Source organism: Bacillus sp. 05T21 (assembly GCF_056396785.1).
The window spans coordinates 228961-286631 of the sequence record NZ_JBFTMD010000003.1; the positions used below are offsets into that span (position 1 = coordinate 228961).

The 57671-nt window shown below is 35.3% G+C and carries 49 protein-coding genes, 2 pseudogenes and 5 other annotated features (1 of these 56 running past the window's edge); of the genes and pseudogenes, 31 read left to right on the forward strand and 20 right to left on the reverse strand.

Annotated features, from left to right (window positions below):
* Both AC1DKZ_RS09800 and AC1DKZ_RS09805 read right to left on the reverse strand, forming a co-directional pair.
* Window positions 1-10 carry the start of a helix-turn-helix domain-containing protein gene (locus AC1DKZ_RS09800; protein ID WP_000974615.1) on the reverse strand. It extends 206 nt beyond the left edge of the window, so only the first 10 of its 216 coding nucleotides appear in the window; its start codon is at window positions 8-10; the stop codon falls past the left edge of the window.
* Window positions 11-20: 10 nt separating this feature from the next.
* A complete protein-coding gene (locus AC1DKZ_RS09805; RefSeq protein ID WP_002032872.1) occupies window positions 21-503 on the reverse strand; it encodes a DUF2975 domain-containing protein in 483 nt (160 codons plus the stop codon).
* Window positions 504-664: 161 nt separating this feature from the next.
* Here AC1DKZ_RS09805 and AC1DKZ_RS09810 point away from each other — a divergent pair.
* Window positions 665-1195 (forward strand): annotated as a pseudogene (locus AC1DKZ_RS09810) (ATP-binding cassette domain-containing protein); the annotation flags it as partial.
* A 456-nt stretch (window positions 1196-1651) separates the two neighbouring features.
* Here AC1DKZ_RS09810 and AC1DKZ_RS09815 read toward each other — a convergent pair.
* Window positions 1652-2242: a hypothetical protein gene (locus tag AC1DKZ_RS09815; RefSeq protein WP_476996107.1), complete on the reverse strand. Its 591-nt coding sequence runs from the start codon at window positions 2240-2242 to the stop codon at window positions 1652-1654.
* 616 nt (window positions 2243-2858) lie between these two features.
* Between AC1DKZ_RS09815 and desA the strand changes: the two genes are divergently transcribed.
* The gene (gene desA, locus AC1DKZ_RS09820) at window positions 2859-3890 is read left to right on the forward strand and encodes a Delta(5) desaturase DesA (RefSeq protein ID WP_476996108.1); all 1032 of its coding nucleotides are present in this window, start codon (window positions 2859-2861) and stop codon (window positions 3888-3890) included.
* A gap of 542 nt (window positions 3891-4432) precedes the next feature.
* Here the strand turns inward: desA and proC are convergent.
* Window positions 4433-5251, reverse strand: coding sequence for a pyrroline-5-carboxylate reductase (gene proC, locus AC1DKZ_RS09825; protein ID WP_476996109.1), 819 nt, complete (start codon window positions 5249-5251; stop codon window positions 4433-4435).
* 339 nt (window positions 5252-5590) lie between these two features.
* Window positions 5591-5801 (forward strand) — a binding site (T-box leader).
* 297 nt (window positions 5802-6098) lie between these two features.
* Here proC and proB point away from each other — a divergent pair.
* Window positions 6099-7202 carry a glutamate 5-kinase gene (gene proB, locus AC1DKZ_RS09830; RefSeq protein WP_404492987.1) on the forward strand — a complete coding sequence of 368 codons (1104 nt, stop codon included), beginning with the start codon at window positions 6099-6101 and terminating at the stop codon, window positions 7200-7202.
* Window positions 7203-7325: 123 nt separating this feature from the next.
* Window positions 7326-8573, forward strand: coding sequence for a glutamate-5-semialdehyde dehydrogenase (locus tag AC1DKZ_RS09835; RefSeq protein ID WP_476996110.1), 1248 nt, complete (start codon window positions 7326-7328; stop codon window positions 8571-8573).
* A gap of 77 nt (window positions 8574-8650) precedes the next feature.
* Here AC1DKZ_RS09835 and AC1DKZ_RS09840 read toward each other — a convergent pair whose 3' ends face one another.
* Both AC1DKZ_RS09840 and AC1DKZ_RS09845 read right to left on the reverse strand, forming a co-directional pair.
* A complete protein-coding gene (locus AC1DKZ_RS09840) occupies window positions 8651-9844 on the reverse strand; it encodes a NupC/NupG family nucleoside CNT transporter (RefSeq protein WP_002084844.1) in 1194 nt (397 codons plus the stop codon).
* Window positions 9845-10207: 363 nt separating this feature from the next.
* Window positions 10208-11443, reverse strand: coding sequence for a helix-turn-helix domain-containing protein (locus tag AC1DKZ_RS09845; protein ID WP_476996111.1), 1236 nt, complete (start codon window positions 11441-11443; stop codon window positions 10208-10210).
* Window positions 11444-11579: 136 nt separating this feature from the next.
* Between AC1DKZ_RS09845 and AC1DKZ_RS09850 the strand changes: the two genes are divergently transcribed.
* Window positions 11580-13868, forward strand: coding sequence for a glycoside hydrolase family 3 C-terminal domain-containing protein (locus AC1DKZ_RS09850; RefSeq protein WP_476996112.1), 2289 nt, complete (start codon window positions 11580-11582; stop codon window positions 13866-13868).
* Window positions 13869-14154: 286 nt separating this feature from the next.
* Here the strand turns inward: AC1DKZ_RS09850 and AC1DKZ_RS09855 are convergent, their stop codons facing one another.
* Window positions 14155-14646: a DinB family protein gene (locus AC1DKZ_RS09855; protein ID WP_476996113.1), complete on the reverse strand. Its 492-nt coding sequence runs from the start codon at window positions 14644-14646 to the stop codon at window positions 14155-14157.
* 355 nt (window positions 14647-15001) lie between these two features.
* Here AC1DKZ_RS09855 and AC1DKZ_RS09860 point away from each other — a divergent pair, with 355 nt between their 5' ends.
* The 6 genes from AC1DKZ_RS09860 to AC1DKZ_RS09885 all read left to right on the forward strand — a co-directional run bounded on the left by AC1DKZ_RS09860 (window position 15002) and on the right by AC1DKZ_RS09885 (window position 19886).
* Entirely contained in the window at window positions 15002-16045 is a 1044-nt protein-coding gene (locus AC1DKZ_RS09860) for an ArsR/SmtB family transcription factor (RefSeq protein WP_431181864.1), read from the forward strand.
* Between the two features lie 57 nt (window positions 16046-16102).
* Window positions 16103-17317 (forward strand): MFS transporter, encoded by a 1215-nt coding sequence (locus tag AC1DKZ_RS09865; protein ID WP_476996114.1) that lies wholly within the window; start codon window positions 16103-16105, stop codon window positions 17315-17317.
* Between the two features lie 97 nt (window positions 17318-17414).
* Entirely contained in the window at window positions 17415-17741 is a 327-nt protein-coding gene (gene hmoA / locus AC1DKZ_RS09870) for a heme-degrading monooxygenase HmoA (RefSeq protein WP_476996115.1), read from the forward strand.
* A gap of 184 nt (window positions 17742-17925) precedes the next feature.
* Window positions 17926-18363, forward strand: coding sequence for a VOC family protein (locus AC1DKZ_RS09875; RefSeq protein WP_016091644.1), 438 nt, complete (start codon window positions 17926-17928; stop codon window positions 18361-18363).
* A 191-nt stretch (window positions 18364-18554) separates the two neighbouring features.
* Window positions 18555-19259, forward strand: a complete 705-nt coding sequence (locus AC1DKZ_RS09880; RefSeq protein ID WP_476996116.1) for a nucleotidyltransferase domain-containing protein — start codon at window positions 18555-18557, stop codon at window positions 19257-19259.
* A 207-nt stretch (window positions 19260-19466) separates the two neighbouring features.
* Complete coding sequence (locus AC1DKZ_RS09885; RefSeq protein WP_476996117.1) at window positions 19467-19886, forward strand: VOC family protein; 420 nt, start codon at window positions 19467-19469, stop codon at window positions 19884-19886.
* A 457-nt stretch (window positions 19887-20343) separates the two neighbouring features.
* Here the strand turns inward: AC1DKZ_RS09885 and AC1DKZ_RS09890 are convergent, their stop codons facing one another.
* The 3 genes from AC1DKZ_RS09890 to AC1DKZ_RS09900 all read right to left on the reverse strand — a co-directional run bounded on the left by AC1DKZ_RS09890 (window position 20344) and on the right by AC1DKZ_RS09900 (window position 22722).
* A complete protein-coding gene (locus AC1DKZ_RS09890) occupies window positions 20344-20802 on the reverse strand; it encodes an SRPBCC domain-containing protein (RefSeq protein WP_431181859.1) in 459 nt (152 codons plus the stop codon).
* Between the two features lie 70 nt (window positions 20803-20872).
* Entirely contained in the window at window positions 20873-21847 is a 975-nt protein-coding gene (locus AC1DKZ_RS09895) for a helix-turn-helix transcriptional regulator (protein ID WP_476996118.1), read from the reverse strand.
* A 272-nt stretch (window positions 21848-22119) separates the two neighbouring features.
* On the reverse strand, window positions 22120-22722 hold the full coding sequence (locus AC1DKZ_RS09900; protein ID WP_476996119.1) for a hypothetical protein: 603 nt from the start codon (window positions 22720-22722) through the stop codon (window positions 22120-22122).
* Between the two features lie 233 nt (window positions 22723-22955).
* On the opposite strand from AC1DKZ_RS09900, the gene AC1DKZ_RS09905 reads away from it, so the two are divergent.
* Window positions 22956-23738, forward strand: a complete 783-nt coding sequence (locus AC1DKZ_RS09905; RefSeq protein WP_002127899.1) for a class I SAM-dependent methyltransferase — start codon at window positions 22956-22958, stop codon at window positions 23736-23738.
* Window positions 23739-23904: 166 nt separating this feature from the next.
* On the opposite strand, the gene lsrF is transcribed toward AC1DKZ_RS09905, so the two are convergent.
* The 4 genes from lsrF to AC1DKZ_RS09925 are packed head-to-tail and all read right to left on the reverse strand — an operon-like array spanning window position 23905 to window position 27576.
* The gene (gene lsrF, locus AC1DKZ_RS09910) at window positions 23905-24687 is read right to left on the reverse strand and encodes a 3-hydroxy-5-phosphonooxypentane-2,4-dione thiolase (protein ID WP_242245819.1); all 783 of its coding nucleotides are present in this window, start codon (window positions 24685-24687) and stop codon (window positions 23905-23907) included.
* A gap of 6 nt (window positions 24688-24693) precedes the next feature.
* Entirely contained in the window at window positions 24694-25056 is a 363-nt protein-coding gene (locus AC1DKZ_RS09915; RefSeq protein ID WP_002147097.1) for a cupin domain-containing protein, read from the reverse strand.
* 25 nt (window positions 25057-25081) lie between these two features.
* Complete coding sequence (gene lsrK, locus AC1DKZ_RS09920; RefSeq protein WP_476996120.1) at window positions 25082-26644, reverse strand: autoinducer-2 kinase; 1563 nt, start codon at window positions 26642-26644, stop codon at window positions 25082-25084.
* Entirely contained in the window at window positions 26644-27576 is a 933-nt protein-coding gene (locus AC1DKZ_RS09925) for a sugar-binding transcriptional regulator (protein WP_476996121.1), read from the reverse strand. The genes lsrK and AC1DKZ_RS09925 overlap by 1 nt, the downstream gene beginning before the upstream one ends.
* A gap of 197 nt (window positions 27577-27773) precedes the next feature.
* Between AC1DKZ_RS09925 and AC1DKZ_RS09930 the strand changes: the two genes are divergently transcribed.
* Genes AC1DKZ_RS09930 through lsrB form a run of 4 tightly spaced genes read left to right on the forward strand, consistent with a single transcriptional unit; the run spans window position 27774 to window position 32267 of the window.
* The gene (locus tag AC1DKZ_RS09930) at window positions 27774-29267 is read left to right on the forward strand and encodes a sugar ABC transporter ATP-binding protein (RefSeq protein ID WP_476996122.1); all 1494 of its coding nucleotides are present in this window, start codon (window positions 27774-27776) and stop codon (window positions 29265-29267) included.
* Window positions 29264-30232, forward strand: coding sequence for an ABC transporter permease subunit (locus AC1DKZ_RS09935; protein ID WP_113735809.1), 969 nt, complete (start codon window positions 29264-29266; stop codon window positions 30230-30232). The genes AC1DKZ_RS09930 and AC1DKZ_RS09935 overlap by 4 nt, the downstream gene beginning before the upstream one ends.
* Window positions 30229-31227, forward strand: a complete 999-nt coding sequence (locus tag AC1DKZ_RS09940; RefSeq protein WP_476996123.1) for an ABC transporter permease — start codon at window positions 30229-30231, stop codon at window positions 31225-31227. Before AC1DKZ_RS09935 ends, AC1DKZ_RS09940 begins: the two co-directional genes overlap by 4 nt.
* Complete coding sequence (gene lsrB, locus AC1DKZ_RS09945) at window positions 31224-32267, forward strand: autoinducer 2 ABC transporter substrate-binding protein LsrB (RefSeq protein ID WP_476996124.1); 1044 nt, start codon at window positions 31224-31226, stop codon at window positions 32265-32267. The genes AC1DKZ_RS09940 and lsrB overlap by 4 nt, the downstream gene beginning before the upstream one ends.
* Window positions 32268-32330: 63 nt before the next feature.
* On the opposite strand, the gene AC1DKZ_RS09950 is transcribed toward lsrB, so the two are convergent.
* Window positions 32331-33833, reverse strand: coding sequence for a malate:quinone oxidoreductase (locus AC1DKZ_RS09950; RefSeq protein ID WP_113937557.1), 1503 nt, complete (start codon window positions 33831-33833; stop codon window positions 32331-32333).
* A gap of 423 nt (window positions 33834-34256) precedes the next feature.
* On the opposite strand from AC1DKZ_RS09950, the gene AC1DKZ_RS09955 reads away from it, so the two are divergent.
* Window positions 34257-35303: a DUF2332 domain-containing protein gene (locus AC1DKZ_RS09955; RefSeq protein WP_476996125.1), complete on the forward strand. Its 1047-nt coding sequence runs from the start codon at window positions 34257-34259 to the stop codon at window positions 35301-35303.
* Window positions 35304-35526: 223 nt separating this feature from the next.
* Entirely contained in the window at window positions 35527-36291 is a 765-nt protein-coding gene (locus AC1DKZ_RS09960; RefSeq protein ID WP_201052387.1) for a VOC family protein, read from the forward strand.
* Between the two features lie 95 nt (window positions 36292-36386).
* Here AC1DKZ_RS09960 and AC1DKZ_RS09965 read toward each other — a convergent pair whose 3' ends face one another.
* The 3 genes from AC1DKZ_RS09965 to AC1DKZ_RS09975 all read right to left on the reverse strand — a co-directional run bounded on the left by AC1DKZ_RS09965 (window position 36387) and on the right by AC1DKZ_RS09975 (window position 38602).
* Complete coding sequence (locus AC1DKZ_RS09965; RefSeq protein ID WP_476996126.1) at window positions 36387-37223, reverse strand: COG4705 family protein; 837 nt, start codon at window positions 37221-37223, stop codon at window positions 36387-36389.
* Between the two features lie 460 nt (window positions 37224-37683).
* Window positions 37684-38169 (reverse strand): GNAT family N-acetyltransferase, encoded by a 486-nt coding sequence (locus AC1DKZ_RS09970; protein ID WP_201052384.1) that lies wholly within the window; start codon window positions 38167-38169, stop codon window positions 37684-37686.
* Between the two features lie 52 nt (window positions 38170-38221).
* Window positions 38222-38602 carry a VOC family protein gene (locus AC1DKZ_RS09975; RefSeq protein ID WP_476996127.1) on the reverse strand — a complete coding sequence of 127 codons (381 nt, stop codon included), beginning with the start codon at window positions 38600-38602 and terminating at the stop codon, window positions 38222-38224.
* 261 nt (window positions 38603-38863) lie between these two features.
* On the opposite strand from AC1DKZ_RS09975, the gene AC1DKZ_RS09980 reads away from it, so the two are divergent.
* From AC1DKZ_RS09980 to AC1DKZ_RS09990, 3 genes are all read left to right on the forward strand, one after another.
* The gene (locus AC1DKZ_RS09980; protein ID WP_201052382.1) at window positions 38864-39355 is read left to right on the forward strand and encodes a nitroreductase; all 492 of its coding nucleotides are present in this window, start codon (window positions 38864-38866) and stop codon (window positions 39353-39355) included.
* Between the two features lie 216 nt (window positions 39356-39571).
* Window positions 39572-40996, forward strand: coding sequence for a cell wall-binding protein EntB (entB, locus tag AC1DKZ_RS09985; RefSeq protein ID WP_476996128.1), 1425 nt, complete (start codon window positions 39572-39574; stop codon window positions 40994-40996).
* Between the two features lie 500 nt (window positions 40997-41496).
* Window positions 41497-42171: a hypothetical protein gene (locus tag AC1DKZ_RS09990; protein ID WP_088039605.1), complete on the forward strand. Its 675-nt coding sequence runs from the start codon at window positions 41497-41499 to the stop codon at window positions 42169-42171.
* Window positions 42172-42200: 29 nt separating this feature from the next.
* Here the strand turns inward: AC1DKZ_RS09990 and AC1DKZ_RS09995 are convergent, their stop codons facing one another.
* Window positions 42201-42704, reverse strand: coding sequence for a kinase (locus AC1DKZ_RS09995; RefSeq protein WP_002084887.1), 504 nt, complete (start codon window positions 42702-42704; stop codon window positions 42201-42203).
* Between the two features lie 234 nt (window positions 42705-42938).
* Window positions 42939-43169 (forward strand) — a binding site (T-box leader).
* 106 nt (window positions 43170-43275) lie between these two features.
* Between AC1DKZ_RS09995 and serS the strand changes: the two are divergent.
* The 3 genes and pseudogenes from serS (at window position 43276) to AC1DKZ_RS10010 (ending at window position 45718) form a co-directional block, all read left to right on the forward strand.
* A pseudogene (gene serS, locus AC1DKZ_RS10000) lies at window positions 43276-44550 on the forward strand (serine--tRNA ligase).
* Window positions 44551-44611: 61 nt separating this feature from the next.
* Window positions 44612-45151: a GNAT family N-acetyltransferase gene (locus tag AC1DKZ_RS10005; protein ID WP_201052373.1), complete on the forward strand. Its 540-nt coding sequence runs from the start codon at window positions 44612-44614 to the stop codon at window positions 45149-45151.
* Window positions 45152-45193: 42 nt separating this feature from the next.
* Window positions 45194-45718, forward strand: coding sequence for a cysteine hydrolase family protein (locus tag AC1DKZ_RS10010; protein ID WP_149190627.1), 525 nt, complete (start codon window positions 45194-45196; stop codon window positions 45716-45718).
* 245 nt (window positions 45719-45963) lie between these two features.
* On the opposite strand, the gene AC1DKZ_RS10015 is transcribed toward AC1DKZ_RS10010, so the two are convergent.
* On the reverse strand, window positions 45964-46401 hold the full coding sequence (locus AC1DKZ_RS10015; protein ID WP_219302789.1) for a YndM family protein: 438 nt from the start codon (window positions 46399-46401) through the stop codon (window positions 45964-45966).
* A 150-nt stretch (window positions 46402-46551) separates the two neighbouring features.
* Between AC1DKZ_RS10015 and AC1DKZ_RS10020 the strand changes: the two genes are divergently transcribed.
* The 7 genes from AC1DKZ_RS10020 (at window position 46552) to AC1DKZ_RS10050 (ending at window position 57465) form a co-directional block, all read left to right on the forward strand.
* Window positions 46552-50064, forward strand: a complete 3513-nt coding sequence (locus AC1DKZ_RS10020; protein WP_476996129.1) for a DUF4020 domain-containing protein — start codon at window positions 46552-46554, stop codon at window positions 50062-50064.
* 107 nt (window positions 50065-50171) lie between these two features.
* Window positions 50172-50408 (forward strand) — a binding site (T-box leader).
* Between the two features lie 54 nt (window positions 50409-50462).
* Window positions 50463-50697, forward strand: a binding site (T-box leader).
* A gap of 194 nt (window positions 50698-50891) precedes the next feature.
* A complete protein-coding gene (locus AC1DKZ_RS10025; RefSeq protein WP_002013433.1) occupies window positions 50892-51968 on the forward strand; it encodes a bifunctional 3-deoxy-7-phosphoheptulonate synthase/chorismate mutase in 1077 nt (358 codons plus the stop codon).
* 9 nt (window positions 51969-51977) lie between these two features.
* Window positions 51978-52197: a binding site (T-box leader), on the forward strand.
* A gap of 53 nt (window positions 52198-52250) precedes the next feature.
* On the forward strand, window positions 52251-53423 hold the full coding sequence (gene aroC / locus AC1DKZ_RS10030) for a chorismate synthase (RefSeq protein ID WP_002013434.1): 1173 nt from the start codon (window positions 52251-52253) through the stop codon (window positions 53421-53423).
* A gap of 18 nt (window positions 53424-53441) precedes the next feature.
* Window positions 53442-54542, forward strand: a complete 1101-nt coding sequence (gene hisC / locus AC1DKZ_RS10035; RefSeq protein WP_002136935.1) for a histidinol-phosphate transaminase — start codon at window positions 53442-53444, stop codon at window positions 54540-54542.
* Window positions 54535-55635 carry a prephenate dehydrogenase gene (gene tyrA, locus AC1DKZ_RS10040; RefSeq protein ID WP_219302785.1) on the forward strand — a complete coding sequence of 367 codons (1101 nt, stop codon included), beginning with the start codon at window positions 54535-54537 and terminating at the stop codon, window positions 55633-55635. Before hisC ends, tyrA begins: the two co-directional genes overlap by 8 nt.
* Window positions 55636-55651: 16 nt before the next feature.
* The gene (aroA, locus tag AC1DKZ_RS10045; protein ID WP_431181842.1) at window positions 55652-56941 is read left to right on the forward strand and encodes a 3-phosphoshikimate 1-carboxyvinyltransferase; all 1290 of its coding nucleotides are present in this window, start codon (window positions 55652-55654) and stop codon (window positions 56939-56941) included.
* 17 nt (window positions 56942-56958) lie between these two features.
* Window positions 56959-57465, forward strand: a complete 507-nt coding sequence (locus AC1DKZ_RS10050; protein WP_431181841.1) for a SpoIIAA family protein — start codon at window positions 56959-56961, stop codon at window positions 57463-57465.
* The last annotated feature ends 206 nt before the right edge of the window (window positions 57466-57671 follow it).

Sequence of the window (57671 nt, forward strand, 5' to 3'; positions counted from 1 at the left end):
TTATTGCCATGTTATTCACCTCAGACCGTTAAATCATTTTCTGATTTTATATCTATCGCATCTTTTAAAAGTCTTTGGAGAACGGCAGCAAAGACTGCGATAACCATTGAAGCAAAGATTAGGAGCATGCCAAGTATAATAATACCTGGTGCGTCATCTCTCTCTGCTACAAGATAGAAGAGTGGCATACCTACCACATATAAAATACTGATTGTTACTGCGCAGTTTTTTATCTTTTTTAAAGCCCTAACAGATAATTTCGAGAAAGCGTTACCCTTGTCAATGAAGCTTACAAGCTTAAAGGCTTGATATAGAGCAAAATAAAAAGGTATCACGGTTGCATATAGATTGATTAAAACAAGATATTTTATAAATGCAATATCCGGGAACAATTCCGCTGCATATTTCCCTATGTTAGGAACTAAAAATATACATAAAGCAAGAACAGGGATTCCAATCAGAATAATAGCTGTCTTTAAAAAGAGTGTTGATCCTTGTTTCATATAAAGCACCTCATTTGAATATTATCTATTTAATCTAACATGAAATTTATCGTTTAACAATAAACTTTTATTTATTTTAATCTTGTTTTTATTGTTAAGTAAATTTCATGTTAGATGAAAATAAAAAGTACTGCTCTTTATGAAAAAAGGTACCGAACAAAGTTACTCACGATCAAATAGAAGCTATGACGATGGCACTCGCCTTGTTGTGCTAAAAGACGGGATTGTACAACAAGTCGGTACACCGAAAGAAGTGTATGATAATCCAGAGAATGTATTTGTCGGAGGATTCATTGGCTCTCCTGGAATGAATTTTTTCAAAGGAGTATTAACAGATAATGCAGTAATTATTGATAAGTGGAAAATTGAAGTGCCAGAAGAGAAGATGAAGAGTTTGCGAAACAATGGATATACGAATAAAGAAATCATAATAGGGATACGTCCGGAAGACTTTTATTATGGAAAAGCAATCGAGGCCTTACCATATAACGCAAAAGTAACAGTACCGATTGATGTAGCAGAATTAATGGGGGACAGAAACATATTTATATTCTAACATTAATGGTCAATCTTTTGTTGCACGTGTGGACACATCTTTAGATGTGCAAAGTCAATCTAATATAGATTTAGTTTTGAATATGGATAAAGTTCATTATTTCGACTCTAAAACTGAGAAGCGAATTATTTTATAGATAATAATTAATATGATTATACCCTTAGAATGTCTTCAACTACTACAAATAAATGAATAGTAAAAAGCCGATTATCCTTTAGATTACAGGAAATCGGCTTTTTTATATAAAAGATCGCTTAGCGTACGAAAATCGCTTTTTGTTGGCAGTGTCCTGTCACAATCAAGCTGAGAAAAACAAATAATCCAAAACGAGAAAATTCTTAAGTTGATGGATGTATGATGCTACTCCTATGTTAAGGTTCGGGTCATTTGAAACAGCAACCTCTATATTGAGTGGTGTTAAAGCGACGTATATGATAAAAAAGATGTATCGCCTTGAATGAGCTAATACGACAAGAATTCGTGTCGGGCCTAATTAGGGAATGCAGTACAAATCAGTATATAGTATACAAGCATTCCCTTTCTATAAATACGGTATGTTTTTAATATAATTAAAAGAAAATTTTTGTGTTCTTTAATATGATGTGACATAATACCAGTTTTTTTCTATTTTTGTGATTTCTTTATATTCATTATTAAAGTCGTATTTGTTTGGTTTAGTATCATTTGGTGTATAAATAAATCCTGAAAAATTATCTAATATACCACGATAAGTAAAAAAGAAAACAGAAATACCATTTTTATTTTGTTGAATAATTACATCCCCACCGTTTTTGGAAGTGGATGCAAACTGTTTAGGTAAATGAATTTGTCTACTATCATAATGAACATTAGGAGTTAACTCTTTATGTTCTATAAGTGCTATAACTTTTTCACGGTCTTCTTTATAGATAATAAAATCTAAATTTATATAAATCTCATTAAATGGTATACATATCCAAGTAATTACTATGATTAGTTGAACAATTAATGGTTTCCAATTTTTGTATTTAATGAGATGTATGATTGTGAAAATTAATATTAAAAAAAACAATCCATGAACTATTATTGAAAGAAATGGCATAACAAATGGGGTAAGGAATTCAACTAAATACCATTTGAAAAAATGATAAAGTATAAGAGCGATACCGCTTATTAATGTAATTTTGGTTAAATTCTTATTCAAATTTTGAATCTCCTTTCTATACTAAAAACATATGATTTTAGTATGAATATAAAATATGTTTTTCATAAATTTCCCTTAGTTTCATTTTATTAACTTTGTTTGATTAATATTTTGAATATATCATAGATTTGAAATTAAATAAACGGACATTAAATTTTTACATTTTATATAGAATAAAAGTGAGGGAAGTTTTCAAAATAGACTAGTTTTTTATTTGAAATGTAATTTGATTAGTTTCATGAAGTAGATCCAGTTCCGGTAAAATCAATTGCAACAAGTGAACATTACGAAACTAAGAGGAGCATATCAAAGTCGGTGACACCGACTTATGGGACAGTTCACTTCTGATTGTGGAAACGGGGCAGTACAGAAGTGGAAAAATTCTGTGTTTCTTTTTAATTAATATATTTATTTGGAAAAACTTCGAAATTTCCGGCACAAATGCTCCTTCTATCCTATAATAGAAGCTATTCTGGACGTAAGTAATTTGTAAGGAATGAGTAAGAAAAAAGAGATTTTCATAGTATAAAATATTTATTATACCTACGTATAACACCTACTACTAATAATGTGTTATAATACGAATTAGCAACATAAAGGAAAGGAATTAGAAAAAATGACATTACAAAATACTAAAAATTTAAAAAAACAAGTTGCTCCTTTTGAAAAATCAACGGTAAAAAAAAGTGTTTGGCAAATCATCAATACGGTAGTGCCATTTATTATCTTATGGTACCTTGCTTATAAAAGTTTGTCCGTTTCTTATTGGCTAGCATTAGTTCCATCTCTGTTAGCCGCTGGATTTATGACACGGGTTTTCATTATTTTTCATGATTGTACCCATCATTCTTTTTTTAAAAGTCGCCGTGTAAATAGAATAGTAGGGACATGTATGGGTGTTTTAACTTTATTCCCGTTTGATCAATGGGGGCATGAGCATTCCGTTCATCACGCTACAAGTGGTAATTTGGATAAGCGAGGTACAGGAGATATTTGGACGCTTACAGTGAATGAATATTTGGCAGCGCCATTTAGACTCCGTTTAGCATATCGTTTATATCGCAACCCATTCGTTATGTTTGTGTTAGGTCCGATTTATGTTTTCTTACTTAAAAATAGATTTAACAGAAAAGGTGCTAGAAAGAAGGAACGCATGAACACCTATTTGACGAATGTTTTAATTGTTGCTTTAGTAGGGTTACTTTGCTGGGCAATCGGATGGCAATCGTTTCTTTTAGTACATGGTTCCATATTCTTAATAGCAGGTTCAATAGGTATTTGGCTGTTTTACGTACAGCACACATTCGAGGATTCTTATTTTGAAGAAGATAAAGATTGGGAATATGTGAAAGCGGCAGTGGAAGGAAGTTCGTTTTATAAACTTCCCAAAATCCTGCAATTTCTAACTGGTAATATTGGATTTCATCATGTTCACCATTTAAGTCCAAGAGTACCTAACTATAAACTAGAAGAGGCACACAATAATACGCTTCCTTTAAAGAATGTACCAACGATTACTCTTGCTACAAGCTTGCGGTCAATCCGTTTCCGTCTTTGGGATGAGCAAAACAACAATTTTGTTAGCTTTAAAGACGTTAAAAAATTAGTGAAAAACAATGTTTCTATTCCAGTAAAATCAGAACTATAACTTCATCAAATATGACTGACTCCCCTTAATTATTTTCGATTTAAGGGGAGTTTTTGTTTAAATGGTAAATGCCGGATAAACAGCAAACTTAAATGATTTAAATTGTAATGGAGGTGGATTAGGAAATAGTAGGTATTAATATTAGAGGACGATAAAAATATTATGTTAACAATTTGGGGCGATTGATATTATTTTTTTCAATAGATATTATGCTTAGTCTCTGAGTATATTTCATCTGGTATGTATCATGTCTTTTACAAGAAACGTATGATTTAAAACTTAATACAATCTGCAGAAAATACATATAAAAATGATGTTACCTTAATGATAAAAGGGTATTACGCTATAAAATAAATGATAATAAGAACAGTAAAATTATTTTAAGATAACAAAATACAAAACGGACAAACTCAATTATCCTTGAATTTGTCCGTTCAGTTACTGGTGAAAAAGGAGGAGTATGTAAATGTAATGTACATATAGTCTAAAACTGTTTAAAGATATGTGAATGTATTTAAAGTGGGTTTCTTTACACTTATTTATTACTTTTTAGTTTGCCTAGATAGTTCAACAGACTTTTGCGTACAACGCTGCATAGCAGAAATGATTGCTGTTCGTAAGCCTTTTTCCTCTAATGTTGCTACAGCTTCTATCGTTGTTCCGCCAGGAGAACAAACCATATCTTTCAATGCACCTGGATGTATTCCTGTTTCTAGTACCATTTTTGCAGAGCCTAATACAGCTTGAGCTGCGAATTTATATGCTTGATTTCTTGGCATACCATCTAGTACGGCAGCATCTGCCATCGCTTCTATAATCATATATACGTATGCTGGCGAAGAACCACTTACAGATGTTACAACGTCCATTAATTTTTCGCTTACAATCTCTGTTTGACCAAAGCTATTGAAAATGTTTAGCACATCTTCTAAATCTTTTTCTGTCACCATTTCATTAGGGCATAACGCAGACATTCCTTCTCCAACAAGAGCAGGGGTGTTAGGCATTACTCTTACAACCTTTAATTTTTTAGCAAAAGCTTCTTCAGTACTTTTAATGCTTTTCCCGGCAGCGATCGTTACGACGATAACATCGTTTTTGATTATTTCTTTTATTTCGTTAATGATTGATGCGTATAGGTCTGGTTTAATTGATAAAATTAAAATATCAGCATTTTTAGCTACTTCATTGTTGTCAGTAGTTGTAGCTAGCCCATATTTTTCACTAGCATTTTTTAAATTCGTAGTGTTTAAATCCGAACAAAGAATATTATTTGCAGACACTATCTTTTTGTTTAGCATCCCACCAATCATAGCCATTCCCATATTTCCGCAACCGATGAATCCAATTTGTTTATCCATAATAACTCAATCTTGCTCCTTTTATAATAAATTATATCATTTTGAAATTGTTATCTTAAAATAACAATAACATCTCCATGCAATATAAAGAAACATTCTAAGAGAATATATTCCTTTTTGCAACACCAAAAGTTGAAAATCAATTATATTCGACATTATGTAAATATATACACTTTAATTTTAGGTTTTATGTTGATGAATATGAGGTAAACTTATATCGATTTGTATTTTCATTCAGTAGGGTAATAATTTCATACAAGTAACTTGCCGCTCTATTTATTTTTAAAAATACTTCTTGACACCAAATCAAATTATATCGCATAATATAAAAAATTAAACCGAAAATCGTTGAAGGGAAATAGTACATATGTCTTCTTGCGAAAGAGAGTGGAATTCACCGGCTGAAAGATTCCTCGTATAGAATGTATCGAACCTATCCCTGAGTCTTAAATGAAAGTTTAGGCGTACGCCTGCGTTATAGGCGCCAAGTGGATATCTATGTATATCAATTAAGGTGGTACCGCGGAACAATGACCGTTTCGTCCTTTTTATTTTATTAAGGGCGAAGCGGTCATTTTTATTTTGCCCTTTAGTACTATAGGTGCAGCATTGATGAGGATAGACATAGCTGCAAACTGTATAAATAAAAGTGTAATTTATCCCGCATTAACGGGCAGTAAAACTCCCACCTCAAAATTCAGGTGGAGCAAAGAAGTTAGGTGGGAGATCAACTGCCCATAAACGCCCGATTGGTTCAACTAATAATCAGTGGGGGGATGAACAAAACCCCCACTGATTAAAGTTTCACTTTATAAAAACTTTGATTTTAGACTTGGGGGATAAAAAAGTGAGAAAGCAAAGAATTGTTGTAAAGATTGGGAGTAGTTCCTTGGCAGCAAGTCATGGAGGCATTTGTAAAGAACAACTTTCAGATCACGTTGCTGCATTGGCACGATTGAAAGAGGAAGGGCATGAAGTTTTGTTGATTACATCTGGGGCAGTCGCTGCAGGTTTTTCTGCTCTAGGGTATCCTAGCAGACCTGTGACAATTAAAGGGAAACAGGCTGCTGCCGCTGTCGGGCAAAGTTTATTAATGCAGGCGTACACGGAGGAATTCCGTAAATATGGTATCGTTACTGCACAACTTTTACTAACGAGAAGTGACTTTTCTAGAAAAGAACAATACAGTAACGCTTACGCTACTTTAGGAGAGCTACTAAATCGTTCCGCTCTTCCTATAATCAATGAAAATGATTCCATTTCTTTAGAAGAGCTGACGTTCGGTGATAATGATATGCTGTCAGCTTTAGTAAGCGGACTTGTTTCGGCAGATATGCTCATGATTTTTACAGATGTGAACGGTTTATATGACCAAAATCCTCAGAAAAATGCGGATGCGAAAAAATATCATTTCCTTCCTGAGGTAACGGAAGAAATTGCTTCTCTTGCTGGAGATGCGGGCTCAAAACTTGGGACTGGCGGTATGAAATCAAAAATCGATGCTGCAAAGACGGCACTATCTCTTGGAGTGAGTGTATTTATCGGAACGGGATGTGGACAGGAGAAGTTTTTAGATGTTATGAAGGGCAAAGGTGATGGAACATATATCGGGAATGCTCCTCAAAAAGTGATTAAGATGAACAAGCAATGGATCGCCTTGCATTCGCTTGTTAGCGGACAAATTGAAGTAGATGCGGGGGCAGCTTCTGCCATCATTCAGCATGGTAAGAGTCTTCTTCCTGCTGGTGTTACAAATGTGTCAGGATTTTTCCAAGTGGGCGAAGTCGTGGAAGTAATCACGCAACAAGGGCGCGTAATAGGAAAAGGACAATGCACATATAGCGCAGAGGAACTAAAGGATCTAAAAGGTATGCAGAGCCAAGATATTCAAGCAAGAGGGGAAAGGCATAATTATGAAGTTATCCATAGGGATCATTGGGTTTCATTTTAAGAATAGCGAGGGCAGAGTCCACTGCTCAAATTCTTTAATTCCATAGGCGGGAAACACTTAGTTGGTGGAGATAAACGGGTCTTTAATTTTTACTTATTAACTTTTTAAAAGGAGGAAATAAAAATGAATGAAGTGTTGGCAAAGGGGAAAAAGGCGAAAGAAATTGCTAGAGAACTTGTACTTAAATCTACAAATCAAAAAAACGAAGCACTTGCTGCGATTGCTGATCAGATGATAGTAGAAACAGCTTATATTTTAGAGGAAAACAAACGGGATATTGAAGAAGGGAAGGCAAAAGGATTTTCTGATTCTCTTCTTGATCGTCTTATGCTGAATGAACAGCGTATCATTGATATGACTGAAGGTATTAAGCAACTAATTGATTTACGTGATCCTGTTGGAGAATGTGTTAGTGCATGGGAACGACCAAATGGACTGTCTATTCAGGAGATGCGCGTACCACTTGGTGTTGTCGGAATGATTTACGAGGCAAGGCCGAATGTGACAGTGGATGCTGCTACAATTTGCTTGAAAACAGGAAACGCAGTAATACTACGTGGTAGTTCTTCTGCTATTCATTCTAACAAAGCCATCGTTAGCGTTATTCACCGAGCGCTTAAACAAACAAGCTTGCCTCCAGAAAGCGTACAGCTCATAGAAGATACAACGCGCGATAGTGCAAAGCAGTTGTTTACATTGAATGAGTACTTGGATGTTCTTATCCCAAGAGGCGGCAAGCAGTTAATAGATACTGTAGTGAGAGAAGCATCTGTTCCAGTACTTGAAACAGGTGCGGGAAATTGTCATATTTTCATTGATGAAACAGCGGATAAACAAATGGCATTTAATATTATTATAAACGCAAAAACGCAGCGTCCATCTGTATGTAATGCAATTGAAACGATTATACTTCATGAGAATTGGGCGCAGCAATTTGGTAGCGAGCTATTTTCTTCCTTGAAGGAAAGAGGCGTGGAGCTACGTGGTGATAATAAAGCATTGGCAATTGATTCTTCTATTGCATTAGCTTCAGAAGAAGACTGGGAAACAGAGTTTTTATCTCTCACACTGGCAGTTAAAGTGGTTTCCACTACGGAAGAAGCGATTCATCACATAAATACGTATGGATCTATGCATTCCGAAGCGATTATTACAGAAAACGAGGAAAGCGTCAGTAAGTTTTTCACATCTGTTGATGCGGCTGCACTGTATCATAATGCATCAACTCGTTTTACTGATGGATCTGAATTCGGATTCGGCGCAGAAATTGGCATCAGTACACAAAAGCTACATGTAAGGGGACCAATGGGGTTACCTGCATTAACTTCCACAAAATATGTGATTCGTGGGAATGGACAGATTCGGAGATAAGAATTATAAAAGAACAAGTAATAAGATGAAGACACCCAATTCAGTTTAAGTGTCTTCATCTTATTACAATTATTCATTTACCATACAAAAAGCCCCACAAGCATAGCGCTTAATAAGGAAACAGCCATTCCGCTAACAAGAAGTTTCCAAACATTTTTACCGATTATTGATGATTTTTCCCCGCCAAATAATGAATTGTAAGTTCCATAAATCATACCTACTGTACTAAAGTTTGCAAAAGAAGCTAGAAATGTAGTTGCAACTGCAATTGTATGTGGTTGTAAAGACTTTAGGTTTGATTTTAAATCCATCATTGCAACAAATTCATTCGTTGTTATTTTTATCCCCATTAATTCAGCTACATACATAGCATCTTTTCCTGATAAACCGAGTAAAAAAGCAAAGGGGCTAAAGATAATAGAGAAGATTTTTTGAATTGTTAAACCTGTTACAAAAAAGCTCAAAATACCATTTAAACATGCTGTTAATGCTACATACCCAATTACCATCGCTAAAATAACAATAACCATATTCATCCCAACTAACATACTGTTTGAAATAGTAGAAAAGAAATCTTTTTTTTCATTTTTTGAAGGTGAATAAATAACATCCTCTTCTTTAGTAACTTCTACAGGATTTAAAACATTAGCCAAGATTAATGCGTTAATACAGTTTAAAGGAATAGCGCTGAAAATATATGTTGCTGGAACCATTGATAGATAAGCACCAAGAATGGATCCGCTGACGCTACTCATACTCATAATTCCAAAAGTCAACAAACGATTTTCTTTTAACACAGATAATTGATCACGAACAACTGCAAGTGCTTCCGTATTTCCTAAAAACATCATTTGAATGGAAAAGAAGCTTTCTAACTTTGGTAAACGAGAAATCTTTGAAATGATTGCACCAACTTTATCAATAATCCAAGTTAAGATTCCAAAATACGAAAGAATATCAAAGAAAGTGATAACAAAAATGATAGGAAGTAAGGCGCTAAAGAAGAAATCAACTGTTTGATTTTCCATAGCTGAAGGAAATACAAATCGAATTCCTTCATTCGCACATGATAGTAGCCAACTGAAAAATGACGCAATTTTATTAATGATAATACTGCCCAATTTCGTGCCTAACATAAACCACGTAATAAAAAGCTCCAATATTATTAGAATAACAATTGGTCTCCATTTTATTTTTCTTTTATTAGGCGAACATAGGAAAACGATTAATATTACAACGAAAATCCCTAACATATTTAATATGAAATGCATGTCAACAACTCCTTGAGGCTTATCCCGCATTAACAGGCAGTAAGACTTCCACCTCAAAATTCGCGAATGCGAGGGAGTTGGTGGGAGTTAACTGCCCATAAATGCCCGATTGGTGAAGGCTAATAATCAGTGGGGATGGACAAAACTCCCACTGATTAAAGTTTCGCTTTATTATTTGTATATAAAAAAGCCTCTATTCTTCCAAATTTGGATTATGATCAGAAGTTATGAAGAATGTAAATTATGTTTGGGATTAGTCTATTTCAATTTATGTACTAAAAATTAATGTTTTTTCGCTTTATAAAGGATATGTATTAATAATGTAAAGCAACAAAATAAATCTATTGGTAGAACGAAGGAGAATTAATAGCTGCATCCATTTTTAAATTGTTTAGGTGAAATACCAGTATGTTTTTTAAAAATCTTTGTAAAATGACTTTGGTCGTGAAAATTTAATAATGTAGAAATTTCGGATATAGAATGTCTCGTATAAGTCATTAACTTTTTTGACTCATCTACTTTGGCACGCTGAATATATTCATTTAGAGAAATTCCAACTTCTTTTTTGAAAAGGGAAGATAGATAACTAGGGTTTAATGTGACTATTTCTGCAAGGATAGTTAGTGTAATATCACCATAAAGATGAGTAAATATATAATTTTGGCATTCGTTTATAGGTTTGGAATGTTGCTGCATTGTACCATTTTTGACACGTTCTGCAAACTCAAGTAAAGCATTCTCCAAAAAAGGGGCAATGGCTTCATTTTTATGTATTTCTTCGAGTTTTTGTATAAATAAATCGCTAAGAGTATATGCGATTTCAGGGAAAAGTCCTCCTTCTATCGCAGATCTAGTTGCAAGTGTAATAGCTGCAATGGCAGAATTTTTTTGGCTTCGCAGGTGACTCGTCTTTGATAACACTCCAAGCTCTCCTGATTCAGGTAATCTCCTTAGATTTTTAATTAAATCATCCTTTTTCCCTTGCTTAATACACTCAAATATTTTCCTCTCAGCTAGTGGATCGATATGAGTTAATGTACTTTGTCGTTGCTCCGATATATGTATTTCAGGCTGTTCAATTTTAAATTCCACCTTTTTTACAAGTATGTTTTTTTGCAGAACATCTGCTATGTTCAATTGTTTCTGATACAGCATGTAATAAAGCACTAAACTTATATTTAAAAAACTCAAATTATTTAATACGGGTAGAGAACGATAATATCGAATCATTTCTTCTTTGTCTATTTTTAGTTGAAGATCATTAACGATACCTTTAATTGATGTTTCTGATAGCCTGGAATAAAGGACGGGTCCAACAATGATGTTCCCACTAATTTGGTCGTTCAAACGTAGATTAATTGCGAAAAAATTTTCAAGAAAGGCTGTCTCTTCTAATGACGGAAAAGTAAAGGGAGGCTGTTCTTTAAATATTTCATTAAGTATCGCCTCTTTTGAAGAATACATAGGGTTATGCTGAATATTGGACGAGATTTCAAATACTAAATCTCCATTGTTATTAAGAAAATAGACAGGTGTTTTATGTACGTCAAAGACTAATTTACAAATATAATATAAATCCTCTAGTTTGGAGAAACTCATTATTTTAACCTCTATTCTTTAAAAATCAGCTAAATTTTTTACCAGTATTCTAAAAAATATACCATAACATCTAAAAAATAATAACTATAATGACATTAAGAAAACGTTTACTTAATTATTTTTTAGGAGGGCTATCATGAAAAAGGATATTAAGAAAATCATTTCACAAATGACATTAGAAGAAAAGGCAAGTCTATGTTCTGGATTAGACTTTTGGAATACAAAAGGGATTGAGCGATTAGGAATTCCTTCAATTATGGTAACTGATGGACCACACGGACTTAGAAAACAGGCAGAGGGAGCAGATCACTTAGGGATTTATAACAGTATTCCAGCGACTTGTTTCCCTTCAGCAGTAGGGTTAGCAAGTACATGGAATAAAGAATTAATAAAACAAGTAGGAGTTGCATTAGGAGAAGAATGTCAGGCTGAAAATGTAGGAGTTCTCCTTGGACCAGGTGCAAATATAAAACGTTCGCCGCTATGCGGAAGAAACTTTGAATATTTTTCAGAGGACCCGTATTTATCGTCACAAATGGCTGCAAACCATGTTAAAGGCGTACAAAGTCAAGGGGTTGGAACGTCATTAAAACATTTCGCTGCTAATAATCAGGAGCATCGCAGAATGTCAGTAGATGCAATTGTTGATGAAAGAACATTGCGTGAAATCTATCTTGCTAGCTTTGAAGATGTTATTAAGGCCGCACAGCCTTGGACAGTAATGAGCGCTTACAACAAAGTGAATGGTGAATACGCTTCGGAAAATAACTATTTATTAAATGATATTTTAAAAGATGAATGGGGATTTGAAGGTTTTGTCGTTTCTGATTGGGGTGCAGTAAATGAGCGTGTTGCAAGTCTAGCGAACGGTTTGGAGCTAGAAATGCCTTCAAGCTTTGGAATTGGTGAGAAGAAAATTGTCGATGCAGTTAACTGTGGTGAGCTAGCTGTAGAAAAGCTTGATCAAGCAGCAGAGCGTCTTCTTTACATTATTTTTAAGGCTTATGATAACCAATTAGAAAACGCTGTGTATAGTAAGGACGCACATCATCAGCTTGCAAGAGAAGTTGCAAGTGAAAGTATGGTTATGTTACAAAATGAAGCTTCCATTCTTCCGCTGAAAAAAGAGGGAACGGTAGCAGTAATTGGGGGATTTGCAAAGCAACCACGTTTTCAAGGTGGCGGAAGCTCTCATATTAATCCAACAAATCTTGAAAGTATTCTCGAAGAAATTGAAACGGTATCAGGTGAAAAAACGAACATATTATTTGCCCAAGGCTATGACATTGCAAGTGATGATGTAAATGAAAGCATGGTTAATGAAGCAAAAAAAATAGCAGAGCGAGCAGATACAGCGGTCCTTTTCGTTGGACTTCCAGATCGTTATGAATCTGAAGGCTTTGATCGAAAGCATTTACAGATGCCAGAAAATCATGTGCAATTAATTGAGGCTATCGCTGAAGTTCAAAGTAATATCGTTGTAGTTTTAAGTAACGGTGCTCCAATTGAAATGCCATGGATAGGTAAAGTAAAAGGAATACTTGAAGGCTATTTAGGTGGCCAAGCATTAGGCGGGGCGATTGCCGATATATTGTTTGGTGATGCGAATCCAAGCGGGAAATTAGCGGAAACATTCCCGAAAGTGTTAAGCGATAATCCTTCTTACTTAAACTTCCCTGGTGAAGGGGACAAAGTGGAATACAAAGAAGGTGTGTTCGTCGGATACCGTTACTACGATGCGAAAAATATTGAACCGTTGTTCCCATTTGGTTTTGGATTAAGCTATACAAATTTTGAGTATAGTAATCTTTCAATAAATAAGAAAGAGATAACGGATACGGACACTGTTTCTATCAGTGTGAACGTGAAAAATACTGGCAGTATAGCAGGGAAAGAAATTGTTCAGCTTTATATAAAAGATGTTGAAAGCAGTATGACTCGTCCTGAAAAAGAGCTAAAAGGATTTGAAAAAGTAGAATTGCAACCGGGAGAAGAAAAAACGGTTAGCTTTACTTTAAATAAAAGATCATTTGCTTATTATAATGTTGAATTAAAGGACTGGCATGTTGAAACAGGTGAATTTGAGATTTTAGTAGGAAAGTCTTCAAAAGAGATCGTTTTACATGATAGCATGTATGTTCAATCAACGACTATAACTCAAAAACCAGTGCATCGTAATACGTTACTTGGGGACATATTTGCGGACCCAATCTTAGCACCAATCGCAAAAGGGCTTATGGAAAAAGCATTAAAAGACAGTCCGTTTGGTAGTATGACTGAAGGGGATAGTGATGCCTCTGAAATGATGGACGCTATGCTGAACTATATGCCATTACGAGCATTAGTGAACTTTAGTGCAGGTGCTTTTACAGAAGAAATGTTAAGTGAAATAATTTGGATATTGAACGATGCGCAGATGAATTGATAAGCGGCGAATGTGAGGAAGTTAGGCGGGAGATAATGGCCCGGAAATGCCTAATTAAAGTTTTACTTTATCCATTGAACATTCTTTGTTGAATATTAATTAAGCTTAATAATTCATTGCAGGATGTTTCTCCAGCACGCAAAAAGGCAAATGAGAGTTAGAATCTCATTTGCTTTTTTTGTACTTATTTTGCTAAATGTAGAATCATATGCTTATCTATCATCTTTAATCATTGCTTATCCCGCTATTTGTGGGCAGTAAAACTCCCACTGATTAAAGTTTCACTTTATAAATATGAACGATGAGATGGCCATGAACCTTGGAGTTTACGAAGTTGTATAATTTGACCTGTATGATATGCATCGTGCAATAGGATATTCATATATTGTTGCCAAACTGGTAGAGACGGACTTGGTTGATCCAGTTCTGCTTCTTGAAGGGATGTTAATGAAGATTGTAAGGCATCATGTACTTGGAGTGTTCGCTTCACTGTTTGTTGCCAAGCATCATCATCATTAGGTCCACCTTGGAAAAACGTGTCATCATTATTTTGTGGAGCAACAAATGTGTCATCTTGATGTAAGCGGGAAAGTAAGCGCTCTTTAAAGGTTAGTAAATGGTTTGCATTTTCCCAAATCGTATTACTGGCCTTTCCTTCTGGATGCCAACATGCTTGTGCAGCAGTAAGATTCTTTAACGCTTCTGATATCGGTGGATACCATTCTTCTTCGTAAAAAACTTGCTTGACCCCATTTTGTAATATTTCTTTTTTACTCATTCGTATAGCCTCCTTAACTATGAGATAGACCGGCAATAAGTGTTAGAGAAATTAAGTAGAAACGTACCTACTTATCATCTAATTGATATTTGGAAGTCTCTAAAAGAACAATACGGCGCCGTTGTAGTAATTGCAGAAATAAACTTATGCTTTCTAAATCATTTTTCTTACTGCAATAAATTCTCCTTTCTCTTCAATAAACCTGCCTCATAGTTGAACAAGAAAATCAACTGTAGCTTAAATTTAAAAACTTGTAGCAATATAAAATTTCAGAAAGTTTTAAAATTCTAAAAAATTAGAAGGTATAATTCGATAAAAATAGAATTAAATACATAGCAAATAAGGAGGGGATAAAATGGAAGTCTTTCACGTGACGAGTAGAAAGAGGGAAACGTACAACGTTGAAATGAAGTATTCGATACTTTTCGAATGCGCACTTGGCATTGCGGCAATTACTCATAAGAGGTTAATCGATACTCTTGAAAAGACTCAAAGTGAATGGGAAGAAATAAGACAATCTTTATCACATGAAATGATAGAGCATTTACAATTTGTTGAGAAGCATAATACGTGGAAAGCGTTGCTACAGTTACTGTATGATGGAGATTTTACGGATTTATCTCAGTTTGTTCACAATATCAATTCGTTATCGGCAGTAGATTTTAAATATGTGTGCTTACCGTTTTTAGGAGAAATGCATCAAGGAAAAAGACGTTTAGCAGCAAGCGGAGAAGCATCTGTAATACACGAACTAAAGGAACTGACACATGATCATCAGTTTTTCTCTACGTATATAGAGTTTGTATGTCATGCCGATGTGCGTGAACTAAAAACGCATTTAATTGCCGTTATGACAGGGTGGTATGACAGTGTTGTTAAAAAAGAGGTAGAAGAAATTGTTTCTATACTAGAGCGAGATTATGAAGCGAAAAATGAAATGAATAAAAAGATGCAACCGGAAGAGTTTGTAGAGTGGGCAACAGGTGGCGTTACATATATGCCAGAGCCAAGTGTTCATCACGTACTTCTTATCCCGCAAATTACATACAGACCGTGGAACATAGAAGCTGATATTGAAGATACGAAAGTGTTTCATTATCCAGTCGCAAATGAAAGTATACATCCAGAAGATCCGTATGAGCCGAGTTATTTTTTAGTTCATAAACATAAGGCGCTCGGGGACGAGGCAAGGCTTCGTATTGTAAAACTACTATTTGAACAAGAACGTACGCTGCAAGAAATAACGGAAAGATTACAACTAGGAAAATCGACAGTACACCATCATTTGAAACTTTTACGTTCAGCAAAGTTAGTTGATATTCAAGACGGAAAATATGTATTGAGAAAGAAAGCAGTGCAGTCTTTAGCGAAAGAATTAGATGCATTTTTGAATAGATAATATACAACGAGAATGTACATAAAGGGAGGAATTTAATAGAAAAGTTGGTGAGCTATAGTGAAAAGTGTATTGAAAAACCGTTCATTCTTTTATATGTGGATTGGTAGTGCAATTTCAGAATTAGGCGGGGCTTTCGGGACGTTATGTAATTCAATTCTTGTATATGAGTTAACAGGATCGAAAACAGCATTAAGCAGTATGTGGTTACTATATCTAATTCCTTCTCTCATACTGCAACTTATAAGTGGCCCATTTATTGATAAATGGAGCCGAAAGTGGATTATGATTTTTTCGCAATGGATGCGGGCATCTGTTTTCTTACTGCCTTTGGTGATGCTAGTTACTAGCGGTATAGAAGTTTGGCACATTTACGTTGTCCAAATTATAGTTGGTCTCATTACGCCTCTTTATACCCCTGCGAGCCAAGCGATTACACCAACTGTTGTGAATAAAGAGCAGCTTCAAGACGCGAATGCGTATATTGATGGAATGACTCGTCTTATGATGTTTCTCGCGCCAGTAATAGGTGGTATCGTCATTAAATTTATTGGAATCGAACTTACGCTATCTTTCGTATGTATGTGTTTATTTATAAGCGGAGGATTATTGCTTTTCATAAAAGAAAAGAGGGTACAGCAAGAGATTCGAAAAACGTGGATAGAACAGTTTCTTCATGGTTTTACATACTTTTTCACAAAACCAATAATCGTTTGGCTCGGTATATTTCTTACTTTCGTTCAATTTGGAGTTGGGGTAACGATGGTTACAAACCTACCTTATATAAAAGATGAGCTGTCAGCGGGATATGCGGAGTACGGCTACTTCATGGCAGGTTTCCCACTTGGCTATGTAGTTGGATCAATATTAGTCGGAAAAGTAACATATAAAAGCCGGCGAATACTTATGCTTGGAGGATTGTTTATAGGTGGCCTTACATACATTTCTTTAGGGTTCAATCACAGTATCATAATTGCGGTAATTATTGAAGTAATTGCGGGTATTTGTATTTCATTTTTCAATGTTCATAATACGACGATATGCCAACAAACTGTCCCAAATAATATGATAGGAAAAGTATTTTCAGTGCGATTATTTTTCATACGATCGGCAATGCCATTAGGTGTGTTATTAGGGGGAATACTGAGTGAAATGTGGGGAGTGAGAGTACTATACTTTATCATTGGCTCGATTATATGTGTCACTTCTTTAATAGGAATATTGCTTCCGTATTTCAAATTTTTAGATGAGGCGATTGAGGAGAAGTCAGCATAATTCTAAAGATTTGAAACTTTATAATTGAAAACAATTATCATAATCAATTATAATAGAAGAATACTAGTATTCGTATTACAAAGAGGGAGTGGAATATATGTTTATCGAAACGAAGACATTTACAGTAAAAGAAGGTACATCTAATATAGTTGTAGAGCGTTTCACAGGAGAAGGCATTATTGAAAAATTTGAAGGATTCATCGACTTAAGTGTTCTCGTTAAAAAAGTAAGACGCGGAGACGAAGAAGTTGTAGTTATGATTCGCTGGGAATCGGAAGACGCATGGAAGAACTGGGAAACGAGTGAAGAGCACTTAGCTGGACATAGAGCGGGCCGCGGTAAGCCAAAACCAGATCATATCATTAAGGTTGAGCACGGAGTTTATTATGTGAAATCATCGAAATCGGCTTATCAACAGTCGTAAAAATACATTTGTTTAATTATATTCTTTCGAATAAATAACCATCTATCTGCTTACTGATAGATGGTTATTTATATTGAATAAAGAGAATGATTCGCCTGTGATGTAAGAAGAATTAACGGACAGGTTAAAACTAGAAATGTTATAATATAAACTCGATCAGTGAGCAAGATTAGGAGGGACAATAATGGTTCAATCGATAGTTCATATTGCATTAGTAGTAAAAGACTATGACGAGGCAATAGAGTTTTATACAAAGAAACTAAATTTCACATTAGTTGAAGATATTTATCAGCCAGAAGAAAACAAACGGTGGGTAGTGGTATCTCCTCCAGGTTCAGTCGGCACAACAATATTACTAGCCAGGGCATCTAAACCTGAGCAAGAGCCCTTTATTGGTAACCAATCAGGCGGTAGAGTATTTCTTTTCTTAAATACTGACGATTTTTGGAGAGATTATAATGAAATGATTTCAAGAGGAATAGAATTTGTGAGAGAACCGAAAGAGCAATCATACGGAATTGTTGCAGTATTTAAGGACTTATACGGAAATTTATGGGATCTGCTGCAACTAAAAGATGATCACCCAATTGCACAAAGAATTAATAGTAAGCAATGCGACTAAGCATTTCACAAGTATGTGAAAATAAAATAGAGCTAGGTATGTAAAAATTAGCAGTGTTTATAATGGAAATGTATGAGAAAAAATATAATTCAATATCGTTTAAAAGGTGTTTGCGTATTTTAGAAACTGAGAAATATCGATATATTCTTATAGGAATTCTATTACGTGCTCAATAACTTTGGAGGGTAAAAATGATAGAAAATCTTTCATTTATTACATATGAAAACCATAAAGAGTTAGTACATAAAATTCTAAATGAATATATAGCTAGGAATGAAGAGAGTGGATTAATGCTCATCGGATCTATAGCAAGAGGTGACGCATACCCCGAATCCGATTTAGATTTATATGTTCTTTTAGAGAATGGACAAAAGAAAGATTTTCATTCTGAAAAGAGAGAAGGTATTTTAATTGAATATAAGTATGCAGATTTTAATAGAATTCAATTAAACTTTAAAAATAATCCAATGGAATTATACTCTTTTCTAGAAGGAAAAATTTTATTTGATAGTAACGGTGAGTTGAAAAGGTTAAAGGAAATAGCTCAACATAAATATGAAAATTATTCTGTTTCTAGTGATAAAGTAAAAGGCATTTCTCATTGGTTACATAGTTCGCTTATTAAAATTCAGGCTGCTTTGAAAGCAAACGATGAGTTAAAAGCTTCATACATAGTTCACACATCAATGTGGACATTGCTAGAGGGAATATGGGCTATTAATAACAGACCAACACCTCCAGCTGGATCTGCTTTGAAATATATTGAAACATTATCTAAAGTACCGACGAATTTTGCAGGTTTTATAAATAAATTGTTTTTAGGTGATACGACAGAGCGTATCTCTTCAGCAGTTTTCTTGATTGAGTGGATTTTACTTAATTTGGAGAATAAATAATATGGCTATAACACTTGTCAACTTATATAGGTAAATCGATACTCCATGTCGAATTTTTCATATGATTGCATTCATTTCGAAAAACGTTCTAAGCTATAGGAAAAAGCATAAGACTATAAAAAAGTCTTAGACGGTATATCTTTCTTTACATATGTAAGTGTTATCAATATGAGTATATATACCCTCTGCTTAAAAGGAGATGAGTAAATGAAGTTAAATCATATGAATCTATGTGTTGATGATTTATCAGAAGCTAGACATTTCTTTGAAACATTTTTTGATTTTCAATTTTTGGAGCAAAAGGGAAAGGCACTTGTAGTAATGAGTGATGAGAGTGGATTTATACTTGTGCTAAGTGATCCAAAAGCATTTAAGGGGAATAAGGAAGTTATGTATCCTGAAGCTTTTCATATTGGTTTTTTAGTGGAAACTTCAAGTGAAGTTGATCAATCATATAATCGTTTAGTAGCTGGTGGCATTGAAATAGACAAGGAACCGTATTCAATGAGAGGTAGTAGTTATGGTTTTTATTTTACAATGTTTAATGGATTGTTAATTGAAGTATCTTGCCTTGACTATAGAGATGGTAAGAAAGTCTCAAAAATGAATGGCACTCATCAAGAATAATTCTTTGAAGGTGTATATATAGCCCCTTATCCAGTTTGGAAAGGGGCTTGTTATCATAATGCTCGTTATTCAAAAAGCTAAATTTAATCATTTGAACTACTCTCATTTAACAGGTTAACTAGCTGTTTTTTTAGTTAAGGTAAATAATAGGGGAAATATGGAGGTATCAATGTGTTGGCTTGAAATAAAGTTTAATCAAAAACACTCCACAAACCCATATTATATGGATTATTCTCTAGCAGTTTTCAGTTATGGTGTTATAAAAAAGTTTAATCATTTTCTCAAAGAAATCAGTTATATAGAAAAATTCTAGGTCACGGTTAAGTTTTTTAAGTCACATTTAAGTTGTTTACTTCACAATCAGTGAGCTAGGCCAAAAAACATAATTCTTAAAATACAAATTCGTTCAGGAGCTGAAATCCAATATTTTCTTTCTGTTAAATCATTTATGATGGACCTATGAGATTTCACCAAAGTCTAGTGTACTTCCTGTTTCTACTAAAGTCTTTGTATTATTTAATATCATCCACCAGGCCTTGTTGCTGTTCTCATAATAAGGATCATCTTCTTTCCATTGGTCATGAATGAGTATTAATTTCGTGCATGATCCAATAGGCTTTAGAATATAAGAAATTCTTGACTCAAATGCACGATCATCTTTCATATAAGACTTTCCAGGATAGTGAGTAAATCGAAGTAACTGATTTGGTTCATATTCCAATACGTTTCCGTATACATGCACCGTTTCATTTCCATCTAATCCAGGACCTACATATTCCAAGAGATCGCCCACTTGAAATGTAGATCGAATGATGGACCCATAATAAATTTGTTTTGTACCCTCGGGAGAAATCAATGCCTTCCAAACTACCTCTGGTGAGCCTGCAATATAAAATTCATACATCAAATTCTTCATGATTTTTATGCCTCCTAAAAATTTAATTCGCTACATGTACATTATAAAAAAACTTCACTGACAATTACGGTCAGTGAAGTGAAGGGTTTTTATAATGATTGAATAATTCAAAGCTGATAGTTGCCAATCTTTCTTGTAATAAAGTTGGTTCCAGAATGCTAATAGATTTACCATAAGGGAGAAGGAGGTAAGGTACAAAAGTATGAATAGACTCTATATCAACCTTAAAAAGGGCTTGATTGTTTTTTCGTTCTATTAAAGCATGGTTAAATAACCAATGCTGACATAAATCATCAAGCGCATGTGACATGCCTTGGATACGGACAGAAATGAGTTCTTTAAGTTGGTTTGAATCAGGTAAAATGTCTTTTAGAAAGAAAGAACGCGCTGAAAATTCCAAGGGCCGATCAAATTTTTTATCTGTTCTGGATAATGATTGAATACGATCGATTCGAAAACTTCGAATTTCTTTACGCAGATGGCAATAAGCTACTGTGTACCACTTGCCTTTCCAATAAACAAGACCATAAGGATCAATATGACGTGATTGAGGTTCGATTTCTCCACCCTTACGATAAACAATAAATAACCTATAACTTTCGGCAACAGAAATTTCTAAATCTTGAAGAATAGATTTCAAAGAGGGTTCGATAGTAGGATGGATGACTTCAAACCCTCTTAAATGACGATTGATATGATTCAATTGTTCCTCATTTGTATACATTTTTAATTTAAAAATTGATGTATCTAGTGCTTCACTAAAGGGATACCCTGCATCTATTGCAAATTTTGCAGCATGGACAAGCGCTTTCTGCTCATCCAAATTAAAAAACAAGGGTGCCTTTGTAAACTCATTCAGTAAACTGTACCCACCATTATGCCCTGCATCTGAAATAATTGGTACTCCACTTGCACACAGAGCATCAATATAGCGGTACACCGTACGAATACTGATTTCTAATTCCTCTGCTAATTCCTTAGCAGTCAATTGTTTTCTCGTTTTGAGGAGCCATAAAATAGAAAGCATGTTAACCATTTTAGACATATATAGACATTCCTTTCGCAAAAATTCAAGATAAGCATTCTACATTAGTATAAAACATTCTGCTTCTCTATTAATCATATTCCAATTACACAATCTGGCCCTGTAGTAGAGTAACTTTATTACTACCCAATAGTTCCTTAATCAGCCTTTCAGTTCCGATCTTCTTTTCATTTTTCACTATAAATACACGCTTTTAGATAAATAGATTAAAAGGGATAAAATAACGCATCTTTTAGTCAGAAATCCGACTTATGAGACAGCTCATTTATTTATTAATCTAATCGAATTTCAAACTCAAGCATAGCTTGATCTTTCATAAATGGCATACTTTCCTCTTTAAATCGTAAGCTTATTCCAGACAAATTATCAGGAAGAGTAGGGGAAACTACAAATTGGTAGCTCACATGTCCATCTGTTCCAGTCCAGCCTTCTGTCCAGCAATCGTATGTAGTATTTATAGATAATTCAACAAGGCTATGTGTATGATTCTCATTAAGTGTATTGTTTTTTGGATCCCATTCCTTATATAAATTAATTACACTAGCGTTAGAATATTGACGAATAAAGGTTACAGTATACACATTTTCTTTATGTTCATAAGTTTTTAAAACGGGTATATGTTTTTTAAACTTAGTCGGTTCGACGCGAGGTTTAAACTCATCTTCGTCCATCATAGATGAGAATAATGAATTTAAATAATCGGGATATAATCCGTTCTGCTTTGCCCAATTAGAAATGGCTTCATCTGGTGGGAAACCTGGATTCCCATTCGAAAGTTCTTTCCGTTCTTTTAATAAAGAGCAAATTTTTTCATCAATAGAAGATAAGTGTTCATCATAATGATCAGTAGGGCGTTCAAAAGGCATTCGTTGCATAATCAATCCTCTTTTCCTTTATTTTGTTTTCATATTTTATTATAACTGAAACAATTTTCGTTTTTTGCAATATAATCAATTAATTTAAATATTTCGAAAAATAGGATGTTTATTTGTTAAAATAAATATAGAAAACCATTTATTAACTATCGGCAGGTTAATAGAAAAAGGGTGTAAATAGTTAATAATGTCACAATTAAAATGCAACTAGATAGTTAGGAGGAATCATTATAATGGATACTACACAACAAAACAGTAATGCATGGGATAAGAAGGTTGAAGAAGGTTCTAGATACACTCAACCTGTAAGTAGTGAGGTTATTGAAAAAAGTAAATCAGGTGAATGGGAAATCACAGTCACCACAGAAAAATCAGTTCCTAGAGATTGGTTTCCAAAGTCATTAGAGGGATTAAAGATACTTTGTTTAGCATCAGGTGGAGGGCAACAAGCACCGGTACTGGCTGCTGCTGGAGCAGATGTAACAGTTACTGATATATCTAAGAAGCAATTGGAACAAGATGAAATGGTAGCGGAACGGGATGGATTAACTTTAAAAACAGTACAAGGAGATATGTCAGACCTTAGTGATTTTGAAGATGAATATTTTGATATTGTCGTAAATCCTGTTTCTAATTTGTTTGTAAAAGATGTTCATCTTGTATGGAATGAGATTTCAAGGGTTTTAAAGAATAAAGGTATTCTTATTTCTGGATTTACAAATCCTTTACTATGGATTTTTGATGACAACCAAGAACAAAAAGGTATTTTGGATGTTAAACATTCAATACCTTCATCAACATTGGATTATTTACCAGAGGATGAAGTTCAAGATTATATAAATTTAAATCAAACAATAGAATACGCACATACTCTAGAAGATCAAATCCAAGGTCAAGTTGAAGCTGGTTTTGTTATAACGGGTTTTTACGAGGATGATTTTGGTGGAACAAGGATATTAGATAAGCATATTAAAACTTTTATTGCTACAAAAGCTATAAAGTTAAAGGTTGATTAAAATTTTTGGCTCGTTAGTCGAAGAAGGAAACTTGAAAACAATAAAAGTTCAATATATGTCAAAAAGGATGGCAAGTGCCATCCTTTTCCTTGTGTAGTTTGAGTGTCAAAACAAGTTTTACTCCTCTTAACTGAACCCGTTATAATAAATGGTCCATCTTTTCACCTTAATTTTTCACATCATTATATAGTTCCAGCGCCTCTTTCACATTCAATCTATTTTTCACAATGCCATGAATTGCTTGAATCATCGCAGCTGGATGTTCGGATTGCCATATGTTTCGGCCCATGTCTACTCCAATTGCACCTTCTTGCAGCGCATTGTAAGTAATGTTTAATGCGTCTTCGATTGAATCTAGTTTTGGGCCGCCCGCGATTACGACTGGAGCAGGGCATGTGCTCGTGATTTTTTCGAATCCTTCGCAGTAGTAAGTTTTAATAATGTCAGCTCCCATTTCAGCACATACGCGGGAGGCGAGTGCCAAAAAGCGAGCTTCACGTTTTTGTAGTTCTTTCGCAACGGCGGTAATACCGAGTACTGGCAGGCCGTAATCGTGAGCTTCAGAGACTACGTTTGCGAGATTTGAAACAGTTTGTGTTTCATAGTCTGATCCAACAAAGACAGAAACGCCGACGCCAATTGCGTTTTGTTTTACTGCTTCTTTCACAGGTGTAACAATTGTTTCATTCGCTAAATCTTTACCGACTACAGTTGCCCCACCTGATACACGCATAACCATTGGTGTGCTGCAATTTTCAGGTATACAGGAGCTGAGTACACCTCGTGTTAAAAAGAGGGAGTCTGTATATGGAAGTAAGTTTTTAACTGTTTCTAACGGTTGTTCAAGTCCGTGAATTGGTCCTAAAAAGTAACCGTGATCTATCGCTAGCATAACCGCTCTGCCATCAGGTAAAATTGTGTTTAATCGATTTTTAAATCCCCAAGTCATTCGAAATCACTCCTTCGTTAATGTTGGATTTTCAGTTTGCACTGTATCTTTATTTGGTAAATGTGGTGACTTTATAAAAACAGCTTTAAAAGGCTTATCGGAATGGTTAATAAGATAGTGAGATTCATGAGGGCGAACTTGCAAGACATCTCCTTGTTTTATTGGAATTCTTTCGTTATTTACATAGAAATCTATTTCGCCTTCTAACGCATAGAAGACTTCTTCGCACGTTGTATGATAGTGATTTTGAAACTCTTGTCCAGGCTGAATAACGACTAGGCCAAGATCGATATTTGGACCTTGTATTAAATATTTAGGCCCGTTATCACCGAAGCGATAGGTGAAATCATCTTCATTCACTTTAAGCATAGAAATCACTCCTTTATGTAATGTGTTACAGCGCACCTGGCGCAATCCACATATGTGAGGTGAGCCCTTTATCGGCTAAAGCGAGCTGACTGTCATATACGGTTTTCCATGTTTCATAGAACTCCTTATAGAGTTCATGATTTTCAGTGACTGGCTCGAATGTGTTTTCCCACTGTACAAACTGTTTGGCAGTCTCTGCCATAGATGAATATATTCCAGCGCCAACACCAGCAGCAATTGCAGTTCCTAAAGCAGCTGCTTCTTTCACAACGGGTACTTTTACAGGAATGCCGAGTACGTCTGATAGAATTTGAGGCCATAGTTTTCCTTTAGCACCACCGCCAGCAAAAACAACTTCAGAAGGGAATGTACCTGTGAGATTTTCAATTCGTTTTAAGTTTCCAAGTGTAACGAAGGCGGCATTTTCTTCAATAGCGCGGAACATTTCTTTCTTCCCACATTTGTCAGCATCTAAGCTTAAATTTAAAAAAGAAGGTGCGGCATGACGCCAAGAGATATAGTTCATGACGTTTGAGAAAGTAGGGATAATGCCATGTGAGCCGACAGGTACGTCTTTCGCTTGTTCTTCTAACAATTCATATGCATCTACACCGAGTTTTTCAGCGAGTTTCTTTTCTTCTTGGCAAAAAGCATCTCGAAACCAGCGCATAACGAGGCCTGGGAAAAAGGCGATCGTTTCATATTGCCAAAGTTTAGGAACGACATGGCAATTTACGCGAATCGCAGCATGCGGATCCGTTATTGGTTCAGTAATGTTAACTTCTTGCTGCCAAAAGCTACCCCCGCATATTAATGTTTGATTTTGCTTAACAACTCCAGTTCCGAGTGATGCCATTTGTGCATCTCCGCCGCCAGCAACGACAGGAGTTCCTTCATGTAATCCTGTTAATTCAGCACTTCGTTTTGTGACATTCCCAATAGTTGTACCAGCTTCATTTACTTTTGGAGAAAAGGCTAGAGTAAGACCGCATTGCTCAGCGATGGAGTTATCCCAAGCTCTATTTTGTAAATCGAATATACCGGACGTACATCCATTTGAAGAATCAATTTGCAGTACGCCGCACAATTTATATAAAATCCAATCGTTTAACATCGTAAAGGAATGAATGTTTTTGTACACGTCTGGTTCATGTTTTTTAATCCAAAGTAAGCGAGGTAAAGCACCTAACGAAAAAGTTTGACCGGATTTTCTATATAAATCTTCTTCAATTTCGGAACGTATTTGTTTTAGTTCACTAACTTCCGCTGATGCGCGGCCATCAACATTTGCACAAGCCCATATTTCTTGCCCGTTTTTATCGTATAAAACAAAGCCTTCGCGCATGCTCGTTGCACTTATGCCTTTAATAGAATAGGGGGACGTATTACTTTTTTGCAGCATATCCTTTGTACATTCTTGGACGAGCTGCCAATTTTCTTTTACATCAAAATTCATAGAACCGGGATAACGACTATCGGATTTATGAATCCATTCTTTTTGACTGACTGCAAGCTGATTTCCTTGTAAATCAAAAAGGACTGCTCGAATACTTCCTGTACCAGCATCGTAAGCTAATAGAGTAGACATTAAGAGTCACCTTCCTTTCTTAATAAGGAGAGAGCAGTTTCTTCATCGGTAATTAATGTATGAATGAACTTTCCTTTTAAGGCGCCGTAAATTGCAGCTATCTTTTCCGTACCGCCAGCTACACCAACGACATGTTTCATATTTTGAAGAACAGAGAGTGGTGTGCCGATAAGACGGTTATGATGGGGAAGTTCTAATTGTTTTCCGTTAGTATTATAAAATTGCCCTAAAATATCTCCAGCCCCGTGTTGACTACGTATATAAGTCATTTCACGTAGTGTTAATTTTTCTTCTTTTACAATTGTGGCATCTTGAGATAAACCTCCAATGCCGACTACTGCTGTATGAGCAAGTGAAGCGACGTGAAGCATATCTTTCACGCTCGGTTCTGATAGAATACTTTGTGCCATTTGGGTTGTGGATGCTAGAAAAGGGGTAGGGATAATGTGAAGATCTCCTTGCATGTAGTTCAAATAGTTTTGTTTCCTCGGAATATAGTGGTTAACACCGCCTGTAAGAGTAACGATTGAAAGACTCATAGAGCTATCAAAATGAATGTTTTCTAGCATTTTACTTATTGTCTCTCCCCAGCCAATCCCAAGTAAATCACCTTGTTGCAATTGAGTTTCTAAATATTGTGCGGCAGCTTTTCCGAGTGAAAATGCATAATCCTCAGTTGGCGTTGGAATAACGAAAGCATCTTTTAGATGGAATTTTTTTATAAGGTCACGTTCGATGCTTAAACAGTGTAAACCAGTACCTTTTATGTGAAATGTGACGACACCTTCCGTCCGTGCTTTATCTAACAACCGAACGACTTTATTTCTTGAAATGTGAAGAAGTGAAGCAATTTCTTGCTGGGTTAATTGATCTTTATAATAGTACCAAGCTACTTTTGTTAACAAATTGTCTTCAAAGCTCAGCTGTGACATGCTCTTCATCCCTTTCAACAATTGACCACTGCTTAAACATATGTGCTCGTTATTTTGTTTATTCCAGTTGAAGCGATAAATAGCCCAGTGAAAAAAGTGTTCTAGATATGAAAAAAGAAATATACAATGCTACAAAACAAGTAGAACAAAAAATCATTTTCTCAAAAAATGTTCTGCATAAAGGCAGGTGACAACATGTGGAGAGCGTGCCCTTATTACAAGTTACAAAGATGAGTAAATCATTTGCAGATCAACTCGTATTAAAAGAAGTCAATTTACAATTAGAGCGTGGAGATATATACGCTTTAGTTGGAGGAAATGGTGCCGGGAAATCAACGTTAATGAAAATATTAACGGGCTTGTATTCATACGATGCTGGCAAAATGTATGTGAAGGGGGAAATACAAAAGTTTTCAAACACAGCAGAGGCGCATCAACATGGTATTTACTTAATACCACAAGAGCCGCTCATCTTTCCTCATATGACAATTGAAGAGAACATTTGTATCGGAATGAAAGCGAAAAAGAAAGAGCTTCGAAATAAAATTAAAAAGTTGCTAGAAGACTTAGGGTGGAACATTCAACTTCGTGAGCTAGGGGTATCGTTATCCATCGCCCAGCAACAATTAGTAGAAATATTGAGGGGATTAATAAGAGAAGCTGAGATTCTTATTTTAGATGAGCCAACATCGACTTTAACAACTCACGAAATTAAGAGTCTTTTTGTGTTGATGAAAAGTTTAAGAGAAAAAGGAATTGGCATGATTTATATTACGCATCGTTTTCCAGAAATCTTTGAAATTGCGAATAAAGTAGCAATTTTACGTGACGGAATGATTGTAAATCAAGGTGATGTATCAAGGTATACATATGACATGCTAATGGAGGGGTTATTACCGAAAGGATATAAATTTGAGGAGAAAAAAGAGATCATACAAGAGGAAACAGAGCATTCGGAAAAACTATTAGATGTCACGAATGCGTCAAGCTATGCGTTTCAAAATGTATCATTTACTGTACACGCTGGAGAAGTTGTTGGGATTGCTGGGATCGTTGGATCAGGTAGGACTGAACTAGCTGAATCGTTATGTGGATTAAAGCCTTTGAAATCAGGTTCTGTTTTATTAGATGGGAAATCCATTACAAAGTATTCGGTACATAAGCGAATAAAGGAAGGTATGGTGTATGTACCGGAGGATCGAGCAGGGAATGGAATTTTTTCAATTGCGTCTGTTAAAGAAAATATAACATCTGCATCTTTAAACAGTATGAGTAGCTTCTTTTTAAATAGCAAAAAAGAAAGCGCTTTATCTAAGTTGTATATAAAACAGTTTAGAATTGTTGTCCCTCATATGAATGAGAAAATGACGTCTTTATCAGGTGGGAACCAACAGAAGGTCGTGCTAGCGAAATATCTTGCATGTAATCCGAAAGTGATTATCCTTGATGAACCGACCCGCGGTATTGATGCGAAAGCAAGACTAGAAGTATACGAAACGATACAAAGTTTGAAGAGAGAGGGACTTGCGCTCATATTAATTTCTTCAGATATAGAAGAAATTGTTCAATTAGCAAATCGTGTATATGTCATGAGAAACGGGGCATTTGTTTCTCATTTAGAGAAGAAGGAAATTAGTATAGATGAAGTTACACGCCTTGCGTACGGAGGAAAGGGAGGTGTAACGGAGTGAACCGTTTATTTAAAATGCATGAGACGTCTATTATTATTTTATTACTTCTTTACATAGCCTTCGTTGGAGTGATGAATCCTAGTTTTGTTCAGTTTAGCTCTTTATCTTTAATTATGAAATCAAGCGTTATTTTAGTTATTTTGGCAATTGGTCAATCTTTCGTATTGTTTACGAAAAATATAGATGTATCAGTAGGATCTATTATGGGATTAAGCGCTGCGGTTTGCGGGATGTTGTTAACAGATGGATACAGTGCCTTTATTTCAATATTTGCGGCAATTATACTTGGTGCTCTTATTGGTATGGTAAACGGAATTGGCGTTACGAAATTTCGAGTGCCAGCTATCATTATGACATTAGGAATGCTCGGTATTATTAGAGGTGCAATGTTACTATTCACGGGCGGAAAGTGGATTGAAGATATTCCGAATGAGTATAAACAAATTTCTTCTATTATGATGTTAGGCATTCCGGTAACGGTATGGACCGTTCTTATCATATTACTACTACTATATTTCTTTTTAATGAAAGTACAAATTGGAAGATATTTTTATGCGGTCGGTGATAATGAAGATGGTGCAAGGCTTATTGGAATACATGTAGATAAAGTGAAAATATACGCGTTTATCATATCAGGCATAAGCGCTGGGCTCGCTGGATGTATATTCGTAATGAATATTGGATTCGTTCCAAATCAAACAGGTACAGGGATAGAATTGCAAGTTATCGCCGCTGCTGTTTTAGGTGGTATACATTTAAAAGGAGGAACAGGTTCTATATTTGGAGCGGCATTAGGTGCATTTTTTTTAGAAGTGATAAGCAGTTCACTCGTCTTTTTAAAAATACCTGCATTTTGGAATAGTGCTATTTCAGGATTTTTACTTTTACTCATCATCATATTAGATAGTGTCTTAAAAAAATGGAAGAAACTCCGGCAACTAGAAGAAAGAAGGGTGAATCTATGAGGGGAATACGTAGCTTGTATAGATGGGAAGGGGTTCTTCTCATATTGCTTCTCGTAGAACTCATTCTCTTTAGTTTCATAAATAGTGATTTCTTAAACATTAGTAACCTCCTTTTTAGTATGAACGATTTCCTCATTATTTCAATCGCGGCTATTCCGATGACATTTGTCATTGTAACTGGTGGAATTGATGTATCAGTAGGATCTATTATGGGGCTTACTTCGATTCTTATCGGAGCACTTTGGATGAATGGCATGCCTATACTGTTGGCCGTTATCATTGCGCTCGTAATAAGTTGCATAGCGGGCGGATTAAATGGACTTATTATAAAAATGACAGATGTAGAACCTCTTGTCGTTACACTTGGAACGATGTTTTTATATGCAGGAATCGCCCTTGTTATTTCAGGTGGTTCGGGTGCAGCGGGCTATGAAGGAATAAGTGGTTTACCAGATTCGTATGTGCAAATGGCAAATGGTAGTTTTATCGGTATACCTAATCTATTATGGCTCCTTGTCATTTTAACGATAGTATTTACGATATTGTTTCACCGTACAACATATGGTCGCCACGCAAAATTAACTGGCGCAAATGAAAGTACGGCGAGATATTCCGGCATTCGAACGAAGAAAGTAGTGATTATTGCTTACGTACTTTCTGGGTTAGGAGGTGGATTAGGAGGAGCTTTCTTAACAGCGTATTTCGGTTCAGCTCGTGCAGATATTGGAAGTGAAACGATTTTGCCAGTAATTACGGCAGTTGTATTAGGCGGCACACTTATTACAGGCGGAAAAGGGAGTATTATTGGGACAGTACTAGCGAGTATTTTTATAGGACTTATGCAGTACGGTTTGCAAATGACGGGATTAACGAATGAACAATCTAATGTAGTAATAGGTATTATCCTTATTGTTTCTGTTATTATGAGACATTTCAAATTACAACGATTCACTACGGGGAAAAGAAGGAATTTGCATAAGGGGGAAATGTCATGAAGAGAAAACTGGGGATTGTTATTATTATGTGTATTTGTTTAATCGGTTTAATTGCTTGTTCTAGCCAAACAGCGGATAAGAAAAAAGCAGATGATGTGAAATTTRCATTCATTCCGAAATTAACGGGAGTTGGCTTCTTTACATCAGGCGGTGAAGGTGCAAAAGAGATGGGAGATAAGTTAGGTGTACAAGTGAAATATGATGGACCTTCTGAAGCGAGCGTATCAGGGCAAGTAAAATATATAAACAATTTTATTAATCAAAACTACGATGCAATTATGGTTTCATCTACGTCAGTTGATGGTCTCTCGCAATCATTACAACGTGCAAAGAAAAAGGGGATGACCGTATTAACGTGGGATTCTGATGTGAATCCGAAAGACCGTTCGTTTTATATTAGCCAAGGTACACCAGACCAACTTGCAAACTTATTAATTGAAATGACTTCCAAGCAAATTGGAGATAAAGGGAAAGTAGCATTCTTTTATTCTAGCCCAACAGTAACAGATCAAAACCAATGGGTAACGAAAGCGAAAGAAATTATTAAAAAGAAATATCCGAACTGGGAAATTGTAACGACGCAGTACGGTGAAAATAATGCACAAAAGTCTTTGTCAGTAGGGGAGAATATATTAAAAACGTATCCAGATATTAACGCAGTTATTTGTCCAGATGCAACAGCACTCCCAGCAATGGCGCAAGCGGCTGAGAACTTAAAAATGGATAAAAAAGTAGTCGTAACTGGGTTTTCAACGCCGAACGTTATGCGTGATTATGTAAAACGAGGAACAGTACAACAATTTGGATTATGGGACGTAAAACAACAAGGTGCCCTCGCAACGTATGTTGCAAATGAAATTGTTGTAAAAGGGAAGAAGTTAAAAGTCGGGGATAGCTTTGAAGTAAAAGGAATCGGAAAAGTGAAAGTAGAGCCGAACTCTATTCAAGGGTATGACTATGAGGCAGAAGGAAATGGTATTATCGTATTACCTGAACGAGTTGTATTTACGAAGGATAATATTGATAAGTATACTTTCTAGTAGAAAATAAAAACGTCCGAATATATCGGACGTTTTTATTTTGTCGTTTTTTTAATCTATTCATTAATTGTGAACAGCTTCTTTTTCATTTAACCCAAGTGTGCGTCCTGTTGAAGCGTGAAGCTCTTGGAACAGTCTTGGATTTTCCGTAAGTGACACGCCGTAAGAAGGGACCATTTCTTTTATCTTTGGCTCCCATTCTAGTATACGTTCTGGGAAGCATTTTTCTAATACTTCAAGCATAACGTGAACCGCAGTAGAAGCACCTGGAGAAGCACCAAGTAACGCAGCGATTGATCCGTCATTTGCACTAACAACTTCTGTACCAAATTGAAGTGTTCCTTTCCCACCTGCATCAGTATCTTTAATTACTTGCACACGTTGTCCAGCAACGACAGTATCCCAATCTTCACTTTTAGCGTTCGGAATAAACTCACGTAATTCTTCCATACGCTTTTCGTGTGATAACATAACTTGTTGGATTAAGTATTTTGTTAATCCCATTTCTTTTACACCGGCTGCTAACATCGTTAAGACGTTATTCGGTTTTACAGAACCAATTAAATCAAGGTTTGAGCCAGTTTTTAAAAATTTAGGTGAGAAGCCTGCAAATGGTCCAAACAGTAAAGCTTTTTTGTTGTCTATATATCTTGTATCAAGGTGAGGTACAGACATTGGCGGAGCACCAACTTTAGCTTTTCCGTATACTTTTGCATGATGCTGCTCTACAACTTTTGGGTTTTTACATACCATAAATAGTCCACTTACTGGGAATCCTCCAATATGTTTTGACTCAGGAATACCAGTCTTTTGAAGTAGAGGTAGACTACCACCACCGCCGCCGATAAAGACGAATTTCGCAGTATGATGTTCGATTTTGCCACTATTCATATCGTGAACTTTTACTTCCCACAAACCATTCTTCGTGCGTTTAATATTTTCAACACTATGTTTGTAGTTTAGCTCAACATTTTTAGTTTTTAAGTAATCAAATAACATGCGCGTTAACGCACCGAAGTTAACATCTGTTCCAGAGTCAATTTTCGTTGCAGCCATTGGTTCATTAGAGTTACGGCCTTCCATAATGAGTGGAAGCCATTTTTTTAATGTGTCAGGAGCATCAGAAAATTCCATTCCTTGGAATAAAGCGTTTTTTGAAAGCGCTTCAAAACGGTTTTTTAGAAACTCTACATTTTTTTCCCCTTGCACCAAACTCATATGAGGTAGTGGCATAATAAAATCTTGTGGATTACGAATTAAGTTTTTCTTAACAAGATACGCCCAAAATTGTCTTGAGAGTTGAAATTGCTCATTTACTTTTACAGCTTTACCAATATCTATAGACCCGTCAGATTTTTCGGATGTATAGTTAAGCTCACATAGCGCAGAATGTCCTGTACCAGCATTATTCCATTCGTTAGAACTTTCTTCTCCGGCATTTGTGAGTTTTTCAAATACTTTAATTTCCCATTCAGGTGCCAATTCTTTAAGTAATGATCCTAACGTTGCGCTCATAATTCCAGCGCCAATTAAGATAACGTCTGTTTTTTGCTGCATGTTGCTCATGATAATCTCTCCATCCCCTATATTGGCAAAAAAGAGTAGGTGTTTTTATATCTAAGCCGTAAAAAGAAAACACCGCCTAGGCCCCACCTAGGTATTTACCTTTTTTGTCTCAATTATATAACCATCTCATACTCTATTATAATAATTAATAGACTAAAATATCTAGTGTTATCTGATAATTTTAAACTATTTAACGCTTTATTTTGTAGAATTCTTCTGCCATAAGGGTAAAAAGCATTGTAGTAAAGCGGAATTTGGAGAAGAATTCCAGTTTGATGTTATCTCAAAAAAACTTACTAATACTTTTATTTTTAAGTTTTAATCTTTGGGAATTTGTAAAAATCTGTTTTTATTACATCTTATTTGAAAAAAATAACAAATAAATGATAAGATTATTCTGAAAATAATTAAGGAGGGATACCAATGCTTACAAAAGAACAAGTCGCAAACTTATTTCGAAACTTTTCTGTGAATGAATGTAAAGGATCTAGTGACTTATACGAATATTTATCAATAAAAATTTCTGAAGATGAGGAAGTTCTTACGTTAGCTTCCTACGCACAACCTGGTCAACCAGTCCCAAACTTATTATTAGGTGCAGTCCATTATTTATTGTTAAAAGGAAAAGAGCACAGTTTAAAAAACTATTATCAAAGTTTAGTTGAAAATGCTGATACAAATTTTGAAAATGCCTTTCACCAATTTAAAGATTTTTGCCATGTATATCAAGAAGAAATTATCTCTTTATTACAAACAAAACTTGTTCAAACGAATGAAGTAAGAAGATGTGCCTATTTATATCCAAGTTTCTGTTACATATTTAATAAAGTGAACAAACCGTTAGCGTTAATAGAAATTGGTACAAGTTCAGGATTACAACTATTTTGGGATCAATATAGTTATTCATATGGAATGGAAGAAGTGTATGGAAATACACAATCGAATGTTCATTTACAATCAGAAATAAAAGGGGAGAAGAAGCCCTCCTTTTTAAAACAAAGTCCACCTGTTATGGAAAGAATCGGACTAGATTTACATGTGAATAATTTAAATGATGAAGAAGATTATTTATGGTTACGCGCGCTTATTTGGCCAGAACATAAAGAAAGACTTGAACTATTCGATCAAGCAGCAACGCTTGTAAAAGAAAAATCAGTACAATTAATTGAAGGGGACGGTGTAGCACTTCTTCCAGCCATTGCGAATCAAATAAGGGAAGATGCTGTAATCTGCATTTTCCATACACACGTCGCAAATCAAATACCTGAAAATGTAAAACATACGCTAGAAAAACAAATTAAAGAAATTGGTGCAAAACGTGATGTATTCCACCTATATAACAACATGTGGGACCGGGACCTTCATATTGATTATTATATTAACGGAAACGAATATTGTGAAACGGTTGGGGAAACGGAAGGGCATGGAGGGTGGTTTAGTTGGAAGCTTGGGAATGAGTCGTTCTGTTAAATGTAATTTATATAGCGGACATGAACAAAACCTCCACTGATTAGATTGCTATAAATGTATCTTGAAAAAAGAGGGATGAATAATATATAAGAGTATATTTGTATATAAATTTTAATAAATACAAAAGAGCTTGTTCACAATATTGTCATGAAAAATAATAGGAAATCACTTTAGAAAGTAGGTATACTTTGAAATCTAATCCACTCAATAAAGGAGATTATGTATGAATAATCAAGAGCTAAACGAGTTGAAAAGAAATCGAACGATACCGATCTTTGATTGCCTTTATGAAATCGACGAGCAGCTAGAGTTTTACACAGCACTAGGATTTGAAATTACGTACTATCAAAAAGCACCGTATCGTTTTGCATCTGTAAAAAATGAATTTACAGAACTTAGTTTTTTCGGAGATAAGAATTTTGATATAGAGCAAAAACATGGTGGATGCTACATTGTCGTTTCAAACATTGATGATGTATATAACATATTGAAAACGAATCTTAAAAAATATTATGGCAAAATTCCTACGAAGGGAATACCTCGTATTTCTAGATTAAATGCTACAGCAGAAGATCGGAGATGTAATATTACGGATCCAAGTGGAAATACACTTATTATAGGAGAGCCGTTAGGCGATTCAACACTTTTAATAAGCGAAGAAAAGAAACAAACAAAAACTTCATCTAAGTTTGAAAAAATTTATAAATTAGCTTATAAATATGCCTATTCAAAAGAAGATTTCCTAGCAGCAAGCAACTTATTAGAATCAGTTTTTAATAAACGAAGCGATTCAGTTTCTAATGAACTATATTTTAAAGCAAAAGTGGTCCAAATAGATGTTTTAGTTACACTAAATAGACAAGAAAAAGCTACAAAAATCATTCGAGAGTTAGAATCAATCCAATTAACATTAAATGAAAAAAGAAATGTAGAAAATGAAACCCAACGCTTATTAGAAATAAAAGATGAGATACTACTGGTAGTTTAAAAGTAGTATCTCATCTTTTATTTTCTTTTGTTTGAAATTTGTACTAACGATTAGGAAATCATGTCACCTATTTTAAGGTTCAGATAAAATATATATTAATGTACGCTCGGGTTCACGTCTTTTTTCGTCTTGGTCAAATAAATAACTAAGCTCAAGATTATTGCGAGGAAAATTACGCTAGTTCCCACGGTACCGAGACCAAGACCACCGGAATTGTGAGGCTGTGATAAATAATCTCCAAAAGAGGCGCCGAAAGGACGAGTTAAAATATAAGCGATCCAAAAGACCAACACTGCATTTAATTTGAAGCGGTAGTAAGCAATGGATACAGCCCCAATTAATGAGGCAAATATGAGCGCTGAAATCCAGTAACCTAAGTTGAGACTTTCTGCTACGAGATCACCAGCTGCAGTACCTAATGTGAAGGTGAATAGGATAGCCAACCAGTAGAATACTTCACGTTTTGTTGTGTAAATAGAGTGAATGGACAGTGTCTTCTCACTCACATACCAAGCAGCAAAAGTTGCCAGTAGCAAAAGGGTGAAAACGATGGTTGTAGTCTCTAAAGCGACCCCGAAGTTGTCCGTAAGATTGTCGGTGACAAGCGTGCCAACAACACTAATTAGCAAAACAGTGAGCCAGTAAACCGATGGAACATACTTCTTCAACCTGAACTGGAAGAACAGTGTGATGAGCAAGAGAGCACTCATAACAAAGGTCGTTTTAGTCAAGCCAAAGTTCAGGTTTGTATTTAAGAAGTCTGCGCCTGTTTCGCCCACTGTAGTTGCCATGATTTTGATAATCCAGAAGAAAATCGTGACTTCTGGAACTTTGCTCAGCATTTGCCAACCTCGTGATGAAACAGAAGTGACTTCATCAGGAAGAGGGACATTATTTCTATTCTTATTTTGGTCCGTCTCATAATTTTTCATATATGATTCCTCCTTACTAGTTATTTATGTATAAACTGAGTGTAACTAATAAGAATGAGATTCAGATGAAATTAGGATGAAAAGAACATTAAAAAAAGATGAAAAAAGAAATGAAATACATCCAGCATAGAAAAAGAAATATAAACTATAACTGTCATTTTGGATTATTAAAAGGGCAGGATTATATTCTGGATTTCCGGGAGTTACGATACGTCCTGTAAGTTCAATATTTTGATTACTCATTTAAGTCTTCTCTCCTTGTCACATAATAAAATATCTATCTTGCTATTCGTAATTTGGAAAGGTGGATATAAAAATAGAACTGACTATACGTTATAAGTAGATGAATGAGTGAGGGGGATTATTCCTAGAATGGGATTTTCGGGTCTATCAGGGAATCGAGATAATAAATAAAAGGCAACACTACATGTATCTCAAATGCAGCATTGCCTTAATAAAGTTAAATATATATACTTAAAATTTCCCCAGGTAATCCATCAATCTCGCAAACTTTTTCAGATGTAAAACCAACGTTTAGTAAAATTTTTCGAGAGGGGATATTGTTTGGATCGATAATTGCCTTTAGTACGCTTACATCTGTCTGCTTCGCTATTTCAATTAATTCTCTTGCAATATAACTACCATATCTTTTTCCCCAGTGCTCTGGCAAAATCATATACCCAATTTCAGCTTCTTTTACATTATCCTCATTTACCGTAACATGTCCAAGGCCGATAAATTCATTTGTTGCACTGTCATAAACTTTATAAGACCCAAACAGTTTATGCTTTTCATTGCGCCTTAACAATTTTTCATAGTCGTTTTGTGCCTCTTCTAGCGGAATAGCACGCTCTGTAATTTGTGCCATCACTCTTTCATTTGATACGAGCTGGAAATATGGACTAAAATCTGTTGCTTCAAATTTTTTGAAATGCAGTTTATGCATAGGGTTCCTCCAAACGAATTTTTATTAGTTCTTCAGAAAAGATAAACGATAGTTAAATAGTGATCTCTATTTGATTGCCTTCCGGATCACTAATTACACTTTCGTAATAGCCATCTCCAGTGAAACGTGGTCCATTTAATAAAGGAGAACCAGCTTCTTTTAACGTTTTTGTTAGTTCATTTACACGTTCTTCACTACCAACAGAGAAAGCCATGTGTGCATAGCCAGTGATATTTAGGTTAGGCTCGTTTTCTATGCCTTTCTTACGCATAATTTCAAGGCGCGCTCCAGATTCGAACGTAATAAAATAAGATTCAAAGTGTTTCGCTTCATTATGATATAAAGAGTTTGCTTTATCATTAAAGTACTTTGTATAGAAAGTACGCATTAATTCTAAATCATTTACCCAAAGTGCTATATGTTCGATTTTCATTCGTTTCACCAATCCTATCTTTATGTAAATTTGAAAATATGTACTCTGTAATAATTAGCGAAATTCAACAACACTAATTAGATGTTCACTTTATTAAATTTGCATGCATATTGCAAGAAATAAGAATGGACGTTAGGAAAAAGCGGATTGTAATGAAAAAATTTTATTAATGGTATTAGATGATTTTTAAGTCATAACATGCATACAATGTCTAATTAAGTGAATTACGTACGTCAAAATTTCAAATAAGGAGGGACATTTGTGGGGCAATTTGAACAAATGGTGATTGTCGGTATTTCCATGTCTTTTATACTGTCTATTATGATATTAGGGTCTGCATATTATAATCCTCGCCTTTGGTTAAATGATTATCCGAAAGATATTCAAAAAGTAGTTTTGCCAAAATCGATAAATGAGAAAAAACAAACATTTTATTTCGGAATTATTTACAATATTATTCTCTTCGGAACGCCTTTAGTTTCTACATATATACTACATCACCATGGGGAATTATTGTATATTGAAGCCTATTTACATACTTTTGGGATTGTAATGATTTTCAATTTAGTAGATTTATTAATAATCGATTGGCTTATATTTTGCTGGATTACTCCAAGATTTGTTGTTATTCCTAGTACTGAGGGAATGAAAGGATATAAAGACTATAAGTTTCACTTAAGAGGTGCAATAGCTGGAATGCCATTTTTAGCAATTGTAAGTTTATTCTTGGCAGGAATTGCGACAACGATCTAGTGTGAAGTAGAAGGTCATGAAGAGTTTATAGAAGATAAATAGATTTATAATGTATAGAATTAGAAATGAAAATTTGATAATATTGGAGTAGGAAGTTTTAAAAACAGTATATTAAGTGGTATTAATATACTGTTACAAATGTTTTGATACTCTGTGGAATTCCCTAATTTAATGGAAGGATTTCATAGAATTCAAAAAAATGTAATGGAGGCTATTATGAAAAAAATAATTGGCGCAGCAACAGCAACAGTTCTTGGATTGGGGGCTTTTACCACATCTGCTATCGCAGAAACTATCGTAACAGCGGATGTACTCAACGTACGTGAAAAGCCAACTACGGAATCAAAAGTTGTCGAAAAAGTAAAAGAAGGACAAAAGTTAAAGGTCATACATACTGAAGAAGGATGGTCAAAAATTGATTTAAATGGTAAAGAATTGTTTGTAAGTTCGGAGTATACAAAAGATATTTATCATGTAACAGCAAACCTATTAAATGTACGTACTGAAGCAAACACAGAATCAGAAATTCTTGGCAGACTGAAACAAGATGATGTAATTGAATCAACACATCAAGTAAAAGATGGATGGCTGCAATTTGAGTATAAAGGAAAAACAGCTTATGCAAATGTTTCTTTCCTATCAAGTACAGCACCAATTGAAAAGAAAGCTGAAGAGAAAACGAAGCGAGTAGCGAAAGTACAAAAAGCAGTTAAAGCAAAGGAAGAAGTAAAAACGCAGAAAGAAGCAAAAGTACAAGAAATAGCAAAAGCGAAAGAAACAACAAAAGAGCAGAAAGAAACGAAAGCAGAAGAAATAGTAAAGCCTAAAGAAGAAGCGAAAGTAACAGAGAGAGTAAAAGTTAAGGAAGAAACGAAAGTAGAAGAAATAGCAAAGCCTAAAGAAGAAGCGAAAGTAACAGAGAGAGTAAAAGTTAAGGAAGAAACGAAAGCAGAAGAAATAGTAAAGCCTAAAGAAGAAGCAAAAGTAACAGAGAGAGTAAAAGTTAAGGAAGAAACGAAAGCAGAAGAAATAGTAAAGCCTAAAGAAGAAGCAAAAGTAAAAGAAATAGAAAAAGAAGAAGCGAAAGCGCAAGAAATAGCAAAGGCTAAGGAAGAAGCAAAAGCACAAGAAATAGCAAAAGCTAAGGAAGAAGCAAAAGCACAAGAAATAGCAAAGGCTAAGGAAGAAGCAAAAGCACAAGAAATAGCAAAAGCTAAGGAAGAAGCAAAAGCGCAAGAAATAGCAAAAGCTAAGGAAGAAGCAAAAGCACGAGAAATAGCAAAAGCAAAAGAAGCAACAAAGACACAAGAAGTATCTAAAAATAACACACAGTCTGCTAAACGTGAATTAACGGTAGTAGCGACAGCATATACTGCTGATCCAAGTGAAAATGGTACATATGGTGGACGCGTTTTAACTGCGATGGGTCATGATTTAACGGCAAATCCTAATATGAGAATTATCGCAGTAGATCCGAAGGTAATCCCATTAGGATCTAAAGTATGGGTAGAAGGTTATGGAGAAGCTATTGCTGGTGATACTGGTAGTGCTATTAAAGGAAATCGTATTGATGTTTTAATGGGTTCAAAAAGTAAAGCTATGAACTGGGGAAGACAAACTGTTAAAGTAAAAGTTTTATAATAATGGTTATCCAAATAGAAGTCAGTTCTCTTTATTGAGACTGGCTTTTGTTTTTTACCTTAATGCGATTCATTGGAAAAATTTGAAGGATATGTAAAAGGGTAAAACCTTAATTTTGCTACTGAGTACCGTGAGCAGTAAAAGTAACCCTATTGAATTATATAATCCTTATTTGTATTTCTGACAACCATATTGTTCTTCTATCACTATTAAAATACAATTAGATAAATAGGAGAAAAATATTCATAAAATAGTAATTGTTTTATTTAGTCTTATACTAGGGTTTATAACGTTCCAAATCCCTATAGTGTCAGAATGGATACAGAACTCAGTCTTCTTGTAAATTGTTATTATTTTATTATCGTATTCATACCAAAAAGATAACGTTGATAAGAATGAGAAAAATGATGATTAGCAACAATAAAAAATGTTTTATGTACTGAAAGTTATTAAAAGATTAGTATCGAGGATTACCTTTATAAGTGAGAAGAGGATAGAATATGACAATGGAATTATATGGCGAACATTGGGATGGAATAAAAGGATATAGAGTAATGGAAGGGAAAGATTCATATAATCATTATTTCGGTGGTCAAGATTGTGAATTACCATTGTGTAAGTTATGCGGTGAGAAAATGCATCAAATTTTTTGTTTTGATTTGAAAGATGGGAAACTTGCTGAACTTAAAAATGCTGAATTGATTGTATTACCATTCATCTCTTGCTTGAATTGTTCGATGGTGTGGGAGCCACAATATTTTCAGTTAAGTAATGGTGGTAAAACGGTACAAATAATAAAACAAGACAATACGGAAGATTGGATAATGGAAGATGAGGATAAACTACCGGTCGATCTACCAAAAACTAATGTAAAGCTAACGAATATGAAAAATGAAGATATACCTACTGATGAAGATAGTTACTGGGAAGCTTTTGACTTATTCGGTTCGGAATATGTATGTAGATTGTTAGGAGCGCCTCTATACGATGATGTTCCAGAAGATTTAGGATGTCCAACCTGTTCGAAAGAGATGAAATATGTTGCTACAATTACACAAGATCTTGAAGAACGGGAACTTATTTCAGTAGTTGATTTTCTGTTCGGTGAGATGAATATATATTATTACTTATGTAAAGATTGTTCCGTTATGAAAACTGAAATACAAGGAACATAATAAAATAAGACTGACAAAAAGAGTCAGTCTTATTTTTGTATCGTAACATCAGTAATAATCGCATGGAATATATCTCTTTGCGTGAAATCATCTGTAAAAACAGTCTCTCTATTAACCTCAATTGTATCGTGTGGGTTATACCATTTACTTAATAAATCTTCTCCAAATTCAAGTCTTTTTTCTCTCGTATTATGCCGTCTAATTGTTTCTTCAAGTGATAAATCAAAATAATATGTATAAGCGTTTCCTTTAAAATAATGTATTAATTCTTTTAACATATCACCGTATCTACGACTGTTTAGTATACCTTCTAAAATAACAAATTCACATTTTCCTTTTCCATACTTCGTAATTTCAAATAGTAAATCATGAGATAAGTTACCCATTGTGTCGTGCACTTTTAACATATCTCTACGTACGACATCCTGAGAGACTAGTAGTGTCCCTTGGCCAAAATGCTCTTGCAGTTCTTTTGCGATTGTTGTTTTGCCACTTGCGGAGTTTCCTCGAAGAATAATTAATGTTGACTTCAAATTCTCATCTCCAAATTGTTTTAGTTTTTTGCTTTGTTACATTGAAAATTGTTTTAGTAAGCGCTTCTCGCCAGTTTATAGAAGTTATTGCTTTCAAAGTGATATGGGACATTGTAAATAACCTCCAGTTTATTTGTGGTTTGATTATAGGAACACTTTATTTTAAAGATACAATATTTTCTTGAAAAATAAACAGAATTATTGTAAAGTAATGATAATTAAAATTTATATTGTTTAAAAGCTATGAAAGGAAATAGTAACAAGTATCTTTTCTTTTAGAGAGTCGGTGGGTGGTGTAAACCGATAGAAAGCGCTTGTGAATCCGTCCTTGAGCGAAATGTGGAACCCTTCAATGTGAAGTTAGTAATCGTTTCCGGTTAAAAACCGTTAATTTTTTAAGTGGAAAGCTTTTATATTCTATGCTTTCAACTAGGGTGGCAACGCGGGTTAACTCTCGTCCCTTTTATAGGGACGGGAGTTTTTTGTGTTTTTTTAGTAAAATTCCCTATCTTAAGAGCTTAATGTGAACGAAGAAGATGACATTAGTCACTTATTAAAGGAGAGATAAGACATGTTAGATGTAAAAGTATTACGTGCTAATTTTGAAGAAGTAAAGAAAAAATTGATTAATCGCGGTGGAGAGTTTCTTGAATTGGATACATTTGAAGAATTAGATCAGAATCGTCGTGAACTGTTAGTAGAAGTAGAAGAATTAAAAAGTAAACGTAATGGAGTATCTGAGCGTATTGCGAAGTTAAAGCGTGAAAAACAAGATGCAAATGAACTTATTAGTGAAATGCGTGAAGTAGGAGAAAGTATTAAAACGTTAGATGATGAGTTACGTAATGTAGAAGAGAAATTGAATTCTATATTATTGACATTAACAAATATACCTAATGAAACAGTGCCTATTGGAGCATCAGAAGACGATAATGTTGAATTACGTAAGTGGGGAGAAATAAACGAATTTTCATTTGAAGCAAAACCACATTGGGAAGTTGCTGAAAAATTAGGGTTACTAGATTTTGAACGAGCAGCAAAAGTAACAGGAAGCCGCTTCGTATATTACAATGGCTTGGGAGCACGTTTAGAGCGAGCGGTAGCTAACTTTATGCTAGATTTACATGTTGAAGAACATGGATATACGGAAGTAATTCCACCGTTTATCGTAAATAGCGATATTTTAATAGGAACAGGACAATTCCCAAAATTTAAAGAAGATGTATTTACATTAAAAGACACAGATTACTCTTTAATTCCAACAGCGGAAGTACCATTAGCGAACTATTATCGTGACGAAATATTAAATGGTGCAGAATTACCTATTAATTTTACTGCTCATACGCCATGTTTCCGTTCTGAAGCTGGTAGTGCAGGACGTGACACGAGAGGGCTTATTCGCCAGCACCAATTTAGCAAAGTTGAAATGGTTAAGTATACCAAGCCAGAAGAATCATACGATGAGTTAGAAAAATTAACTGCGAATGCCGAAAGGGTACTACAATTGTTACGATTACCTTATCGAGTTATCGTATTATGTACAGCTGATATAGCATTTCCAGCTGCGAAAACATATGACATTGAAGTTTGGTTACCAAGTTATGGGGGATATCGTGAAATATCTTCTTGTTCAAACTGTGAAGATTTCCAAGCGCGTCGTGCAAGCATACGTTTCCGTCGTACACCAGGTGCAAAACCATAATTTGTGCACACATTAAATGGTTCTGGGTTAGCTATAGGGCGTACAGTAGCAGCTATTTTAGAGAACTACCAACAAGAAGACGGCTCAGTTATAATTCCAGAAGTATTGCGTCCATACATGGGGGGAGTAGGGGTTATTAAATAAGAATGATGTTGATTTGAAATAAAGTTTAACAGTTTATAAAATGCTAATAAAGAGGTGCTACATGTTATTTCAAAAAGAAAATTTATTAGTTAGATACGTAATAAAAAACGATGCACCTATCATTTCAAAATGGCTAACAGACCCAGAAGTCCTGCAGTATTACGAAGGACGAGATAATCCGCAATCTGTAGAAAAGGTGCTTGATCATTTTATACATCATCCAAACGGTCATGAAAAAAGATGCTTAGTAGAATTTGATGAAATGCCGATTGGTTACATTCAAATGTATCCCGTTGATTTTGAATGGAAAGCGTTATATGGATATGAAGAATCACAAAATGTATGGGGAATGGACCAATTTATCGGTGAACCACTCTATTGGGGAAAGGGAATTGGAACAAAACTCGTTCAAGCAGCAATTACATACATTATGAAAGAAGTGGGTGCAGAAGCAATTGCAATGGACCCTAAAGTAAATAACGAACGTGCGATAAGCTGTTATGAAAAATGCGGATTTAAAAAGGTGAAGATATTAAAGAAACATGAACTGCATGAGGGGAAATTAGAAGATTGTTGGATGGTAGAATATAAACAATTATAATAAATATGCAGGGGCTTATAAAAATAAAGGGAGCTGTGTGAAATGAAAAAGGCATTAATAGTTATTGATGTGCAAGCGGGTATGTATACAGCAGGAATCCCAGTACATAATGGGGAAAAGTTTTTAGAAACGTTGCAAGAGCTCATTGGGGAATGTCGTTCAAATGGTATTCCGGTTATTTATGTACAACATAACGGGCCAAAAGATCATCCATTAGAAAAAGGGACAGATGGTTGGAAAGTACATGCGGCGATTGCACCGCGAGAAGGGGAGCTTGTCGTTGAAAAGACGACTCCAGACTCATTCCATAAGACAAACTTAAACGAAGTGTTACAAGGAAAAGGGATTGAGCATGTTATTATTTCAGGAATGCAAACAGAGTACTGTGTTGATACGACAACGCGAAGAGCGTTTAGTGAAGGGTATAAAGTAACATTAGTAAGTGATGCACATAGCACATTTGACACAGATGTATTACGCGCTGAAGATATTGTAAAACATCATAATGTTGTATTTGGATCATTTGCAGATGTTATTACGTTAAAAGATTTAAAAGTAAAAGCGTAATTACAGAAGTTGCTGTCTCTTAATGGGGCAGCTTTTTTATTTGAAGATAGGCTATCAAACGTTGTCGATAAATCGATATTTCTTGTCGAACCGTTGATATAATTAGAGTTACGATGGATATATTTCCAAAATCGTTGATATAATTTCATTCACCGTATTGATAGTATAAAAAACAAAAAGGAGCGCCACATCGTCAAAAATTCGACTGATGAGACAGCTACTTTTTTGCACCAGTAATTATGGCTTTATTTCTTCTTATCTTTATCCAACACATTCTGTTCTTCAGCAAACTCCGTGCCATATGCAAACCGGCGATTAATTCGAATGTTATCATTGCTGTGTCTTGTGTGGGAATTAGAAAAGCGATGGACGATTACTTCTGATAATGTAAAGACGATGGCAGAAAGGATACTGCCCCATGCAATTTGCATGTAGTTGTCTAATAAAATATTACCGAAAATCCAAACACTTAAATACGCAAGTAAGAAATCCGTCATAATGGCAGCGGAATTGCCAATTCGATTTAAAATAATTTTATCAACAAACATATAAGAAACGATTGTGACGAAGAGACTAAAAGAAATGATTTGGACGAGCGTTGCTGGGAAAAATAGAGCTAGTCCGATACTAAAAGCGATGATGCATGATATAAATTTGATAAGTATTACAGTAATATCACTCAATATTTACACCTCCCATTTATACATAGTTTTACAATAAATTCAGGAGTTCATACATTGGAACGGTTTAATTTATATAAAACTTTATCATGCTGAAATTTTATCTAAATATTAAAAAAATAATCAAAAAATGTTATAGTGAAATGAGAGCGTATGACATTTTTAGGTAAGGGGGAATCCGGGATGTGGATAACTTCAGAAGTAGAAATTCCAGATGAGTTAATCGATCACCTTGAACAAGGTAAGTTAGTATTATTCGTTGGAGCAGGAGTTTCTATGAAGGGGAAATCAAACTTACCGAATTTCGATGATTTAGTTGATGAAATTTCGAAAGCTTTATATGTCGAAAGGCGTGAGATGACAGAACCCCACGATTATTATCTCGGTAAAATTGCGAAAACGAAAGATGTGCATCAAGTTGCAAGAGACCTCGTTAATATAGAAAAATCAAAACCAAATCCATTACACTATGCGATTCCAAGGCTGTTTCCGTTAGATACGGATGTTCGAATTGTAACGACAAACTTTGATCAACATTTTACGTCTGTAATTACAGAAATGAATAGAGAGCTGAATATTTATTATGCACCTGCTTTACCGACAGGGAGAGCGTTTAAAGGGTTGGCTTACATACATGGGAATGTAGAACAAGAGAAAGAAGCTTTAATTTTAACGGATGGTGATTTTGGAAGGGCTTACTTAACAGAAGGATGGGCGAGACGATTTTTAGTTGATTTATTCTCAAATTACACTGTTTTATTCGTTGGGTATAGTCATAATGATCCTGTAATGAAATATTTAGCAACAGGCTTACCACCGAGTACAAGGCGTTATGCTTTCGTCGCACAAGGTGATAATACATATCATTGGGAGCATTTAGGGATAAGACCGATTGTGTATCCGAATAAAGCAAATAATCATCAGGCGCTTGTGAAAGCGGTGAAGCGGTGGGCGGAATTAATGGGGGATAATTATATTACGAAAAGAATGCGTATTCGTGATATTGTAACCGTTCCTCCATCAGTAGAGCAGGAGCAATTATCCTATATAAAACAGTCAATAAAAAAAATTGAAACCGTTCGGTACTTCGTTGAATTTGCTCGTGATTATGAATGGGTGGAATGGCTTGAAGCAGAAGGGAAACTAAGAAATTTATTTCTGCTTACAGCAAATTATGATGAAGTAGATGAATTGCTTGCGGAATGGTTGGTGGAGCAATTTCTATTTAGTCATCAAAAAGAACTATTTCAATTGATTTTTAAAAATCATTCTAAAATATCCCCATTATGGTGGCGAACAATTTGTACTTACTTAAACGAAACGAAAGAAACGATGGACCCTTTGTTGTTTGCAAGATGGACATTGCTTTTATTAGAAACAGCAGAGAAAGATAGTAGCTCTATTGAAATGATCACATATTTATTGCAAAAATGTTCTTTCCCTGAGCATAAAGAAATTGGCTTGTTGCTATTAACGTTTATTTTAGACGGGAAACTTAAATTGAAGCGTGTAAGAAGATGGGGAAATGATACGCAAGAGTCGATTGAACTCGAGGAATCGAGTCGTATACCGATGCCTATTTTTTCTCATGTGGAGCGAATTTGGAAAGAGAAAATGAGACCACATATCGCTTACTACGCAAATCCGATTATGGTTACGGGGTTAGAAAAGATACAACTATTGTCATTAAGACAAAATGCACTGAAAAGAAGAGATAGAGAAATTTCAGAGCAGGAGTTACAGCAAAATGATTTTACATTTTTAATTCAAATTGTAAAAGAGTGTCTTACATATTTATGTGAAAACAATGAAAAAAAAGCAAATCATTATATTACAGAAATGATAGAAACTGATAGTGTACTTCAAAAGCGAATTGCAATTGAAGCAATGATTAATAATGTATTCGTTATAGCGGATGACAAACTGAAGTGGTTGTTACATGTAGATGTTCTGTTAGATTTCACATGTAAACATGAAGTGTTTCAACTTTTAAAGAATTATTACGCAGATGCTTTAGAGGAAACGAAAGAAGAAGTAATTCAACATGTATTAGAGTATCTTGCAGAAGAGAGGGCGTTTGATGCTTGTCTTGTATTAGACTTACTATTCACGTGTGATTCGAATAGTAAGTGTACGGCGGAAGGATACGAGCTAATGAAACAGAAACACCCCCATTTTTCTTCAGATCTATACAGTGTTCCAAAGAAAGAGGCAAATGAACAACGTATTACATGCAATGTAACAGCTGATGGATTACTGCAGCTGAAAGACGATGAAATAATGGAGCAAGTTCGGCAATTTTCAAGAGACGGTGTTTTTGAACAACGCCATTTTTTAGAGATGTTATCAAAAGCGTGTAAATTGAATGTAGAGTGGAGTATTTCGTTTGCTTATCAACTAGTAGGCGTGCACGAAATTAGTAATGAAGTATGGTTTGTATGTATTAGAGAGTGGCGAAATAACCGGAATTTGGCGAATGAACAAATTCAAAAAATCATTCCGTTATTGCAGAGATTTATTAGAAATACTGCTTTTCATTGGTTAATTAGTAGTTTTCTATATGAAATTAGTAATCGATTAGAAGAGTTAGATGAAAATAGTATAAGGATTGTAAAACGCTTTGCTTTTTCTGTACTTCCACAAGTTATGAGAGGGGAATCGGATTTTAAGATTGGAAAACAAGAGTTTTACAATGAATCTATTCAGCATCCTGTTGGGAAGATGACTGCTGTATTACTAAAACTGTTAGCATATGATCATTTATACGATCGCAACGTGTATGAATATTTATTTTTATTTGAGGAGCAGGTAAGGGTTACTTCGGAAAGAACGAACTTCATGTTTGCGCGTTTAACAGCAGATATTACGTTTTTATACCATATTGAGAAGCAATGGTGTCGGAAAAATGTATTACCTTACTTAGATTTAAAGAAAGAAAGTGAGCTTACGAAATATGCGTGGGCGGGATTATGTTATACGCAAATTAATCTACCTTTGTTTACAGAAATAAGACGATATATTAAGTATGCAGTAGAACATTTAGATGCACTACATCCATATACGAGAGAAGCATTTTTAAAATGGCTTAGCTTTGTATTTATTAAATGCGTATTATATTGGGAGCAAAAAACAGATTGGTTATATCCACTTTTGATGCAAGAAAACGAAGAGAATAAAATTAAATTTATGCAGTATTTATGCTACTACGTAAAAACGTTAAGTGGTAAGGAACAACAAAAATTTTGGACAGCGTGGCTTAGTGTGTTTTTAAGAGAACGTCCGAAAATGGGCGTAATAACAACGAGAGAATATATGATGCTTTTACGTATTGTTTTATGCATGGATGAGGTTTTAGAAAAAGGATTAAATATTATTTCGAGTAAATTTCAAGGTGTGGAAGGACAATCTAATCAAGAAGAAATGAAGCAGTTGTTTATAGGGATACTTGAAAAGAAAGAGCGTATGAAAGCGTATAAAGAATTGTATGCAAATGTGTTTTTTACTTTACTGCAGACGTGTCAAGAAGCCGATTTATTTGAAAGTGAGATCATACAAATAAAAGAACTATTAACCAGGTATGAAGTAGAAAGACATGTATTAAATTTAATAGAAAATGAAATAATTCGCATCGGAATCGTAACGGAGAATTTACAAGAGGAATCATAGGGCGAAAGTGGAATTTGAAAAAATATATAAAAAATTGTTGACAGTGTTTTGAAAAGCGTTCTATAATACGAATCATACTTATTCAATTTCAAACACATTTGAATAAACAAAGTGCAATGAAGAGATCACAGTAGTGGTTAGTCTTACTGTAACAGAGAGCTGGTGGTTGGTGTGAACCAGTACAGGGATAATCATGAATTACAGTCTTGGAGCATCTTTTTCATAGTAAAGATAGTATTGTCTTTATGAAGAAAAAGCGGTCAATTGATCGTTAACAGTGAAGAGAGGTAGACGGAAAGTTAGTCTACAACTAGGGTGGTACCGCGATAAATATCGTCCCTACTGATTTATTCAGTAGGGACTTTTTGTATTTTGACGGTCCAACTTGAAAATATAATAAACATGCGTTGAAAGGAAAAGCAGTAGTTGTTGTTTCCCTGTAACAGAGAGCTGGTGGTTGGTGTGAACCAGTACAAAAACAAGAGCGAATTACAGTCCTGGAGCATCTTTTTCGTAGTAAAGATATGTATCTTTATGAAGGGAAAGACGGTCACATTGATCGTTAACAATGAAGAGAGGTAGACGAAATAAGTCTACAACTAGGGTGGTACCGCGATAAATATCGTCCCTACTGATTGAATCAGTAGGGCTTTTYTGTACAAAAAAGTGGCTTATTAACTAGTAGTTAGTGTCTTTATGGTAATTATTAGTTTAAAATAAGAAGAGGTATCGATTCCACTTTAAATTTGTATAATTAACCAGTTCAGAAAATAGAGAATTTTTTATTCTCTTACTATACTTTTAAAACATTAGAGGAGGATTTCCAAATGGCAAATCACGAATTAGATCAATTACGTAAACAGGTAGATGAAATTAACTTACAATTATTACACCTATTAAACAAACGCGGTGAAATCGTTCAAAAAATTGGAGAGCAAAAACAAGTACAAGGTACGAAACGCTTTGATCCAGTACGTGAGCGTGAAGTACTTGATATGCTTGCAGAGCATAACGAAGGACCATTCGAAACGTCAACGATTCAACATATTTTCAAAACGATTTTCAAAGCTAGCTTAGAATTGCAAGAAGATGATAACCGTAAAGCATTACTAGTTTCACGTAAAAAGAAAAAAGAAAATACAATTGTTAATGTTAAAGGTGAATTGATTGGAAACGGAACACAAACGTTCATTATGGGACCTTGTGCGGTAGAAAGTTTAGAGCAAGTTCGCCAAGTAGGGCAAGCGATGAAAGATCAAGGACTTAAATTAATGCGCGGCGGTGCTTTCAAACCGAGAACATCTCCATACGATTTCCAAGGTTTGGGAGTAGAAGGTTTACAAATTTTACGACAAGTAGCAGATGAGTTCGACTTAGCGATTATTAGTGAAATTTTAAATCCGAATGACGTAGAAATGGCGCTAGAATACGTTGATGTAATTCAAGTTGGAGCACGTAACATGCAAAACTTCGATTTACTACGAGCTGTAGGTAAAGTTAACAAGCCAGTATTACTAAAACGTGGGTTAGCAGCAACAATTGATGAGTTCATTAATGCAGCGGAATACATTATTGCACAAGGTAATGACCAAATTATTCTTTGTGAGCGCGGTATTCGCACATACGAGAGAGCGACACGTAACACATTAGATATTTCAGCAGTACCGATTTTAAAGAAAGAAACACATTTACCAGTTATCGTTGACGTAACACATTCAACAGGACGTAGAGATTTATTATTACCAACAGCGAAAGCGGCACTTGCAATTGGAGCAGATGCAGTAATGGCGGAAGTACATCCAGACCCAGCAGTTGCGTTATCAGATTCTGCGCAACAAATGGATATTCCAGAATTCCATAGATTCATGGATGAGTTAAAAGGTTTCAAAAATAAATTATCTTAATTCCATATCATAAATGCGCTGAAGAGGAAACAGTAGTGCTTATCTCACTGTTAAAGAGAGCTGATGGCCGGTGTGAATCAGTACAAAGGTAAGCATGAATTACAGCCTTGGAGCATCTTTCCCGCCAACTTTTGGAGAGAAAGACGGTCAAACGATCGTTAAAGAAGAAGAGAGGTAGACGAAAGAAGTCTACAACTAGGGTGGTACCGCGATAAACATCGTCCCTACTGAGCGCTCAGTAGGGACTTTTTTGTACAAAAAAATAGTAAAGGGGCAAGAGAAATGAGATATATTACAGCTGGAGAATCACATGGGCCGCAGTTAACAGTTATTTTAGAAGGTGTACCAGCAGGTTTAACATTAACAGCGGAACATATTAATAAAGAATTATTAAGAAGACAAAAAGGGCATGGGCGCGGAAGACGCATGCAAATTGAAACAGATACAGTTGAAATTGCAAGTGGTGTACGTCACGGAATGACACTTGGTTCACCAATTACGTTAATCGTAAAAAATGATGATTTCAAACATTGGACGAAAGTAATGGGTGCTGAACCAATTTCGGAGCAAGAAAGTAAAGAAATGAAACGTACAATTACAAAACCACGTCCAGGACATGCGGATTTAAACGGAGCAATTAAATATGGCCATCGTGATATAAGAAACGTATTAGAGCGCTCATCTGCAAGAGAAACGACAGTTCGTGTAGCTGCTGGTGCAGTTGCGAAACAAATTTTGAAAGAATTAGGCGTGGAAATTGCAGGGCATGTTCTTGAAATTGGTGGGGTACAAGCGAAGCGTATTTCAAACTTACCAATTGAAGAAATTCAAACGATAACTGAAAATTCACCAGTTCGATGTTTAGATAAAGAAGTAGAACAAGAAATGATGAATGCGATTGATGATGCGAAAAGTAGCGGGGATTCTATAGGCGGTATTGTCGAAGTCATTGCAGAAGGAATGCCGATTGGAGTTGGTAGCTACGTTCATTACGATCGTAAACTAGATGCAAAACTTGCTGGTGCTATTATGAGCGTGAATGCATTTAAAGGTGCTGAGATCGGAATTGGTTTTGAAGCGGCAAGACAGCCAGGAAGTAAAGTGCACGATGAAATTTTATGGGATGAAGAAAAAGGATACACGAGAAATACGAATAATGCCGGCGGTTTAGAAGGCGGTATGACAACAGGTATGCCAATTGTCGTAAGAGGCGTAATGAAGCCAATTCCTACATTATATAAACCGTTAGCAAGCGTAGATATTGATACGAAAGAAGCGTTCCAAGCGAGTATTGAAAGATCTGATAGCTGTGCAGTACCAGCAGCAGGTGTTGTAGCTGAAGCTGTCGTTGCATGGGAACTTGCCGGTGCACTAGTCGAGCAATTCGGAAAAGATCGCATGGAATTACTAAAACAAAATATTTCGCAACATAACAAATACGCAAAAGAATTTTAATGAAAAGGTGGATTTAACATGCGAGTAAAAGATCAACTATCATCATTACAACCGTATAAACCAGGTAAATCACCAGAGCAAATGAAAGAAGTATACGGGAATCATTCATTTGTTAAGTTAGCATCAAATGAAAATCCATTTGGCTGTTCACCTCGTGTTTTAGGAGAATTACAAAAATCGTGGGAGGAACATGCTTTATATCCTGACGGAGGTGCTGAAGTACTCCGTCAAACTATTGCAGAGAAATTACAAGTTCAAATGGAACAAGTGCTTTGTGGTAGTGGTCTTGATGAAGTCATTCAAATTATCAGCCGTGCAGTACTATGTAAAGGAGATAATATTGTTACGGCTGGTGCAACATTCCCACAGTACCGTCATCATGCAATTATTGAAGGCTGTGAAGTGAAAGAAATTGCTTTAAAGAACGGTGTATATGATCTAGATGAAATTTCTTCAGCAGTTGATGAACATACAAAAATCGTATGGATTTGTAATCCGAACAACCCGACAGGCACATATGTGAATGAGCGAAAATTGACTCAATTCATTGAAAGCATTAGTGAAAATACGTTAATTGTCATTGATGAAGCGTACTATGAATACGTAACAGCAAAAGATTTCCCTGAGACATTACCGCTTTTAGAAAAACATAACAACATTCTTGTACTTAGAACGTTTTCTAAAGCGTACGGATTAGCTTCTTTCCGCGTTGGTTATGCGATTGGACAGGAAGAGTTAATCGAGAAATTAAATGTCGTACGTTTGCCATTTAACGTATCTTCATTAGCGCAAAAAGCAGCGACGATTGCTTTTAACGATGCAGCATTTATTGAAGAAATTGTACGTGTTAATACAGAGGGATTACAACAATACGAGAGTTTTTGTACGGAAAATGAAATTCCATTTTATCCGTCGCAAACAAACTTCATCTTCTTACCAGTAGATAATGGGGGAGAGATTTATGAAGCTTGTGCACACTCAGGATTTATTATTCGTCCGTTCCCAAATGGTGTCCGTATTACAATCGGAACTAGGGAACAAAATGAAGGAGTGATTTCAGTGTTAAAACAACACTTTGAAAATAAAAAAGGTAAGTCTCGAGATGAGGCAAATGTGTAAAAAGGTATTATTAATCGGTACTGGATTAATAGGAGGCTCTCTTGCATTAGCGATTAAAAAAGAGCACGATGTAACGATTATCGGTTATGACATATTTAAAGAGCAAGTAGAGCACGCAAAAGAATTACATGTAGTTGATGAAGTAGCAGTAGATTTGCAGCGTGCATGTGAGGAGGCAAATTTAATTGTATTTGCCTCTCCAGTTGAAGAAACGAAAAAGTTGTTACACAAACTTGCATCATTTCATTTACGAGAAGATGTTATAGTGACCGATGTTGGTAGTACAAAAGGAACGATTATGAACGAAGCGGAAGCTTTATTTTCAAAGGAAGTTTCTTTTATTGGTGGACATCCAATGGCAGGTTCTCATAAAACTGGAGTTGAAAGTGCAAAAGCACACCTTTTTGAAAACGCATTTTACATTTTAACGCCAATGAATCACGTACAGGCGGATCAAGTAGACGAGCTAAAAGAATGGTTAAAAGGAACAGGCTCTCATTTTCTTGTATTAAATACAAAAGAACATGATTATATAACAGGAATAGTTAGTCATTTTCCGCACCTAATTGCAGCAGGATTAGTAAAACAAGTTGAGAAACATGCTGGTGATAATCCGCTTATTCATCAACTAGCGGCAGGCGGATTTAAAGATATAACACGTATTGCATCAAGTAGTCCGAAAATGTGGAGTGATATCGTAAAGCAAAATCGCGGGCATTTATTGGAACTATTAGAAGAATGGATTTCAGAAATGGAAGAGCTATATAAGACGGTTTCTAAAGGAGATGCAGGAGAAATACAAAGTTATTTTGCAGATGCGAAAGAATATCGTGACTCTTTACCAGTTCGAAAAAGAGGGGCGATTCCTGCCTATCACGACTTATACGTCGACGTTTTAGATAAAGTAGGGGCATTAGCCCATATCACGAGCATTCTAGCAGAAGAAGAAATTAGTATTACGAACTTGCAAATATTAGAAGCGCGAGAAGGATTGCTCGGAGTTTTACGAATTAGTTTCCAAAGAGAAGAGGATCGAACGCAGGCAAAAATTGCGCTCGGAAAAGAAGAATACCAAACGTATGAAACAATTTAATGAGGAGGGTGACAACGTGAAAGAAAAAAGAGTACAAACTGTAAATAACGGATTGAATGGCACAATTACAATCCCTGGAGATAAATCAATTTCCCATCGCGCTGTCATGTTTGGCGCAATCGCGGAAGGTAAAACAACAATTAAAGGATTTCTTCCTGGTGCGGATTGTTTAAGTACTATTTCTTGTTTTAAAGAAATGGGAGTAGAGATAATGCAAAATGGAGAAGAAGTTACGGTAATTGGAAAAGGATTAGAAGGTTTGCAAGAGCCAAAAGCTGTATTAGATGTTGGTAATTCTGGTACAACGATCCGATTAATGTCAGGGATTTTGGCTAACACACCATTTTTCTCTTGCGTACAAGGTGATGCGTCTATCGCAAAAAGACCGATGAAACGTGTTACAAATCCATTAAAACAAATGGGCGCAAAAATTGATGGCCGAAAAGAAGGAACATTTACGCCGCTCACAATACGTGGCGGAGATTTAAAAGCAATTGAGTACACTTCACCTGTAGCAAGCGCACAGGTAAAGTCAGCTATTTTACTTGCAGGACTTCGTGCAGAAGGTGTAACAACTGTTACAGAACCACATATTTCCCGCGACCATACGGAAAGAATGCTTGAAGCGTTCGGTGTAAAGGTAACTCGCGTGGGGAAAACTGTAAAACTAGCGGGTGGACAGAAGTTAACAGCAACAGACGTTCATGTGCCAGGTGACGTATCATCAGCGGCATTTTTCTTAGTAGCAGGTGCAATTATCCCAAATAGTAAACTAGTATTACAAAATGTAGGAATGAACCCAACACGTACAGGTATTATAGATGTTTTAGAGAGAATGGGTGCTACATTTACTGTAGAGTCAATTAACGAAGGGGCATCTGAACCAGCTGCAAACATTACAATCGAAAAATCATCACTAAAAGGAATCGAAATTGGCGGAGATATAATCCCAAGATTAATCGATGAAATTCCAGTTATCGCTTTAGCAGCAACACAAGCAGATGGAATTACAGTCATTAAAGATGCACACGAATTAAAAGTAAAAGAAACGAACCGTATTGATACAGTCGTTGCTGAACTAACGAAACTAGGAGCTCGTATTGAAGCGACCGACGACGGAATGATTATTTACGGTAAATGTAAGCTAAAAGGAACTACAGTACATAGTCACGGTGATCACCGCATTGGAATGATGCTTGCGATTGCCGGCTGTATTGCTGAGGGAGAAACAACAATTGAAGATGCAGAAGCAGTAGGTGTATCATATCCTACATTTTTTGAAGAACTACAAACGTTAGCTAAATAAAGTGATGAGAAGCAGATATGCAATGTATCTGCTTTTTTATGTTGGCTTTTTTCGTAAATAATGTTGCTTTATTGTGTAAGAATTTTATCTTTATTGATTTTATGAGATTTTTACGCATAATTGTAACTAAGGGAGAGGATTCCAAGTTGAGTAAACAGAATATCAGCACAACAGTTTCAGGGGATTTAATTGTTACCCATCTAATTGGCAAGATTAATACAGCTGATGTTTATGAATGGTTTAATGGCTTCGAGCAGGTTTGTCAGCAATTCATTTCCGAGGGGCGGAAATACAAATTGTTGGTGGATAGAAAAGGATACACGCCAGATCATTTTTCTGTTCAAAAAGCATGGAAAGATAAGTTCTTCAATGAAACCATTTTAAATCACAGTAAGGCAATTGCGTTTCTCCTTGAAGAAGGGGAGATAATGAATTATTTACAACAATCCAATACAAAAAAATCCGTAAAATTTTTCGATGATTATGAACAAGCATTAATTTGGTTGAATGAATATCCAATATAAAACCTTTATTGAACCAGTTTCTCTCAATCAACTGGTTTTTTTTATGCCCGTAATGTTGCCGTTGTCATAAGTTTCATCACTTTCAATGGTACCTCTTAGCTTCGCAAACCCAAGAGAACGCAAGGCTTTTAATATTCTTATGCCACCAATAGAAAGCAGTTGAAAAGAGCCTTTATGTTAGATTGTTTCTAAATCGATATCTTTTG

Coding starts and splice junctions, on each gene's coding strand:
- AC1DKZ_RS09805 (WP_002032872.1), bottom strand. CDS start 503: ATGAAACAAGGATCAACACTCTTTTTAAAGACAGCTATTATTCTGATT.
- desA (WP_476996108.1), top strand. CDS start 2,859: ATGACATTACAAAATACTAAAAATTTAAAAAAACAAGTTGCTCCTTTT.
- proC (WP_476996109.1), bottom strand. CDS start 5,251: ATGGATAAACAAATTGGATTCATCGGTTGCGGAAATATGGGAATGGCT.
- AC1DKZ_RS09835 (WP_476996110.1), top strand. CDS start 7,326: ATGAATGAAGTGTTGGCAAAGGGGAAAAAGGCGAAAGAAATTGCTAGA.
- AC1DKZ_RS09840 (WP_002084844.1), bottom strand. CDS start 9,844: ATGCATTTCATATTAAATATGTTAGGGATTTTCGTTGTAATATTAATC.
- AC1DKZ_RS09845 (WP_476996111.1), bottom strand. CDS start 11,443: ATGAGTTTCTCCAAACTAGAGGATTTATATTATATTTGTAAATTAGTC.
- AC1DKZ_RS09850 (WP_476996112.1), top strand. CDS start 11,580: ATGAAAAAGGATATTAAGAAAATCATTTCACAAATGACATTAGAAGAA.
- AC1DKZ_RS09855 (WP_476996113.1), bottom strand. CDS start 14,646: ATGAGTAAAAAAGAAATATTACAAAATGGGGTCAAGCAAGTTTTTTAC.
- AC1DKZ_RS09860 (WP_431181864.1), top strand. CDS start 15,002: ATGGAAGTCTTTCACGTGACGAGTAGAAAGAGGGAAACGTACAACGTT.
- hmoA (WP_476996115.1), top strand. CDS start 17,415: ATGTTTATCGAAACGAAGACATTTACAGTAAAAGAAGGTACATCTAAT.
- AC1DKZ_RS09875 (WP_016091644.1), top strand. CDS start 17,926: ATGGTTCAATCGATAGTTCATATTGCATTAGTAGTAAAAGACTATGAC.
- AC1DKZ_RS09880 (WP_476996116.1), top strand. CDS start 18,555: ATGATAGAAAATCTTTCATTTATTACATATGAAAACCATAAAGAGTTA.
- AC1DKZ_RS09885 (WP_476996117.1), top strand. CDS start 19,467: ATGAAGTTAAATCATATGAATCTATGTGTTGATGATTTATCAGAAGCT.
- AC1DKZ_RS09890 (WP_431181859.1), bottom strand. CDS start 20,802: ATGAAGAATTTGATGTATGAATTTTATATTGCAGGCTCACCAGAGGTA.
- AC1DKZ_RS09895 (WP_476996118.1), bottom strand. CDS start 21,847: ATGTCTAAAATGGTTAACATGCTTTCTATTTTATGGCTCCTCAAAACG.
- AC1DKZ_RS09900 (WP_476996119.1), bottom strand. CDS start 22,722: ATGCAACGAATGCCTTTTGAACGCCCTACTGATCATTATGATGAACAC.
- AC1DKZ_RS09905 (WP_002127899.1), top strand. CDS start 22,956: ATGGATACTACACAACAAAACAGTAATGCATGGGATAAGAAGGTTGAA.
- lsrF (WP_242245819.1), bottom strand. CDS start 24,687: ATGACTTGGGGATTTAAAAATCGATTAAACACAATTTTACCTGATGGC.
- AC1DKZ_RS09915 (WP_002147097.1), bottom strand. CDS start 25,056: ATGCTTAAAGTGAATGAAGATGATTTCACCTATCGCTTCGGTGATAAC.
- lsrK (WP_476996120.1), bottom strand. CDS start 26,644: ATGTCTACTCTATTAGCTTACGATGCTGGTACAGGAAGTATTCGAGCA.
- AC1DKZ_RS09925 (WP_476996121.1), bottom strand. CDS start 27,576: ATGTCACAGCTGAGCTTTGAAGACAATTTGTTAACAAAAGTAGCTTGG.
- AC1DKZ_RS09940 (WP_476996123.1), top strand. CDS start 30,229: ATGAGGGGAATACGTAGCTTGTATAGATGGGAAGGGGTTCTTCTCATA.
- AC1DKZ_RS09950 (WP_113937557.1), bottom strand. CDS start 33,833: ATGAGCAACATGCAGCAAAAAACAGACGTTATCTTAATTGGCGCTGGA.
- AC1DKZ_RS09955 (WP_476996125.1), top strand. CDS start 34,257: ATGCTTACAAAAGAACAAGTCGCAAACTTATTTCGAAACTTTTCTGTG.
- AC1DKZ_RS09960 (WP_201052387.1), top strand. CDS start 35,527: ATGAATAATCAAGAGCTAAACGAGTTGAAAAGAAATCGAACGATACCG.
- AC1DKZ_RS09965 (WP_476996126.1), bottom strand. CDS start 37,223: ATGAAAAATTATGAGACGGACCAAAATAAGAATAGAAATAATGTCCCT.
- AC1DKZ_RS09970 (WP_201052384.1), bottom strand. CDS start 38,169: ATGCATAAACTGCATTTCAAAAAATTTGAAGCAACAGATTTTAGTCCA.
- AC1DKZ_RS09975 (WP_476996127.1), bottom strand. CDS start 38,602: ATGAAAATCGAACATATAGCACTTTGGGTAAATGATTTAGAATTAATG.
- entB (WP_476996128.1), top strand. CDS start 39,572: ATGAAAAAAATAATTGGCGCAGCAACAGCAACAGTTCTTGGATTGGGG.
- AC1DKZ_RS09990 (WP_088039605.1), top strand. CDS start 41,497: ATGACAATGGAATTATATGGCGAACATTGGGATGGAATAAAAGGATAT.
- AC1DKZ_RS10005 (WP_201052373.1), top strand. CDS start 44,612: ATGTTATTTCAAAAAGAAAATTTATTAGTTAGATACGTAATAAAAAAC.
- AC1DKZ_RS10010 (WP_149190627.1), top strand. CDS start 45,194: ATGAAAAAGGCATTAATAGTTATTGATGTGCAAGCGGGTATGTATACA.
- AC1DKZ_RS10020 (WP_476996129.1), top strand. CDS start 46,552: ATGACATTTTTAGGTAAGGGGGAATCCGGGATGTGGATAACTTCAGAA.
- AC1DKZ_RS10025 (WP_002013433.1), top strand. CDS start 50,892: ATGGCAAATCACGAATTAGATCAATTACGTAAACAGGTAGATGAAATT.
- aroC (WP_002013434.1), top strand. CDS start 52,251: ATGAGATATATTACAGCTGGAGAATCACATGGGCCGCAGTTAACAGTT.
- hisC (WP_002136935.1), top strand. CDS start 53,442: ATGCGAGTAAAAGATCAACTATCATCATTACAACCGTATAAACCAGGT.
- tyrA (WP_219302785.1), top strand. CDS start 54,535: ATGTGTAAAAAGGTATTATTAATCGGTACTGGATTAATAGGAGGCTCT.
- AC1DKZ_RS10050 (WP_431181841.1), top strand. CDS start 56,959: ATGCAATGTATCTGCTTTTTTATGTTGGCTTTTTTCGTAAATAATGTT.